This is a genomic window from Pseudoalteromonas sp. MMG007, from assembly GCF_018100985.1.
Taxonomy (GTDB): domain Bacteria; phylum Pseudomonadota; class Gammaproteobacteria; order Enterobacterales; family Alteromonadaceae; genus Pseudoalteromonas.
This window is the reverse complement of the sequence record NZ_JAGJEI010000003.1, coordinates 230687-288357: the sequence shown is the minus strand read 5'-3', so window position 1 is coordinate 288357 and position 57671 is coordinate 230687. Positions and strand designations below refer to the sequence as shown.

55 protein-coding genes and 1 pseudogene (1 of these 56 cut by a window edge) are annotated in these 57671 nt (G+C 40.5%); 31 read left to right on the top strand and 25 right to left on the bottom strand.

All coding sequences use genetic code 11. The annotated features are described in order from the left end of the window. From astB to J8L71_RS06820, 3 genes are all read right to left on the bottom strand, one after another. Positions 1-1082, bottom strand: the 5' portion of a protein-coding gene (gene astB / locus J8L71_RS06830) for an N-succinylarginine dihydrolase (RefSeq protein WP_210999886.1). It extends 265 nt beyond the left edge of the window; the window shows 1082 of its 1347 coding nt (coding positions 1-1082); its start codon is at positions 1080-1082; its stop codon lies off the left edge, out of view. A 412-nt stretch (positions 1083-1494) separates the two neighbouring features. Next, positions 1495-2598, bottom strand: coding sequence for an L-dopachrome tautomerase-related protein (locus J8L71_RS06825; RefSeq protein ID WP_210999885.1), 1104 nt, complete (start codon positions 2596-2598; stop codon positions 1495-1497). Between the two features lie 2 nt (positions 2599-2600). Next, a complete protein-coding gene (locus J8L71_RS06820) occupies positions 2601-3611 on the bottom strand; it encodes a zinc-binding alcohol dehydrogenase family protein (protein ID WP_210999884.1) in 1011 nt (336 codons plus the stop codon). Between the two features lie 110 nt (positions 3612-3721). Here J8L71_RS06820 and J8L71_RS06815 point away from each other — a divergent pair, with 110 nt between their 5' ends. Beyond that, positions 3722-4621 carry a LysR family transcriptional regulator gene (locus J8L71_RS06815; protein ID WP_247655222.1) on the top strand — a complete coding sequence of 300 codons (900 nt, stop codon included), beginning with the start codon at positions 3722-3724 and terminating at the stop codon, positions 4619-4621. Here J8L71_RS06815 and J8L71_RS06810 read toward each other — a convergent pair. Next, positions 4610-5068: a MarR family transcriptional regulator gene (locus J8L71_RS06810; protein ID WP_210999883.1), complete on the bottom strand. Its 459-nt coding sequence runs from the start codon at positions 5066-5068 to the stop codon at positions 4610-4612. The genes J8L71_RS06815 and J8L71_RS06810 overlap by 12 nt on opposite strands. Before the next feature lie 135 nt (positions 5069-5203). Between J8L71_RS06810 and J8L71_RS06805 the strand changes: the two genes are divergently transcribed. The 5 genes from J8L71_RS06805 (at position 5204) to J8L71_RS06785 (ending at position 10945) form a co-directional block, all read left to right on the top strand. Beyond that, complete coding sequence (locus J8L71_RS06805; RefSeq protein WP_210999882.1) at positions 5204-5632, top strand: organic hydroperoxide resistance protein; 429 nt, start codon at positions 5204-5206, stop codon at positions 5630-5632. A 450-nt stretch (positions 5633-6082) separates the two neighbouring features. Further along, positions 6083-6436 carry a metalloregulator ArsR/SmtB family transcription factor gene (locus J8L71_RS06800; protein WP_210999881.1) on the top strand — a complete coding sequence of 118 codons (354 nt, stop codon included), beginning with the start codon at positions 6083-6085 and terminating at the stop codon, positions 6434-6436. 38 nt (positions 6437-6474) lie between these two features. Beyond that, positions 6475-7473 (top strand): ArsJ-associated glyceraldehyde-3-phosphate dehydrogenase, encoded by a 999-nt coding sequence (locus tag J8L71_RS06795; RefSeq protein WP_210999880.1) that lies wholly within the window; start codon positions 6475-6477, stop codon positions 7471-7473. Between the two features lie 29 nt (positions 7474-7502). After that, positions 7503-8726: an organoarsenical effux MFS transporter ArsJ gene (arsJ, locus tag J8L71_RS06790; protein ID WP_210999879.1), complete on the top strand. Its 1224-nt coding sequence runs from the start codon at positions 7503-7505 to the stop codon at positions 8724-8726. A 98-nt stretch (positions 8727-8824) separates the two neighbouring features. Continuing rightward, on the top strand, positions 8825-10945 hold the full coding sequence (locus J8L71_RS06785; RefSeq protein ID WP_210999878.1) for a methyl-accepting chemotaxis protein: 2121 nt from the start codon (positions 8825-8827) through the stop codon (positions 10943-10945). Between the two features lie 94 nt (positions 10946-11039). Here the strand turns inward: J8L71_RS06785 and J8L71_RS06780 are convergent, their stop codons facing one another. Further along, positions 11040-11627 (bottom strand): TetR/AcrR family transcriptional regulator, encoded by a 588-nt coding sequence (locus J8L71_RS06780; RefSeq protein ID WP_210999877.1) that lies wholly within the window; start codon positions 11625-11627, stop codon positions 11040-11042. Positions 11628-11938: 311 nt separating this feature from the next. Between J8L71_RS06780 and J8L71_RS06775 the strand changes: the two genes are divergently transcribed. Continuing rightward, on the top strand, positions 11939-12481 hold the full coding sequence (locus J8L71_RS06775; protein WP_210999876.1) for a carboxymuconolactone decarboxylase family protein: 543 nt from the start codon (positions 11939-11941) through the stop codon (positions 12479-12481). Positions 12482-12541: 60 nt separating this feature from the next. Here the strand turns inward: J8L71_RS06775 and J8L71_RS06770 are convergent, their stop codons facing one another. Continuing rightward, entirely contained in the window at positions 12542-13072 is a 531-nt protein-coding gene (locus J8L71_RS06770; RefSeq protein ID WP_210999875.1) for a hypothetical protein, read from the bottom strand. A 54-nt stretch (positions 13073-13126) separates the two neighbouring features. Between J8L71_RS06770 and J8L71_RS06765 the strand changes: the two genes are divergently transcribed. Together J8L71_RS06765 and J8L71_RS06760 are read left to right on the top strand one after the other, a co-directional pair. Continuing rightward, positions 13127-13492 (top strand): DUF1294 domain-containing protein, encoded by a 366-nt coding sequence (locus tag J8L71_RS06765; RefSeq protein WP_210999874.1) that lies wholly within the window; start codon positions 13127-13129, stop codon positions 13490-13492. 29 nt (positions 13493-13521) lie between these two features. Then, positions 13522-14028: a DUF6795 domain-containing protein gene (locus tag J8L71_RS06760; RefSeq protein ID WP_247655221.1), complete on the top strand. Its 507-nt coding sequence runs from the start codon at positions 13522-13524 to the stop codon at positions 14026-14028. Positions 14029-14090: 62 nt separating this feature from the next. Here the strand turns inward: J8L71_RS06760 and J8L71_RS06755 are convergent, their stop codons facing one another. The 3 genes from J8L71_RS06755 to soxR form a co-directional block, all read right to left on the bottom strand. Then, positions 14091-15176 (bottom strand): rhomboid family intramembrane serine protease, encoded by a 1086-nt coding sequence (locus tag J8L71_RS06755; protein ID WP_210999873.1) that lies wholly within the window; start codon positions 15174-15176, stop codon positions 14091-14093. Beyond that, positions 15166-15810, bottom strand: a complete 645-nt coding sequence (locus tag J8L71_RS06750; RefSeq protein WP_210999872.1) for a hypothetical protein — start codon at positions 15808-15810, stop codon at positions 15166-15168. The genes J8L71_RS06755 and J8L71_RS06750 overlap by 11 nt, the downstream gene beginning before the upstream one ends. Before the next feature lie 97 nt (positions 15811-15907). Continuing rightward, positions 15908-16372 (bottom strand): redox-sensitive transcriptional activator SoxR, encoded by a 465-nt coding sequence (soxR, locus tag J8L71_RS06745; protein ID WP_210999871.1) that lies wholly within the window; start codon positions 16370-16372, stop codon positions 15908-15910. Between the two features lie 77 nt (positions 16373-16449). Here soxR and J8L71_RS06740 point away from each other — a divergent pair, with 77 nt between their 5' ends. The 6 genes and pseudogenes from J8L71_RS06740 (at position 16450) to J8L71_RS06715 (ending at position 20309) form a co-directional block, all read left to right on the top strand. After that, positions 16450-16923 carry a flavodoxin family protein gene (locus J8L71_RS06740; protein WP_210999870.1) on the top strand — a complete coding sequence of 158 codons (474 nt, stop codon included), beginning with the start codon at positions 16450-16452 and terminating at the stop codon, positions 16921-16923. 65 nt (positions 16924-16988) lie between these two features. Beyond that, entirely contained in the window at positions 16989-17501 is a 513-nt protein-coding gene (locus tag J8L71_RS06735) for a DsrE family protein (RefSeq protein ID WP_210999869.1), read from the top strand. Further along, complete coding sequence (locus J8L71_RS06730; protein ID WP_247655220.1) at positions 17501-18139, top strand: SGNH/GDSL hydrolase family protein; 639 nt, start codon at positions 17501-17503, stop codon at positions 18137-18139. Before J8L71_RS06735 ends, J8L71_RS06730 begins: the two co-directional genes overlap by 1 nt. A gap of 191 nt (positions 18140-18330) precedes the next feature. Next, positions 18331-18738, top strand: a pseudogene (locus J8L71_RS06725) (EAL domain-containing protein); the annotation flags it as partial. 56 nt (positions 18739-18794) lie between these two features. After that, a complete protein-coding gene (locus J8L71_RS06720; protein WP_210999868.1) occupies positions 18795-19316 on the top strand; it encodes a hypothetical protein in 522 nt (173 codons plus the stop codon). A gap of 306 nt (positions 19317-19622) precedes the next feature. Continuing rightward, complete coding sequence (locus tag J8L71_RS06715; protein WP_210999867.1) at positions 19623-20309, top strand: LuxR C-terminal-related transcriptional regulator; 687 nt, start codon at positions 19623-19625, stop codon at positions 20307-20309. A 98-nt stretch (positions 20310-20407) separates the two neighbouring features. Here the strand turns inward: J8L71_RS06715 and puuE are convergent, their stop codons facing one another. Genes puuE through xdhA form a run of 8 tightly spaced genes read right to left on the bottom strand, consistent with a single transcriptional unit; the run spans position 20408 to position 29486 of the window. Next, positions 20408-21340 carry an allantoinase PuuE gene (gene puuE, locus J8L71_RS06710; protein WP_210999866.1) on the bottom strand — a complete coding sequence of 311 codons (933 nt, stop codon included), beginning with the start codon at positions 21338-21340 and terminating at the stop codon, positions 20408-20410. Position 21341: 1 nt separating this feature from the next. Further along, positions 21342-22553, bottom strand: coding sequence for a urate hydroxylase PuuD (locus J8L71_RS06705; RefSeq protein WP_210999865.1), 1212 nt, complete (start codon positions 22551-22553; stop codon positions 21342-21344). A gap of 4 nt (positions 22554-22557) precedes the next feature. Continuing rightward, positions 22558-23922, bottom strand: coding sequence for a guanine deaminase (gene guaD, locus J8L71_RS06700; protein ID WP_210999864.1), 1365 nt, complete (start codon positions 23920-23922; stop codon positions 22558-22560). 2 nt (positions 23923-23924) lie between these two features. Then, positions 23925-24275: a hydroxyisourate hydrolase gene (uraH, locus tag J8L71_RS06695; RefSeq protein WP_247655219.1), complete on the bottom strand. Its 351-nt coding sequence runs from the start codon at positions 24273-24275 to the stop codon at positions 23925-23927. Then, a complete protein-coding gene (uraD, locus tag J8L71_RS06690) occupies positions 24272-24772 on the bottom strand; it encodes a 2-oxo-4-hydroxy-4-carboxy-5-ureidoimidazoline decarboxylase (protein WP_210999863.1) in 501 nt (166 codons plus the stop codon). The genes uraH and uraD overlap by 4 nt, the downstream gene beginning before the upstream one ends. Beyond that, complete coding sequence (gene xdhC / locus J8L71_RS06685; RefSeq protein ID WP_210999862.1) at positions 24769-25659, bottom strand: xanthine dehydrogenase accessory protein XdhC; 891 nt, start codon at positions 25657-25659, stop codon at positions 24769-24771. Before xdhC ends, uraD begins: the two co-directional genes overlap by 4 nt. Then, positions 25652-27991 carry a xanthine dehydrogenase molybdopterin binding subunit gene (gene xdhB / locus J8L71_RS06680; RefSeq protein WP_210999861.1) on the bottom strand — a complete coding sequence of 780 codons (2340 nt, stop codon included), beginning with the start codon at positions 27989-27991 and terminating at the stop codon, positions 25652-25654. Before xdhB ends, xdhC begins: the two co-directional genes overlap by 8 nt. Next, a complete protein-coding gene (xdhA, locus tag J8L71_RS06675; protein WP_210999860.1) occupies positions 27978-29486 on the bottom strand; it encodes a xanthine dehydrogenase small subunit in 1509 nt (502 codons plus the stop codon). Before xdhA ends, xdhB begins: the two co-directional genes overlap by 14 nt. A gap of 200 nt (positions 29487-29686) precedes the next feature. Here xdhA and J8L71_RS06670 point away from each other — a divergent pair, with 200 nt between their 5' ends. From J8L71_RS06670 to J8L71_RS06635, 8 genes are all read left to right on the top strand, one after another. Continuing rightward, positions 29687-30517, top strand: coding sequence for an ATP-binding cassette domain-containing protein (locus J8L71_RS06670; RefSeq protein ID WP_247655218.1), 831 nt, complete (start codon positions 29687-29689; stop codon positions 30515-30517). Between the two features lie 94 nt (positions 30518-30611). Continuing rightward, positions 30612-31988: a nucleobase:cation symporter-2 family protein gene (locus J8L71_RS06665; RefSeq protein WP_210999859.1), complete on the top strand. Its 1377-nt coding sequence runs from the start codon at positions 30612-30614 to the stop codon at positions 31986-31988. Between the two features lie 29 nt (positions 31989-32017). Beyond that, on the top strand, positions 32018-32752 hold the full coding sequence (locus J8L71_RS06660; RefSeq protein ID WP_210999858.1) for a DUF5020 family protein: 735 nt from the start codon (positions 32018-32020) through the stop codon (positions 32750-32752). 161 nt (positions 32753-32913) lie between these two features. Then, complete coding sequence (locus J8L71_RS06655; protein ID WP_210999857.1) at positions 32914-35097, top strand: YHYH protein; 2184 nt, start codon at positions 32914-32916, stop codon at positions 35095-35097. Positions 35098-35177: 80 nt separating this feature from the next. Beyond that, positions 35178-35612, top strand: a complete 435-nt coding sequence (locus J8L71_RS06650; RefSeq protein WP_348771785.1) for a hypothetical protein — start codon at positions 35178-35180, stop codon at positions 35610-35612. A 186-nt stretch (positions 35613-35798) separates the two neighbouring features. Next, positions 35799-37169: an ATP-binding protein gene (locus tag J8L71_RS06645; RefSeq protein ID WP_210999855.1), complete on the top strand. Its 1371-nt coding sequence runs from the start codon at positions 35799-35801 to the stop codon at positions 37167-37169. 4 nt (positions 37170-37173) lie between these two features. Next, positions 37174-37851 carry a response regulator gene (locus J8L71_RS06640; protein ID WP_210999854.1) on the top strand — a complete coding sequence of 226 codons (678 nt, stop codon included), beginning with the start codon at positions 37174-37176 and terminating at the stop codon, positions 37849-37851. A gap of 83 nt (positions 37852-37934) precedes the next feature. Continuing rightward, a complete protein-coding gene (locus J8L71_RS06635; RefSeq protein WP_210999853.1) occupies positions 37935-38420 on the top strand; it encodes an RDD family protein in 486 nt (161 codons plus the stop codon). Positions 38421-38805: 385 nt separating this feature from the next. Here the strand turns inward: J8L71_RS06635 and J8L71_RS06630 are convergent, their stop codons facing one another. Both J8L71_RS06630 and J8L71_RS06625 read right to left on the bottom strand, forming a co-directional pair. Next, a complete protein-coding gene (locus J8L71_RS06630; RefSeq protein ID WP_210999852.1) occupies positions 38806-40014 on the bottom strand; it encodes a hypothetical protein in 1209 nt (402 codons plus the stop codon). A 294-nt stretch (positions 40015-40308) separates the two neighbouring features. Then, positions 40309-41520: a hypothetical protein gene (locus J8L71_RS06625; RefSeq protein WP_210999851.1), complete on the bottom strand. Its 1212-nt coding sequence runs from the start codon at positions 41518-41520 to the stop codon at positions 40309-40311. A gap of 300 nt (positions 41521-41820) precedes the next feature. Between J8L71_RS06625 and J8L71_RS06620 the strand changes: the two genes are divergently transcribed. Further along, positions 41821-42456, top strand: a complete 636-nt coding sequence (locus J8L71_RS06620) for a trimeric intracellular cation channel family protein (RefSeq protein WP_210999850.1) — start codon at positions 41821-41823, stop codon at positions 42454-42456. 275 nt (positions 42457-42731) lie between these two features. On the opposite strand, the gene J8L71_RS06615 is transcribed toward J8L71_RS06620, so the two are convergent. Next, positions 42732-44198 (bottom strand): DASS family sodium-coupled anion symporter, encoded by a 1467-nt coding sequence (locus J8L71_RS06615; RefSeq protein WP_210999849.1) that lies wholly within the window; start codon positions 44196-44198, stop codon positions 42732-42734. A 283-nt stretch (positions 44199-44481) separates the two neighbouring features. Between J8L71_RS06615 and J8L71_RS06610 the strand changes: the two genes are divergently transcribed. From J8L71_RS06610 to J8L71_RS06580, 7 genes are all read left to right on the top strand, one after another. Further along, entirely contained in the window at positions 44482-45321 is an 840-nt protein-coding gene (locus tag J8L71_RS06610; protein ID WP_210999848.1) for a DUF417 family protein, read from the top strand. 16 nt (positions 45322-45337) lie between these two features. Continuing rightward, the gene (locus J8L71_RS06605; RefSeq protein ID WP_210999847.1) at positions 45338-45589 is read left to right on the top strand and encodes a Rho-binding antiterminator; all 252 of its coding nucleotides are present in this window, start codon (positions 45338-45340) and stop codon (positions 45587-45589) included. A 352-nt stretch (positions 45590-45941) separates the two neighbouring features. Beyond that, complete coding sequence (locus J8L71_RS06600; RefSeq protein ID WP_210999846.1) at positions 45942-46907, top strand: hypothetical protein; 966 nt, start codon at positions 45942-45944, stop codon at positions 46905-46907. A gap of 172 nt (positions 46908-47079) precedes the next feature. Beyond that, positions 47080-47451: a hypothetical protein gene (locus J8L71_RS06595; RefSeq protein ID WP_210999845.1), complete on the top strand. Its 372-nt coding sequence runs from the start codon at positions 47080-47082 to the stop codon at positions 47449-47451. Positions 47452-47517: 66 nt separating this feature from the next. After that, complete coding sequence (locus J8L71_RS06590) at positions 47518-47964, top strand: hypothetical protein (RefSeq protein WP_247655216.1); 447 nt, start codon at positions 47518-47520, stop codon at positions 47962-47964. 319 nt (positions 47965-48283) lie between these two features. Further along, the gene (locus J8L71_RS06585; RefSeq protein WP_210999844.1) at positions 48284-49822 is read left to right on the top strand and encodes a glucan biosynthesis protein; all 1539 of its coding nucleotides are present in this window, start codon (positions 48284-48286) and stop codon (positions 49820-49822) included. Between the two features lie 823 nt (positions 49823-50645). Beyond that, positions 50646-51206: a YrbL family protein gene (locus J8L71_RS06580; protein WP_210999843.1), complete on the top strand. Its 561-nt coding sequence runs from the start codon at positions 50646-50648 to the stop codon at positions 51204-51206. Between the two features lie 97 nt (positions 51207-51303). Here J8L71_RS06580 and J8L71_RS06575 read toward each other — a convergent pair whose 3' ends face one another. The 5 genes from J8L71_RS06575 to J8L71_RS06555 are packed head-to-tail and all read right to left on the bottom strand — an operon-like array spanning position 51304 to position 57435. Continuing rightward, complete coding sequence (locus tag J8L71_RS06575) at positions 51304-52590, bottom strand: allantoate amidohydrolase (protein ID WP_210999842.1); 1287 nt, start codon at positions 52588-52590, stop codon at positions 51304-51306. Positions 52591-52603: 13 nt separating this feature from the next. Then, the gene (locus J8L71_RS06570) at positions 52604-53833 is read right to left on the bottom strand and encodes an alanine--glyoxylate aminotransferase family protein (protein WP_210999841.1); all 1230 of its coding nucleotides are present in this window, start codon (positions 53831-53833) and stop codon (positions 52604-52606) included. 1 nt (position 53834) lies between these two features. Beyond that, on the bottom strand, positions 53835-54659 hold the full coding sequence (locus J8L71_RS06565; RefSeq protein WP_210999840.1) for a sulfite exporter TauE/SafE family protein: 825 nt from the start codon (positions 54657-54659) through the stop codon (positions 53835-53837). Beyond that, positions 54656-56230: a gamma-glutamyltransferase gene (locus tag J8L71_RS06560; RefSeq protein ID WP_210999839.1), complete on the bottom strand. Its 1575-nt coding sequence runs from the start codon at positions 56228-56230 to the stop codon at positions 54656-54658. Before J8L71_RS06560 ends, J8L71_RS06565 begins: the two co-directional genes overlap by 4 nt. Beyond that, positions 56227-57435: an amidase family protein gene (locus tag J8L71_RS06555; RefSeq protein ID WP_210999838.1), complete on the bottom strand. Its 1209-nt coding sequence runs from the start codon at positions 57433-57435 to the stop codon at positions 56227-56229. The genes J8L71_RS06560 and J8L71_RS06555 overlap by 4 nt, the downstream gene beginning before the upstream one ends. Positions 57436-57671 lie beyond the last annotated feature (236 nt).

Genomic DNA, 57671 nt, shown 5'->3' with positions numbered 1-57671 from the left:
CTTTGGCGTAGGTCAAAAAACTGCACTTGGTTTACTGGGTTATCCGCTAAAATCATTTCTTCAATGTAGGCGTTTACTGCGTTATTACGTTGGCACTCTTGTGGCGCTACTAATAGCATTGAGCCATCATCTAGGCTTACTAATTGGCTATTAAATAAGTAACTGCTTACTGCATCGCTAATGCTTACTTTATCGGTAGGTACTTCAATTATGTATAGCTGCTTGCTGCCGGTGTAGGCATCGCGAATTTCTTGCAGGGCATCTTGTTGGTTTAAAAATGCTTGCTGGTGGCAAAGCAATACGTTTGCGTTACCTACTGCAATTACATCGTTATGAAACACGCCTTGATCTATAACATCTGGGTTTTGCTGCAGTAAAATTTGGCTCGATTCTTTTAAATTATGTAATCGGCAAATGGCTTCTGAGGCTTCTAGTGTTTGCCTTGCAGGGAACTTAGCCGGTTTTGGTAGTTGGCTGTTAAAGGCACTTGCGCCAAATACAAACATTTCTAGCCCTTGCTCGCCGTGGCTATCGCAAAGTCGGGTATGGTTAGCCGCGCCTTCGTCGCCAAAAAAGCCCTGATCGGGTAAATGCGTGTGGTGCGCAAAGTAGCTATCGTTATTAAACATAGCTTTTAGTAAGCGGGTAGTGGTAGCAGGCTCGAGTGAGCGATGAAACTTATTATTTAAATTAGCTGAGGTAAAATGCACTTTGCCATCGAGGGTATCTGGCGAGGGTGACACAGTAGCGGCATTGGCAGTCCACATTGCTGAGGCCGAATAACACGCGCGCAATAAAATAGGGTCGGCTTTAAATGCTTTATGAATAACTTGCGAGTCGTTACCGGTAAAACCTAAGCGACGTAGTACGTTTAAATCGGGGCGTGCATGGGGGGCAAACACACCTTGTGTTAGGCCTTTGTCGTGCATGGCTTTCATTTTTTCAAGGCCCTGTAACACAGCTTCTTGAGGGTTTGAAAAACTTGCCGCATTATTTAACGAGGCAACATTACCATACGATAAACCCGCATAGTTGTGAGTAGGGCCAACTAAGCCATCAAAATTTACTTCTAAGGCGTGCATACACGTTCCAATCATATTGTTTTTAGTAACTTAACAATACAATGCAATGGCCGCGCTTGCAAAGCCTATAAATACGAAATTTATCGGCTGTAAACTCGCTCTTTGTCGCACGTTGTATGGGTATTGCTCGGATCGTTTACCTGCCATACGCTAATGTCTAAACGCCATAGTAGGTAAAGGGTGTGGTATAGGTTAGCCATGGTATTTTCCTTGAAAGTTTCACTGAACACATATTTACTTTGAAAGAATTATGCCAACTGTTAATTGAATATTTTATGAATACAAATCAGATATTTATTAATACACTAAAAATAACGTTTGAGCGCTTAGCACCATTTTGGAGTTAAAGGGCTTAAAAGTTGCACCAAAAAGCCACGCAGCGGGTGCGTGGCTTATGTTTTATACGCTGTATTTAGCGCCCTACTTTACCTTTTACTAATGGGTCGAACGACAGCACACTAAATTTTCCTTGGCTGGCATTTTTACCTTCATTTAATACTGGCGAGCGATGTAGCTCATCGACGGTAAAATATATTTTATGATCGGCGCCATAACTAAAGCCATCTGGCCAGCTCAAGCGAGCGTCTTTAAATAATACCTGGTATTTACCGCTTGGTTTTACTACGCCAATTGCGCCATTAGTTATGTCGGTAACATACACATTGCCGCCGCCATCAACAATAATGCCATCTGAAATGGGTTTAGTGCCGTAACGCGTTACTTTACTCTCAAGGGCGCTTGCGCTCAGGCTTTTATTGTTAATATCGCTTGTGGCAATACGGTAAATCGACGTGCCCGACATAGCGCCAAAGTAAAGCCACTGTTCGCTCGGATCGAGGGTGATTGGGTTTACGCCTAAACGGGCTGGTTGGCCGCCTAGTTTCATGGTGCGCCCTTCAATGACCATGTCGATGTTTTCGGCTGTGGTGTATGGGCTATTTTGTAATACTCTGCGCGCCTCACCTGTTTTTAAATTTACGGTAATAATAGCGGCTTGGCTGCCTTGTGCGGTATCGGCAATGTATACAACACCGTGTTTATTATCGATGACTAAATCATTTAAAAAAGAGGTGTCGGTAATGGTGGGTTTAGCTAAGTAAATTATTTTATGCAGCTGCTCTTTGTTGGTATCCCAACCGACTAAACGCCCAGCATGATCAGGGCCTGATGTATCAAGCATCCATAACACGCCATCGGCTGATACATTTATGCCAAGTACATCGTAAAAGCCTTTGCCGTTTTTATACGCGTATGCCCATTCTTCATTAGGGTAGGGCTTGGTGGTGCCATCGCTTAATAGCTCCATAATTTTTTGTTTTTGGCCGTAAAAACCATGTACCGATAAAAACTTACGACCTGATGGCGTAATAGCAATATTCCCTGGTGGGTGCTGGGCGTCGAATGTGGCGACTGTGTTTAAATTGGTGTTAGTATTTTGGGTATTCGCAAACACACTGCTGCTTAAAAACGCGGTGCTACAGGCTGCTGCTAAAAGTATTTTTTTAATCTGATTCATGTTTAAAAGCCTTCTAAAACAAGTTTACCGCGTGAGGTGTGCGATTCTAAAATTTGGTGCGCTTTATATAAATTAGCGGCGTTTATTGGGCCTAAATTTTGCCCAAGCGTGGTTTTAAGTGTACCTGAGTCTATCAGCTCGCTAATTTCATTAAGTAAGGTGTGCTGCGCTGTTATATCGGCTGTAGTAAATAGTGAGCGGGTAAACATAAACTCCCAATGCACCGATATACACTTACGCTTAAATTTTAAAATATCGAACGATGCAGGGTCGTCTATTAGCGCAAATTTACCTTGGGGTTTAATGCATTCCACTATTTGGTCTTGGTATTGGTCGGTATGGGTTAAGCCAATAACGTAGTCAAACTCAGCTAAACCCAGTTCTTTGCGCTGCTCGTTTAAGTTTTTAGAATGATCGAGCACATGATTGGCTCCTAACTCTTTAAGCCAGGTTACGCTTTGCTCGCGTGATGCCGTACCTACTACGTTTAGCCCAGTAAGCTGCTTAGCAAGCTGTACTAAAATAGAGCCAACGCCACCAGCGGCGCCAATAACTAAAATAGATTGCTGAGTATTTTGCTTATTTTTAGGCACTTGCAGGCGATCAAACAGCATTTCGTAGGCGGTAATGCTGGTTAGTGGCAGCGCTGCGGCTTGTGCGTCGGTTAATGTTTTAGGTGCGCGCCCTACAATACGTTCATCAACTAATTGAAATTGCGCATTACTGCCTTGGCGCGACAAATCGCCAGCGTAAAATACGCGATCCCCCACATTAAATAACGATACCGACTCACCAACGGCTTTTACAATACCTACGCCGTCCCAGCCTAATACCTTGTAGCCTTGCTCTGGCGCTACATTGGCACGTATTTTTGTATCTACAGGGTTTACAGAAATAGCTTTTACTTCAATAAGTAGGTCGTGTCCGGTAGCGGTTGGAGTATCAAGTTCAATTGCTTGTATAGAGCTTGCTGTAAGCGTTTTAGTGTTTTTGGTGTAGCCAAATGCTTTCATGTGGGTTCCTGATGATTTGAAGTACTTTTTAATATGTGAACACTATAGCTCAGTTGAAAAATATAAAAAGACATGAAAAACTAAAGCACTTTCAAATTTTAATTGAAAATATGCGATCATTTAACGATATTCAAACTTTTATAGATGTAGCCAGTTGCGCCAGTATTTCTGAAGCCGCAAGGCAAAACGCACAAACTCCAGCGGCGGTAAGTGCGGCTATTAAGCGCCTAGAAAAAGACTTAGGAAACGTGCTGTTTATTCGCTCTACCCGCAGTTTACGCTTAAGTGTGGCAGGGGAGCAGTTTTTAAGTTACGCCAAAGACTCTCTTTCGCTTATTCAACAAGGTGTAGCCGCAGTACAAACTGCAGTAGGCGAAGTAACAGGGACACTGCAGGTATCGGCCCCGTGCGATTTAGGGCGTAATAAATTAAGTGAATGGCTTAATGAGTTTTTAGCGCAATATCCGCATGTAAAACTTAAACTGCACTTAAGTGACGAAGTAAGCGACATTTATAGCCAGTCGATTGATATTGCACTGCGCTTTGGCGTACCAAAAGATTCGCAATTAATTGCAGCGCCGCTTTTTTTAAATAATGCGCGTATTTTAGTGGCCTCTCCTGAATATGTCGCGAACAATGGATTGCTTACACATCCCCTTAACTTAACGCAGCACACTACCATTACGTTTATGCGCTTTGGCGAAGTGTTTAAAGAGTGGCGATTTTATAAAAATGGCGCGGTACAAAAAGTGCAGCTAAATTGCCAACACATAGTAAACGATGGCGAAATGGTTAGGCGCTGGGCGCTAGAGGGCAAAGGCATTGCGTATAAGTCGTACCTAGATGTCATTGATAATTTAGCAAGCGGGGAGCTCGTTCATTTATGCCCTGACTGGCAAAGCGATCCGCTACCGCTTTATATGATGTACGCCGACCGGCGCCAAATGACCCCAGTGATCACGGCATTTAGGGCGTTTATTCAACAAAAAATAACCGCGTTAGTTGGCTAACTCATCGTCGCTTTTAGTATTTAAATCGTTTACCACTAAATCAAGCAGCTGCATAAGCTGTTTAGCTTGCGTAGAGTCTACACTTTCAAACTTACATAATATATTTTTTGGAATTTCAGTGGCTTCGTTTTTAAGGGCTTGCCCACTTTGGGTAAGCTGAATTAGGCGTTTACGCTTATCGTGTTCGTCTTTAATAACAGCTAGCAGAGATTTTTCGGTCATTTTTTTGAGTATTTGGGTCATAGCGCCGCCGTCAATAGCGGTTTTATTTATTAGCTGCGCTATGGTTACTTCATCTTGCTCCCACAGCGCCATCATTACTACATACTGCGGATACGTTAAATTAAGTGCAGCTAAAGGCTCACGGTAAGCGCGGGCAATGCTATTTGATGCCATATATAACCTATGACACAGCTGATTTTTTAATTTTAATTGCTCAAACGACATACTCAACTCCTAACGCGTTAATACCTTAAACTCAAAAAACATTTTAATTTGCATGCAAAGTATTTGCAATCTCTAATTACTTGATCTATTATTTTGCATGCAAACTAAATTGATTGGTAAACTTTGGAGTTCACTATGAATGTATTACAAAACGTTGCTTACACAGCAAAAGCAACTGCAACAGGTGGCCGTGAAGGTGTAGCTAAATCTGACGATGGCCGTTTAGATGTAAACCTATCAACCCCAAAAGGGCTAGGTGGCGACGATGGGCAAGGCACAAACCCAGAGCAGTTATTTGCAGCAGGTTACGCAGCGTGTTTTATTGGCGCACTAAAATTTGTAGCCGGTAGCGAAGAAATTGATTTACCAAGTGATACGCACATTAATTCTGAAGTATCTATTGGCGCGATTGAAGGCGGTTTTGGTATCGCAGTAAAATTAGCTGTATCACTAGGTGATATGGATAAAGCGGCAGCGCAAGAGCTTGTAAATAAAGCACACCAAGTATGTCCATACTCAAACGCTACACGCGGTAACATTGAAGTAGAGCTTTCGGTTATTTAAGTAAACTAATTAGTAAGGGCGTGTTGATTTTTGATGGTTGAATTTGCAGCAGTGTGTTTGGTTTTTAGGTAAGGCGGAGCCTATGAAGTGTGGTACTCCCCATAAATAGGCGATAACGAAGCATAAATGCCAAACATGCGCTGCCCTTCGGGTTCTGTCTAGGGGCGATAAACTCTTTGTTACTCGGTTTTTACTTAGCCCACTAGGTTACAAACCTCGCGCCGCGATTTAATCGCCCCTAGATTGAACAAATTTCAATCCGCAAAGATCAACACGCCCTAATGCTTTAATAGCCCAGTGGTTTTGCCACTGGGTTTTTTTGTGTGCTGAAATTTAGCAAAGTTCATATTAATTAAACCCTTCTAAAAAATATACGGAAAATCGTATATTCACTATTTCATATATTATCGTTTTGTTTTATTGTATGCACACTAACTAAACGAGGATGCTATGGAACAACTCAATCCACTTCAATTTTACAAATGTTTAGCCGACGATACGCGCTTAAAAGCCATGTTATTAATTAGCCATGAGCAAGAGCTATGTGTGTGTGAACTTGTTGCCGCGCTTGAGCTTAGCCAACCTAAAGTGTCGCGCCATTTAGCGCAACTTAGGCAATTTGGCTTATTAAGCGACCGCAAGCAAAATCAATGGGTGTACTACAGCATTAATAAAGCCCTGCCAGAGTGGGCTATTAGCGTTTTAACACAAACACGAAAAGAAAATTCTGCGTTTTATAACGATGATTTAAATCGACTCAATGCAATGGGTAATCGCCCAGAGCGTGCAGCAAGCTGCTGTTAATTAAGCATATTGGCTTAACTTTACTAAAGGTATTTATTATGACAATTAAAGTAGGTATTAACGGCTTTGGCCGCATGGGACGTTTAACGCTGCGCGCAGCATTAGAATGGCCAGAAGTAGAATTTATTAAAGTAAACGATGTTGCAGGCGATGCTAAAACACATGCCCATTTATTAGAGTTTGACTCAGTACACGGGCGTTTAGCCCACAGCGTTACAGCAAACGAAAATAGCTTTAGTGTGGGTAAACACACTATTGCTGTTACCATTAACGACACCAATTGGTCTGATTGCGATGTAGTAATAGAAGCCAGCGGTAAAATGAAAACCACTGAGCTGTTAAATCAATATTTAGCACAAGGTATTAAGCGCGTTGTGGTAACCGCACCAGTAAAAGAAGACGGCATTTTAAATGTGGTTATGGGTGTTAACGATGATTTATATAACCCAGATGAGCACAAAATTGTGACAGCGGCGTCGTGTACGACTAACTGTTTAGCGCCAATTGTAAAAGTACTACAAGAAAAAGTAGGCATTAAGCACGGCTCAATGACCACTATTCACGATATTACCAATACCCAAACTATTATTGATGCGCCCCATAAAGACTTACGCCGTGCCCGTTCGTGCGGGTCAAGTTTAATACCGACCACAACAGGTAGTGCAACAGCCATTACGCATATATTCCCTGAGCTAAAAGGTAAGTTAAATGGCCATGCCGTGCGCGTACCTTTAACTAACGCATCCATTACTGACTGTGTATTTGAGCTTAAGCGTGGTGTAACTGCAGCTGAGGTTAACGAATGGTTTGCTCAGGCGTCTAAAAACGAGCTTGCAGGTGTATTAGGTTACGAAGAAAAACCGCTTGTATCGATTGATTACAAAACCGATCCACGCAGTAGCATTATTGATGCGCTTTCTACCATGGTTATTAATAATACCCAGCTTAAATTATACGCTTGGTACGATAACGAATGGGGTTACGCTAATCGTACCGCCGAGCTTATGCTCAAAGTTGCTAAAAGTGACTTGGTTTAACCACTTGTAAGGTTTTAAGGGCGTAAACCATGTTTGAGCAACTTGCTAATTTACCTACAGCAATAAAACAGTATTTAATTATAACCGGTAATTACTGGGCATTTACCTTAACCGATGGCGCACTGCGTATGCTGGTGGTGCTGCATTTTCATCAGTTAGGGTATGGTGCGTTGGCTATTGCCATGCTGTTTTTGTTTTACGAAATTTTTGGTGTGATCACCAATTTAGTGGGCGGTTGGCTTGGGGCTCATTTAGGCCTTAATAAAACCATGAACTTTGGCTTGGCGCTGCAAATAATGGCGCTTGCCATGTTATGCGCGCCAAGTGAGTGGCTTACAGTGGCTTATGTTATGGCGGCGCAAGCGCTTAGCGGTATAGCCAAAGATTTAAATAAAATGAGTGCCAAAAGCGCCATTAAACATTTAGTGCCCGAGGGCGAAAGCGGCCAAGGCCAGCTTTATAAATGGGTGGCTATTTTAACGGGCTCTAAAAATGCGCTAAAAGGGGTCGGCTTCTTTTTAGGTGGGTTACTCCTTACGGTATTGGGATTTGTTGGGGCTTTAAAAGCACTTATTGTACTACTTACTATTGCGTGGATGATTAGCGTTGTATTTTTAAAAGGCGACATGGGCAAGGCTAAAAATAAGCCCAAGTTTAAAGAGCTATTTTCTAAATCTCGTGCAATAAATTTATTAAGTGCAGCACGGTTATGCTTGTTTGCCGCGCGTGACGTGTGGTTTGTAGTGGCTTTACCTATTTATTTAGCCCAGCAGTTTAACTGGAACTTTTGGTGGGTTAGTGGCTTTATGGCACTTTGGGTGATTGGCTATGGTGGCGTGCAATCGCAAGCGCCACGTATTACAGGCACCAGTAATTCAAACGTTGATACTGTTAAACATGCCTATTTATGGGTATTGCTGTTAAGTGGTGTAACAGCACTTTTAGCACTACTCATGCAATTTGATGTTGCTGTGCATGTCACCTTGATTATAGGTTTACTTATATTTGGCGGTATATTTGCAGTTAACTCATCAGTACATAGTTATTTAATTGTCAGCTTTGCTAAAAGCGATGGTGTATCGCTTGATGTTGGCTTTTATTATATGGCCAATGCAATGGGGCGTTTACTGGGCACCGTGCTTTCGGGGTGGGTGTTTCAGGTTTATGGTTTTGTAGCGTGTTTATGGGTGAGTGTAATTTTGCTTATTTTGGCCTCTATAGCCACTGCTTTTTTAGCCAGTAATAAAAGTTAAACGTTTGTATTAGTTTTTTATTAGTGTAACGATTTTAATAGCTTCATTTTTAAGATCTACTAAACTGTACCCGTAGTTTTAATTAAAGGGTAATTTAAGTGCAAGAAATCTCGTTAGCAAAAAAGTTATTGTGGATAACCGTAGGTAGTACATTTTTAACAGTGCTGGTTCTCTCTGGCGTATTGTGGTGGCAAATGTCATCAAACAGTGAAGCGCTCGCAAAAGAATCTGAAGATTATATAGTGGCTGAGGTTGAGCAAAAGCTTAATGCAAATGCTGCTGCCTACGGTGAAAAAATAGCTGGTTTTATAAATGAAGCTTACCGAGTGCCTAATTCTTTAGCCGCATTGCTTGGTGATGCAGCTAAAACTCAAACTCTAAATCGCGATACTGTGGTGAACATTAATCGCTCTATTTTAGAGAAGAATCAATTTTTATCGTCTATTTATTCGCAGTTTGAAGCTAACGCATTTGATGGACAAGACGCGCAATTTACACAAGGTTTTAAACATTCTGTTAATGGCGATGGCACGTTAGAGGTGTATATAACGCGCGACCAAAACGGCAATATTGAGCAACAAAAAGTAGCTAACGCTGCCGATAAATACCTAACCTCTTTAAACGAGTTTGGTATTCGCGAAGCCCATTGGTACCTATGCGCAAAAGATACACTTAAGCCATGTATTATGGAGCCGTACCTTTATGAAATCCCCTCTGGCGATTCTGTTATGCTTACTTCATTAACAGTGCCAATTATTAAATCAGGCCGCTTTATTGGTTTAGCGGGTGTTGATTTAACACTACCAACTTTTCAGGGCCTTACAGAGCAGCTTTCTAGTGAGTTATATAACGGTAAAGCCAAGGTTACGTTGTTAAGTGATATGGGATTAATTGTAGGTAGTAGCCACTATAAATCTAAATTAGGCCGTCCGTTTAAAGAAGCTGTTAGCAGCAATACTTATAGCGAACTTGCTAATATTAAAGGTCAAAACAAGTTAATAAAAACAGCGGATGAATACTTAGTTAATTACCCTATAAATATTAAACTTGCTAACACTCATTGGAGCTTACTTATTGAAGTGCCAACTAACCTAGCACTCGAGGGGCCTAACGCGTTAGCTAAAAATATGAGTGACTCGGCAAATCAGCTAGGTTTAGTTATTCTAATAACGGGCGGTGTGATAGCTATAATTGCCTTTATTGTTATGAAAATAGTAGTAGGTAGCGTGGTTGCACCGCTTGAGCAAATTCAACAACGTGTTGATAATCTTGCCAGCTCTGAAGGTGATTTAACGCATACGCTGCACGTCGATACGCATGCTGAACTTATTGCCCTTGCTTGTGGCTTTAATGCATTTTTAGCTAAGTTAAGAGGCTTAATTGCTGAGCTAAAAGGTGTTTCAGCACAAACTAAGCATCAAGGTGAAATAGCGCAACATATAGCCATTGATACTAAACAAAACGTACAATCGCAATTTCAAGAAATTGAAAGCGTAGTAACCGCCATGAACGAAATGAGCGCAACCGCACTTGAAGTTGCTAGAGCCTCAGAGCAATCAGCTCAACAAGCGGATGAAATAAATGGTTTAGTGGTAAGTAGTGAAACGAGCTTATCGTCGGCTATGAGCCAAGTTAAAACCATGTCTGAAGAAATAAAAGAAGCTAACCAAGCGGTTGAAAAAGTAGCGTCGCGCAGTAAAGATATTACTCAAATATTAGATGTGATCAGAACCATTTCTGAGCAAACAAACTTACTTGCACTTAACGCTGCCATTGAAGCTGCGCGAGCCGGCGAACATGGTCGAGGCTTTGCTGTGGTTGCAGATGAAGTACGAGCCCTTGCTTCTAAAACACGTTCATCTACCGATGATATTAGCCAACTTATTGATAGCTTATTGTTAGAGGTAGGTAATGCATCTACTGTAATTGAAAAAGGCGTAGTACGCGCTGAAAGTGCAGTAGACGAAACCTCAGTTGCTTTTGAAGCGCTGCATAGTGTTGTAATAAAAGTAGATGAAATTACGAATCAAATTACGCACATTGCCACCGCAGCCGAGGAGCAAAGCTTAGTAACCGAAGAGATAAACCGTAACCTAACGCTTATATCAGATGCGGCAGCACAATTAGCTGATTTATCTACTCAGGCGGGCGATAGTAGTGAAGCGCTTAATGCATTGGTAGCGCAGCAAGATAGCGAGCTAAATAAACTTAAAACGTAAGTAAAGATCGACACTACCTGATAAAAAAGCGGCTAATTCAGTGTGAATTAGCCGCTTTTTTTGTTGAGACTTTTTGTAGTGAGTAATTTGAAGCTTATAGCTTTTTGATCAAATCAAACATTTGATTGATCATCGGCTGCGCTAATTGTTCTACACCTGGGCGATTGAAATAGCCACGCAGACCAGTAAATTGCACCTGAAAGAACTGCGCATATTCAAGTGCCGTAAGGTTGCTACTCAGCTCATTATTTTTAATAGCTTGAGCAAACAAGGTTGTTAGGTAAGCTTCAAATTTTGCCGATAAGTCTAAACTCAGCTCATATAACGAGGCATCTTTTTCTGCAAATTCACTGTTTGCTTTTACCAACATACAAATAGCACTTGGGCTACAGTCTTTGGTTTTAATTATTACGTTTTCGACAAATGCACGCAAACCACCTACAACGGAATCAGAATTTGCTAAAAACCCGTCAATTTGGCTTTTCATTTGTACGGTGTAGTCTTTTAAAGACTCGCTGTATAGGCCTTCTTTAGAGCCAAACGCCGCATAAATACTGCCAGGGCGCATATTAATCGCTTCTTGTAAATCGCGGGTTGAGGTAGCTGTAAACCCCTTTTCCCAAAACAATTGGCTTGCAACGCGAATTACATTCTCGCGTTCAAATTTAACTTTGTTAGCCATTTTAATCTCAACTATTTTGAACGTATGCTCAATTTTAACTTGAACAGTCGCTCAAAATCAAATAGTATGTGTCTCGAAGTTATTTAACCTGAACTCTGGTTAAGAGATTTACTAACATATTTCTTCATGATGATATTAAAGGTTATTTTCTCTAGCCAGAGGTTTTTAGTGAAAACAAGGCGAATCTACGCGTCAATAGCTAGCCTATTGCAAGTAAATTCAACGCAGTTATCGCTGAAAATAGCTGTTAGAGATAGATTTATTATCCAGAGTTCAGGTTACTCAAACACATTAATTTATTGGAGCAGAACATGGCAGAATTTACGTTATATACTCAAGACAACGCACCTGAAGAATCAAAATCGCTTATGGCTGATTCAGTAGCAGCATTTGGCATGGTGCCTAATCTTCACGCAGTAATGGCAGAGGCGCCTACGTTACTTAAAGGCTACCAAGTACTGCATGAGCTATTTCAAAAAACTTCGTTTAACGCAGAAGAGCTAACGGTTGTATGGCAAACAATTAACGTTGAGCACGAGTGTCATTACTGTGTACCAGCGCACAGCGCAATTGCCGCTTCAATGAAAGTTGACCAAGGTATTGTAGATGCACTGGTAAACAAAACACCACTTGCAGATGAAAAACTTGAAACACTACGCGAAACAACGCTTGCAATGACACGCGATCGCGGCGTAATTAGCGACGAGCAAATTGAGAAGTTTTTTGCAGCAGGTTACGCTAAGCAACAACTACTAGAAATTATTGTTGGTTTATCGCAAAAAGTAATGAGCAATTACACAAACCACCTTGCTGATACACCAGTTGACGAACCATTTAAAAAGTTTGCTAAATAATACCAATTTAATAAATAACAAAGGCAGCCTAGGCTGCCTTTTTGTATTTTAAATACAACGCTATTTAAATTTAACGGCTTTTGAACTGCGAGTATAAATACGCTGCTCGGGTTTAGTCCATTCACCCTTTTTTAAATAAGAGGTAGAGACTACAAATTTACCCTCTTTAAAATCACTCATCGATTTAACTTTAGTTATACCTTCTTTACTGCCAGTGACTTCTTCATACGCCACAAACTGAGTTGGGCTCAAAACTTTGATAGTGCCTTTTGTATAAAAACCAGCGGTAGTAAAATAGTAAAAAACCAATGACTCTTTTTTACTGTCGTAAAAAATCATCGACTCTCCGCCGTATTCGCCTTCGTTAATAGAGTGCTTGGTATGAATAGCTTTACCATTTAATGCGCGCTCCCATATACCAATATCTTGTATAGGCTTTTCACCCTTAGGCACTTCAAAATCAGCTTGCCAAGCACCTAAATAGGGTTTGAAAACGGCAAGCTCTTTATCAAGATTGGTGGGTGTATCGGATGCATAGCTGTTGAATGTGAATAAGCATAATGCTAAGAATAGCGCTTTAAAATATGTCATAATTTGGCTCTTATTATTTTTTGTTAAACAACTTTTAGTATAGGCGATTATTAATTGATAAAGAAAATATTAATCACTCTTTCATTACTTTTATTAGCAGCTATTTGGTTAGCATATTTTTTTCAATACTTGCCTCTTTATGTACCAATATACTTACCAACTTACGTCAGTGTATTGAGCGTTATTACTTTTGCTATGTACGCATGGGATAAGCGACAAGCAAAACAGTCAGCATATAAAAAAGTAAACCGCACGAGCGAGCGAACACTGCAGTTATTATCATTATTCGGCGGCTGGCCCGGCGCACTTATTGCACAGCAATGGCTTAGGCATAAATCTCAAAAACAGCGTTTTATAGTGGTATTGTGGATGTGTATTATTATAAATATTACGGGCGTATTTTCGATATTGTACTGGTAGATTAAAAATTTAAGAAAAAGAAGGATTTTATGAACGATACAAAATTAAAAAGTGTAACTTTAATTTTTTTATTATTTTTACTATTCCCAATACAAGGATGTGCAGGCATGTTTGGCTTTTTTAATAAACAAGATGTTACGCTATCACTGCAAATAAAAGGTCGGCTACTCAAAAATGGCGAGCCTCAGGTGGGTGTTAAAATTACTCGAGAGCTTATTTATGGTGGTACTTATACAGATGAAGTAACAAGCGATAGTAACGGGGATTTTTACTTTAAAAATAAAACGATTCGTAGTTCAAATCCTTCTAACATGTTTTTCAATAGCTCGTTGCTACAGAGTATTTATATTGGTAACAAACAAGATGAAGATTCAATTTTGTGGTATGCCACAATACAGTTTACCCAGGAGCAAGCACTGTTTTCTGATATATTAAATAACTTTGAATGCGAACTGAGTGAAGAAGCTATAACGTACGATATGCCTATCAAGGGTACAGGTCAGTTTTATACGGTTTATACACGTTGTAAGTTATAGCAATTAGTGCGAAGTTTGATAAAGCCACTAACTCTTATTTCTTAGTGGCTTTAAAGCAAAGACTAACGTTTTAATTGTGCTTCTTTTTGATTTAGTAAACGAATTATAGGGTTCTGCTCTAATATTTTACTTTTTAAAATATAACCAATAATTAGTCCCGCTATAAAACCACCAATATGTGCACCATAATCTATGCCATCAGGGCCTGTTACTGCACCAAAAATGTTAAACCCTAACCAAATAGCAAAAAACCATACCGCAGAAAGTTTCTTCTGATAAATTACAAACATAAAGGTAAGGCTTGCATGTCTAAACCACATTAAGTACATGCCGAATAAACCAGCTATGGCGCCACTTGCACCCACTCCGGGTATTGGTGACATAGGGCTTACGATGAAGCTGGCAAATGAGGCAAGTAATCCACACACCAAATACCACATTAAAAAGCGCTTATGGCCCAGTGCATCTTCTAGGTTATCGCCAACTACATGTAAAAAATACATGTTGCCTACCAAGTGCATAATAGAGCCGTGTAAAAACACGCACGTTAAAACACTCCACAACTCTTTTCCTTGGCTTAAGTCTGCAGGTGTCATCGCAAAATTATCAATAACGTAATCAAAAGAATTTGGATTTAGAAAATAAAGAGCAAAAATAAGGGTATTTAAAACAATAAGACTGCGAGTAACCCACGGAGTTTTTTGTGGTTTTATATTATATTCAACTGGCATTTGCGTTAAAAATTGAAATAAATAAGTTTTCCAACTTACTTTTTGATTTAGCTCATTTAAGCTGTTTTTTAATTCAGGGCTTCTTTCTACGCTTTCTAATTCGTCTCTATCAATCCATGTGCCATCACAATGTCTACAAACGTCAATTTCAGTATGATAGGCTTCTAGAAGATGAAATCGCTCTAAACTTTTACTACAATCGGGGCAATCAAGCGCTGAAATGCCTAAAGGATCACCAAAATGATTTTCAAATTTGTCGCCTTCAGGTCCTTCATTTATTTCGTTAATCATACGGTTAACTTCGTTTTTTTCAAACCATAAGCCTCCACACACTCGGCATATATCTATTTCTTCACCTTGATATTGAGTTGCTTCTAGAGGGTGATCTTTACAATGTGGGCAGCGTTTAGTTGGCATTTGCTAACTCCTTTAATGAGCCGACTGAAATATCGTTTTGTTTTAGCTCTTTTTTCAATTGCTCGGCGCTATTTTTTAACCGGGGAAGCGTAGTAGATTGTAATTGCTCTGTTATTTTTTTTAGCTCGCTTGCGGCATGTTTGGCAGAGGTTTTTCTACTAACTGCTGAGTTGATTAAAAACTCTGAGCGAGAGTAGAAACGACGTATTTGGGTCAATAGACCACTGGGCGTTTCAAGTGTTGTGGGCGAATACTGCATGGTTTGCCATATGTATTTTTCAAGTGTTGGTTTAAAGTACTCCATCTCTGATTGTGGAGGGGTGTTAGCTAATAGCTCTGCATATTCACTAACATTATCTACGTTATCGGTTACTTCATCAAATAGCGATGTGCGTAAGTAGTAGTTATCTTCCATTTTACTAAAATTATCGAACTTAAGCGCTTGCTCTAAACCACTTTGAGCCGCTAGATACACGCCAAAAATAGTAGAAATGACCATAAAAACTTGATTTAACCAAAAACCTGTACTTTTGAGCTCTTTGTTATCGACCGTTTTTAAGGCCTGTGCCAATTTTTGTGTTGTAGCTGGGTTTTTAGAGTTGTTATTGTTTGGAGCGGGGTTAGTAGGTTCCAACGCTATATCCTTATAATGGCTTCCTTTTTAGACATAATAGAGTACTTACATTATGACTAATTATCAATGCGACTTACTGATAAATGTAGCCTTAATACTAGTTTGATGTATCTAAGAGCACAGCACCACTTTGGTTTTCGCCCAAGTGGTCGTTTTTATTATAAATAGGGCACTTACTCATAGATAAGCATCCACAACCAATACATCCATCAACGCGATCGCGCAAACGCTGCATATACGCTATGCGCTCATCTAGCTGTGTTTGCCATTGCTTTGAAAGGGCTGCCCAGTCTTTTTGTGTGGGTGTCCGCTGATCTGGTAATGTGACCAGGGTGTGTTTAATTTCATCAAGCGTTATTCCCATGGCTTGTGCAGCTTTTATTACCGCTATACGGCGTAGTACGTCTTTTTTATAGCGGCGTTGATTGCCGCTATTGCGCCAACTACGTATTAGCCCTTTTGTTTCGTAAAAGTGCAGGGTTGATACTTTTACGCCGCTGCGCTTGGCGACATAACCAACCGTTAAGTTGGCCTCTGTTAGTTTTCTTTGATCTGTTTGCATTATTTTTAATTTCCGTTTGACCTCAATATAACTTGAGGTTTTAAGCTTCTTTCAACATTAAAAAAGGAGCTAACTAAATGCAACCAAAACTTGAGCGTAGCACGGTTATTATTTATTCAAGTGCACGTAAAAATGGTAATACACAGGCGCACGTTAACGGATTTGCAGAGCAAAATAATGTGCGGATAATATGCTTAGATGATTATAAAATAGCGCCATACTGCTACAGTAAAAACTATAAAAGCGATGACTTTTACGCAGTGTTTGAAGCACTTTTAACCTATGACCATTGGGTGTTTGCTTCACCCGTTTATTGGTACAGCACCACAGTACAAATGAAATTATTTATTGATAGAATAACCGATTATATGGACGATGAAGCATTAAAACCTAAGCTTCGTAGTTTACGCAGTAAGCATTTTTCGGTGCTTTCTAATGCCTCATCAAGTGAAGCCCCCGCCTGTTTTATAGAGCAATTTAAAAATACGTTTAGCTATTTAGGCATGCAGTTTATTAACCACAGCCATAAAAGTACCCAAAAGGTTGCTTAAATTGCAGCCTTTTTTGGTTGTCTCTGGTAGTTTAGTAATATGCTTAAAAAACAAAGGATAGTTTTATGAAATATTTACTATGGTTAGTGCTACTTTTTAGCCCTTTAATAAATGCAGCTGAGCAACCAATTAAAGGGTTTGGTAATTATTATGATGTACCAGAGCACGATAAAATTAATAGCTCTACGGTATTTAAAATAGCATTTGATGTTGCCGATGGCGCTGAAAAAGGCACGCAAAATAATTCAATAAATTCGCTTGCGCGCTTTATCAACATGCATGTAGCGCATGGCGTAAAGCCTGAAAACATACAACTTGCATTAGTTGTGCACGGCAGCGCAAGTGTTGATGTATTAGCTAATAGCGAATATAAAAAGCGCTTTAGTGCCGGCAATAAAAACCAAGCGTTAATTGAACAGTTACTTGCTAACAATACTAAAGTGTATGTTTGCGGGCAATCGGCTACTCACTTTAAAGTAACGCCAGCACTTTTAATTGATGGCGTAAAAATGTCGCTTTCAGCGATGACCGCTCACGCGCAACTTCAACAACTAGGCTATACGCTCAATCCATTTTAATGACTCAAATAATAAAAAATATTCTCTGCTTTGGTGACTCAAATACATGGGGCTTAAACCCTGAAACGGGTAAACGTTTTGATGAAAATACTCGATGGACATCACTGTTAAATAAAAACCTAGGGCCTGGCTTTAAGGTAATTGAGGCGGGGCAGCCAAATCGTACTTTGGTAAATAATCCGCCGTTTGACGGTGTGCTGAGCGGTGTTAGTTACTTAAAACCTTATTTAGATGCGTATGAGCTTAATTTTATAATAATTGCATTAGGTACTAACGATCTAAAAAAACGTTTTGATTTAACGCCAAGCACAATTGCAAACGGGTTAAACGACTTAATTAATGCCATAAAAATGTATTATCAATCAAAGAGTAACCCTGTGCCTCAGGTTGTTGTTATTTGCCCTGCTCAAATAAGATTAACTGGACAATATGCTCGCATTTATAACGGTGCTGATGCCAAGCTAAAATCGCTGTTTAACGAATTTAAGAAAATAGCCGATAATCATAAATACGAATGTTTAAGTTTGAGTTCGATTGAGGTATCAGCTGAGGACGGTATTCATTTTAATGCAAAAGAGCATGTAGATATCAGTCACAAAATGGCAAATATAATAGGTCGGTTAACGGGGGGGGATTAAGTCTATCCAGCTGAATTTAATGAAATTCATGTAATTCCCCACTTCAATCGCGATATTACTATCTGGCAGGTAAAAAGGGCTGTTTAGTCTGATGGGTAGTCTCTTTTTTATCTTATGAAACGGGTCAAGCGTGCAATAGTAATAATGCTAATTATTGTACAGCGGTGCATCTACCTTGGAGTACGTTTTTTCAAATAATCATTTGTTTAGAAATCACGGAAGATGAATACCTTGATACACGTATTGCCCTCGCTCAGTTTAGAACCTTGGTTGAGTCTGGTTTTTATTTGTCGTTAGATGGCTTTGGCACCGAGTACTCACATTTGAGAAATTTACAAAATTTGAGTTTTCATCAACTTAAAATCGACCGAACATTCGTTCAAGATATAGCGACTGAGGGTTTCAAAGCGTCGATGATCCCTAATATTATGGAGCTTGTACATAAATTTGATTACACCTGTGTGGCAGAGGGCATAGAAACCTTTGAACAAGGTGCTACATTAAAAACATCAGGTGCGCATTAACGGACAAGGTGGATGTATGGAAAGCCAGTGACGGCCACTAAATCTAAAACGTTTTTATCTAAACAAAGTTTTTAGATCTTAAATACTACATTAAACGTAAAGTTATGATATTCATAAAATTAGGGCTAGATATGTTCAAATTAATAATAAGTGTGTTTGCATTTTTGCTGTTGAGTGCGTGTTCTGCTCAATACCCAAATCAGCAGGTAAAGGGTGAGCACTTTCCAAGTATTAGCGGCGAAAGCCTAGAAAAACAAAATGTCTCTATTCCTAATGATTTTAAAGCAGCTAAAACACTTTTACTCCTTGGCTACAAGCAAGATAGCCAGTTTGATATAGACCGCTGGTTAATAGGGTTAGACATGGCTGGGGTGTCGATTCCTACCTACGAGCTACCTACTATCGCCGGTATGGCACCGCGTATGTTTAGCACATTTATAGACAATGGGATGCGCAAAGGTATTCCTAAAGAGTTATGGGGTGGGGTGATCACTATTTACAAAGATGGTGACGCTGTTCAAAAATTCACAGGCAATGAAAGCCCAAACAACTCGCGTGTAGTACTTATAAATAGCAGTGGCGAAATTTTATATTTTTACGACCGTGGTTTTTCGGTAGATGCACTTAATAAGTTAAAGGAAAATATAAAGTAAGGGTAGTTTAAGAGCTTCGACATAGGTTCTATCTATATAAATATTTTTTGACTTCATTATAGACTCGCTAAACGCTAATTAACCTTGCATGTATTAAGAAATATTATAAGTACAGCCCAGTTAAACATACTGATTAGATGTATGGATATTAACGGGTTAGGATGCTATTTTATTTGTAACGTTATGTTATGTAATAGTTTAATCTAATAGTGTTAGTGAAAAACATGCAGTTTCTCATACCAAAATCGCATTGTAACTTTGGGGTGATTTCGGTAATGTAGTTTAAACATTTCAAGGATGAGATTTATGTCGCAGCAGGCTATTTTTGTAAAAACCACATTCCAATCATCTTTCCACAGTGAAAGTTACACAACCATTCTAAAAACTATACAGGCGCTTTTTGGCGACATCAAAATGGACGATACTTTGCCCAAAGCTGAACAGCGTAGCCAGTATTATTTATTTTTAATTGATGGTTCTAAAAACAATTGGCATGACCTGATACCTGCTGATTTAATATGCCTTGCCAAACAACACTGTATTGTTATTTTTAACGTAGACAAAGACAGTGTTTGTGAAAAAAACTTATTGCTAAATCATATAAATGGTGTGTTTTATAAATCAGACGAACCTGAAGATATTTTTAAAGGATTAGTAAGGGTAAGTGCCGGAGAGCTTTGGTTTACTCGTAAGGTCATTTCTCAAGCATTTAACGATATACTCGCTGTGACGACTTCATTTAGTAGCTTAAAAGATAAGGTAGAGCGTAAGCAAGATGATTACGCTCATTTAACTAAGCGTGAAAAGTCGGTTATTCACTTAATTGCACAAGGAGCGAGCAATAATATTATTGCTGATAAGCTTAATATTAGCGATCACACTGTAAAAACTCACTTGTACAGCGCGTTTAAAAAAACCAACTCTCGTAATCGAATTGAATTAGCTAACTGGGCTCAGCGTTACATATCGGTTTTACTACCGTTGGTTAAATAATTTAGTATTCCTGAGGTGCCCTTAAGCCCGGCTTTGCTGGGCTTTTTGTGTTTTATGATAGGTGGAATAAGCTATTAGAGTGTATTTTGAATAGATAACTAGGCTTTTTTATACGGGTGGGTTTTAAGCCAGTGCTCGGCGATTTGTTCGCGCGTGGCAAACCATACCTGCTCATGCGAGCTGGCATACTCTAAAAACCGTGCGAGGGCTTTAATGCGCCCAGGGCGGCCAATTAAGCGACAATGTAAACCTATCGACATCATTTTTGGGGCGTTTTCGCCTTGTGGGTCACCTTCTTCATAAAGCGTATCGAATGCATCTTTTAAATAATTATAAAACTGATCGCCGGCGTTAAAACCTTGCACAGCTGCAAAGCGCATATCGTTTACATCAAGGGTGTAAGGTACTATTAACTGTGGTTTACCTTCTTTAATACTGTAAAAAGGTAAGTCGTCGCTGTAATCGTCAGCGTCATATAAAAACGAGCCATTTTCTACCACAAGGGCTGCTGTGTTGGGGCTTGTACGCCCGGTGTACCAGCCGGTGGGCTTTTTACCAGTAAGCGTTTGAATGATCTCAATGGCTTTTTGCATGTGCTCGCGCTCGGTTTGCTTATCTATATGTTGATAATTAATCCAGCGTAGGCCATGGCTTGCAATTTCGTGCCCTGCATCAACAAAAGCTTTAGCTACATCGGGGTGGCGCTCAAGCGCCATCGCCACGGCAAAAATGGTGACCGGTATATCGTATTTTTTAAAGAGTTTAAGTAAACGCCATACACCTGCTCGCGAGCCATATTCGTAAATAGACTCCATGCTAATATGGCGGTCTTCTACATGTGGGGCGCTGACTATTTCAGATAAAAATGTTTCGGCCGCTGCATCACCATGCAGTACACAGTTTTCGCCGCCTTCTTCGTAATTTAATACCACTTGCACAGCAATGCGGGCTTTATTGGGCCAATTTGCATGGGGCACCTGTGATCCATAACCGACTAAATCGCGCGGGTAGTGTTTAAATTGCTCGCTCATGTTATTGCTCCTTTTTAAGCGCTGTGAGCCAAGAGCCTAGCGTTTCGCGCTCTGCATCAGTCATTTTGGTCATATTTGCCAATGGCATGTCTTTGGTTATAACTGCGCGGGTATGAATAAGCGTGCTGGCTTTTTTTACATCATTAATAGAGTCGAGCTTAAAGCCAAGCGGTGCTGTTTGAAAAAGCTCAGAGGTAGGTGTTTCACTGTGGCACTGTGTACAGTGCTTGCTGATTATATCCCACGCTTGAGTGTCGGTAATGCTTGCTTGTAAAGGTGCGTTTTCGCCTGCATTTGTTGGGCTGCTAGGCCACGGAGCTATAGCCAGCATTAGGGCAAAAAAGGCGGCAATACCGCTTACAAGCACCGAAGGTTTATTAATACCTTGGTGCTTTAAGTTAAAGTAATGGCGTATCCACATGCCAATACCAAATAGCGCAATTAATATAAGCCAGCCAAAGCTGTGGCTGTAGGTATAAGGAAAGTGGTTGCTCAGCATAATAAATACCACAGGTAACGTGGCGTAGTTATTATGAATAGAGCACAGCTTTGCTTTTAAACCCGGTGCTGAATCAGGAATACGGCCAGCTTCTACTTCGCTTACCATGTAGCGTTGCCCTGGCATAATAATGTGGTACACATTGCCAACCATACAGGTACCAATAAGCGCACCTACATGAATATACACAGCGCGGTCACTAAATAGCTGGTCAACCCCGTAAGTCCAAAGGGCCAATATGCCAATAACCACAGCAATAAACGCTTTACCGTTTTCAACGAGCGGGGTTTTACACAATAACCGATAAACACCATACCCTAAGCCAATAAAGCCAAGCGACGCGCCAATAGCGGCAAATTTACTTAGCTCACTTTTACTGTTATCGATTAGGTAAACATCGGCGCCAACATAATAAAGTAGGCTAAATAATAAAATACCGGTGATCCACGTTGTGTAGGCTTCCCATTTAAACCAGTGCAGGGTATGCGGCATTTCTTCAGGGCCATTTTGATACTTAGCCACCTCGTAAAAGCCACCGCCGTGCACGGCCCATAAATCGCCTTTTATGCCTTTGTCTTGTTTCCACTGTGGCGGGGGTTGTAAGTTATTATCAAGCCACGCAAAATAAAACGACGCCCCAATCCACGCAATGCCTGCAATTACATGAAAATAACGCAGTACTAAATGAGCAAGCTCAAATAAATAGTTTTCCATTGGGTTAAGCCTCTTCTAATTGCGGTGTGTGGGTTGTTGAAAACTGCTCTTTTGCATCGCGCTTATACACGCTTTTACCCATGATGTAGGTTTGTTCTATGCAGCGGTCATCGCCTAGCATCATCATGGCAAAAAGTTGCTCATGCAGAGTTTTTGCATGGCCAATTCTGAATTTTAAAAACGAGGTGGCCGCATAGTCCATTACTATAAAGTCGGCTTCACAGCCAATAGCAAAGTTACCTATAGTGCCTTCTAAATCAAGCGCCCGTGCACCGCCTAAAGTAGCGAGATACATGCCTTTAAATGCTGAAAACTTTTGGCCTTGTAATTGCTGGATTTTGTAAGCTTCGTTACCTGTTTGTAGCATAGAAAAACTTGTGCCTGCGCCTACATCAGTACCCATACCCACGTTTATTCCGTGCTCCTCGCAGGCTTTTAAATTTAAAAGGCCCGAGCCTAAAAATAAGTTAGATGTAGGGCAGTGCGATATGGCCGCGTTGTTATCGGCAAGGCAGCAAAGCTCACGTTCAGATAAATGAATACTATGGGCAAATACCGAGCGTTTACGCACCATTTTAGCTTGCTCGTAAACGCCAAGGTAATCTTCTGCTTCTGGGAATAATCCTTTTACCCATTCGCACTCGTCTTTGTTTTCAGATAAGTGCGTATGCAGGTAGGTGTCGGGGTATTCTTCTAATAATTGAGTACATTTTTGTAGTTGCTCAGGAGTTGATGTGGGCGCAAAACGTGGCGTTACTGCATAGCTTAACCTATCAACATTGTGCCATTTTTCTATCAGTGCTTTTGATTGATCGTAACTGGTTTGCGCGCAATCTGATAAATCGTCAGGGCAGTTTCTGTCCATCATCACCTTACCGGCAATCATGCGTAAATTACGTTTTTGTGATTCGTTAAAAAATGCATCCACCGATTGCGGGTGCACAGTACCAAATACCAACGCGGTGGTGGTGCCGTTTCTAAGTAGCTCATCTAAAAAGCGGTTAGATATGTCTTTTGAATAATGCTCACAGGTAAACTTTTTTTCAGTGGGAAAGGCGTATTCGGTGAGCCAGCTTAAAAGCTGCTCGCCATACGCGCCGAGCATTTCGGTTTGCGGCAAATGTATGTGGGTGTCTATCATGCCGGGCATAACCAATTTGCCATCGTGGCGAATAATAGTGGCTGATTTATCTAAGCTTGGCAGTATGTCTTGCTCGTAACCAAGCTTAACGACTTTGCCGTTTTGAATAACCAATGCGCCTTTTTCAAAATAGCGATGGGCGTTGTCGCCCGCTACGGCAGGGTCATCAATAAAATCGAGTATGTTGGCACAAATTACGGTCATTTTATTATTGTTTTGTATGTTCATTATTAGCTACCTCTGTACGTTGAGTAGCCAAATGGGCTAAGCAATAACGGAATATGGTGATGCTTTTGATCTTGTAATCTAAAGGTAATTTGCGCCTCAGGGTAAAACGCGGGGGTAGGCTGGTTTTCATAGTAACTATCTAAATCAAATACCAACTTATAGGTGGCAAATTCAACGTCTGTATTTAGCCAGTCGGTAATACGCCCGTCGCTATTTGTTTTACCTTGAGCAATTAATTCCCACTTGTTATTAGTGTATACAAACAATTGTACAGCTACATTTTCAGCCGGTTTGCCTGTGCTGGTATCGAGTATATGGGTAGTAATAGGGCTTTTGTTCATACTTTTATTCATATCAGGGACTCCAATCTTATTTTTGTTATTTTGGCTTGTTCGCCCGCGGCTATATTAAGCTCTGTGCTGCGCGTGTTGTGTATACGCTGCTCAATAAGTTCAAGCATTTGCTCAGCACTTTTGCCGCTGGCACACACAATAAATATAAAGCCAAATTTACTGAGATATTCTTTATTAAGCGCAATCATTTCTTTTAGGGTTTGCTCGTTTGCTTTGCTCATTCCTGATTGTTCGTGCCCTGCTTTTTGCGCTGTAGCGGCATACTTTTTACTTAATGTTGATAAATCGCCTATTTGCGGGTGGCCTTCAAAGGCTGCTAAATAATCGCTTTCGCCTAAGTTATCCCATACGCTTTGTGCGCTGTTAAATAAGTGCTCTTTATTTTCAAATGGCATGGTATTTAGCATACCGCTTACCCAGTTAGGGGCGGCGCAACAGTGCTCTAAAGCTTGATGCGCTTGCGCTTCATTTAGGTTATTAATTTTTAAGCTACTCATGCATCTACTTCCTCTTGCGCGGTGCTAATTAAGGCATTTTTAAGTGCACGCCATTGCAAACCTTGGCGTTTAGGCGCATGGGCTTGCATAGCCTGATAAAGGCCAATTAACTGCCCACTAATTGATATTGCCACTTCCATTGGGAGCTTGCCCGTTACATTTTCAAGCCCGACAGGGCAGACCATTTGCTTTATTTGCTCGGTGGTAAAATCGCGATGAGCTAAGCGCTGCTTAAAGCGTTTTGCTTTGGTATCTGAGCCAATTACGCCAAGCCAATTGGCATCGGCGCGTTTAATAATGGCTTGTGTGAGTGCAAAATCGAGCTGGTGGTTATGGGTTAATATTAAGTAATTATTAGCTTTGGGCGCGCGTTTTACTTGCTCTGTTGGCTCTTCATCAACTACTTTTACTACGTTATTAGGGATTGATTGTGGGAATACATCGGCGCGGCTATCTATCCAGCGTATACGCATAGGCAGCTGTGCCAATATACCAATAAGCGCCTGTGCTACATGGCCTGCGCCGTAAATGTCGAGGGTAAAGCGCTCGCATTGCATGCACTCAAGCATCACGGTGGCAGCTCCCCCGCAGCATTGGCCTAAATTTGCGCCTAGGTTAAACTGCTCTATCACTTGGGTGGCCTCACCTTTGGCAAGTAGCTCGCGGGCTTTTTCTATTACTACGTATTCAAGGTGACCACCGCCAAGGGTGTCGTAAATATGTTCGCCACTTATTACCATTTTAGAGCCTGTGCCCCGTGGGGTTGAGCCATTGGTTCCCAGCAAAGTCGCAATAACATAGTTAGTGCCGCTTTGTTCGTGCTCGTTTATAGCTTGCGCCCAATTTTGAGTATGAAATCCCTGAAACGACTCATTTAAATTAGCCATGTTGATGCTCCTTAAACCAGCTAGCGGTTTGCTCAATTGCATTTAATACACGCTCAGGCGTAGCAGGCGTATCAAGTGGGGCGGTGTATTTGTAATCGGCCACACTGCTTATGGCATTACGAATAGCACTCCATACACTAAAGGCCAGCATAAACGGCGGCTCGCCAACCGCTTTTGATCTAAATACGGTGGTTTCTGGGTTGGCCGAATTATATAAATTGACGTTAAATTCGGCAGGTGTATCGCCAATAGCCGGAATTTTATAGTTAGCAGGGCCAAAGCTTGCAAGCTGGCCTTTATCATTCCATTGTAAGTCTTCGGTGGTAAGCCAGCCCATACCTTGCACAAAGGCACCTTCAATTTGCCCAATATCAAGTGCTGGGTTAATTGAGCTGCCCACATCGTGCAGAATATCAACACGCGTTACGGTGTTTTCACCTGTTAGCGTATCGATTTCTACTTCACTGAGTGCTACGCCGTGAGCGTAGTAAAAAAATGGCCGGCCTTCGCCTTTGGCTCTATCGTAATGAATTTTAGGCGTGGCGTAATAACCCGTTGATGAAAGCGATATACGATTCATGTAGGCAAGGTTTGCAAGTTCGCTAAAGCTAATTTCGCCTTTACTAAAGGTAATGAGATTATCTTTAAATACAATACTTTGGCTGTCTACCTCAAAGTGCTCACTTATAAAGTTTATTAAACGCTCTTTTATGGTGTTTACCGCGTTTAGCGCCGCCATGCCGTTTAGGTCGGTACCGCTTGAGGCGGCGGTTGGCGAGGTGTTTGGTACTTTGTCGGTACGGGTAGCGCTTATGCTTACTGCGTCAAAATCAACGCCAAACCCATGGGCTACAATTTGCGCTATTTTAGTGTTTAAGCCTTGGCCCATTTCGGTGCCGCCATGGTTTAAATGAATTGATCCATCACTATATACATGCACGAGCGCTCCCGCTTGGTTTAAGTGTTGTACGGTAAACGATATACCATATTTTACCGGCGTCATCGCAAGGCCCTTTTTTATAATAGGGGATGATGCGTTAAAGGCTTTAATCGCCTCTTTTCGCGCCCAGTAATCACCCGACTCCTCAAGCTGAGCAATCATATCTATTAAAATATGCTGCTCTACTGTTTGATGATACGGCGTGGTGTCGCGGCCTTTTTTGTATAAATTAAGTTTTCGGATCTCAAGCGGATCTTTACCTAACTTAGCGGCAATGTCGTCCATTATTAGCTCGCCCATGATCATGCCTTGCGGGCCACCAAATCCTCTAAAGGCGGTGTGGCTTACGGTGTTTACTTTACAGCGATTCCCTTTAATGGTGGCAGTTGGGTAGTAATAAGCGTTATCTGCATGAAACATGGCGCGGTCTACAATGGCATCAGATAAATCAGGCGAATAACCACAAAATCCATTTACGGTTACATCAGCGCCTTCAATTAGGCCATTTTCGTCAAACCCTACATGGTATTGGTTATAAAATGGGTGGCGTTTACCGGTAAGTTTAAAGTCGTCGCTGCGGGCTAGGCGCATTTTCACTGCACAGCCAAGGTAATAAACCGCAAGCGCTGCAAGGCAAGCCCACGGTGCGCCTTGGGTTTCTTTACCGCCAAAAGCACCGCCCATACGGCGGGTTTCTACGTTAACAAAGCTAAATGGCTTTTTTAAAATTTTAGCAACTAAGTGCTGCACCTCTGTAGGGTGTTGCGTAGAGCACTGAACATGAATCCCGCCGTCGTTATCGGGCTGAGCGAGTGCTATTTGTCCCTCAAGGTAAAAATGTTCTTGCCCGCCTATGTGTATTTCGCCTGTAAGCTGGTGGGCTGCATTGTTGATGGCTTGCTCGCTATTACCACGGTTAAGTGAATGGGGCGGTCTTACCCAATGCTCTTTTTTTATGGCTTCTTTAATATCGAGTATAGGTGTAGTTTGCTCGCACTCTATAACCACTAAGCGAGCAGCGCGGCGCGCAATGGCGTAGCTGTCGGCAACGACTACCAGTACCGGTTGCCCGTGGTATTGAATTTCATGGCTAGTAAGCAGTACATCACCTGGAAATACCGGGCCAATATCAAGCTTACCGGGTACATCATCAGCCGATAAAATACGTTTAACACCTGCAACTTCAAGCGCTTTACTTGTATCAATTGATTTAATAAAGCCGCTAGTAATAGGCGCAAGCACAGGGTAGGCGTGTAAGCAGCCATGAGGCTCTGGGTTATCGTCGGCGTAGTTTGCATTGCCACATACTTGTTTTATTGCACTTTCGTGGTATTTAGATTGGCCAACACTTCCGCCTTGGGCTTTTAGTTTATCCATTTCAAAGTGACGCATGTGAGATCCTCGTAATGGCAATGTTGTTATTATTTTTATTGCTGCTTGGCTGTGCACCGCAAAACTCAATACCAATACGTTGTAGCAAGTTTTTGCTTACCGTAGTGCGATAATGTGCGCTGCTACGTACGTCGCTCATGGGTGCAAAGTCATCATTTATAGCACTAGCGGAATCTATAAATGTGCTTACTTGTAGGGGTTGAGTATTAAGTTTTTGCTCTATGTGCGCTGCGCGTTTTGGTGTTGCAGCCATACCGCCCATGGCGCAGCGGGCATTGCTAATTACGCCTTGTGTTTGCTCAATAGCTAGGACTAAACACACAGTAGATATATCGTCTTCAAAGCGTTTTGAAATTTTATGGCACGCAAGCTTTAACGAGTCTGGGCGTTTTGGCACTGTAATTTTGCTAATGACTTCATCGCTTTTAATGACTGTTTTTTTGTAATCAATAAAGTAGTCGGCCACGTTTATAGTGCGAGTGCCTGCTGCGCTTAATAAATCTAGAGTGGCATTAAGTGCAATTAATAATGGGGCTGGATCGCCAATAGGAGAGGCATTCCCTATGCTGCCACCTAAGGTGCCACTGTTACGTACTTGGTTAGAGCCAAGGCGTTCAAATAGCTCCTTAGACTCTGGGTAGTAATCGTAAAAAGCATCTACAAACTGGCTGTAAGGGAGTGCCGCACCAATATGTAGCTCGCCGTTGTTATCGCTTATTGTGCACAGCTCACTGGTTTGGCTAAGCGATATTATTACATCGGGCAATAGCATATTTTGGCTAAGCTCAATGGCAAAGTCGGTGCCACCAGCAACCAAGTGTGCATGGGGGTAAAGCGCTTTTAGTTCAACAAGCTGCTTAGCATTTTGTGGCAAGTAGAATTTGCGAGGACCATTTTTTAAAAATGGAACATAGTCATCATATTGCGTATTAAGTGAGGCTTTAAACTGAGCCGCTAGGGCTGAGTAAGGCTCATTTTTGCGCTCATAGCTATAGGCTTTTTCTACCGCGAGTAAAATAGGGCTGTAGCCAGTACAACGGCACAAGTTGCCACCTAAAGCATGAATAGCGGCTTTTTTACCTGGGTAACTCGGGTTATTAATATAAAGCGCCAACATGCTCATTATTATACCTGGGGTACAAAAACCGCATTGCGAACCATGGCACTCTACTAACGCGCGCTGCACTGGGTGTAAGTCTTCAAGAGTTGGGTAAAGCCCAGCAGTTACAGCCTCTACGGTTACTATATGCTTTGCGTGTGCATTGCCTAATAAAAGCAAGCAGCTGTTCATGGTTTGATAGTGCCAAACTGCGTTACCGTTTGAATTTGTTTTTTCTTCGCCGACTAAAATTGTGCACGCGCCGCAATCGCCTGTAGCACACCCTTCTTTGGTGCCTACTTTCCCTTTTTTGGTGCGTAGCCAGTCCAAAATGGTGAGACTTGGCGAGCATTCTTCTACTTCTATTGGCGTGTCATTTAATAAAAACTGAATCACACAGACCCCCTTATTTTTTATAAAGCCCTGATATGTAAAGGCTTGGCGTATGTTTTTTCTTGTTGTTTGCGCACGGGTAAGAAAAATACTTTTTCATCTTGGTAAGTTTATTGCAGTTACCATGCCATTGTTGACCGTTTGGTCAGCTATGTTTCTAGGCTAGCTTATTTAACCAACAAGCACAAAAAAAGGTTTAAATAATGGACAATAAATACCGCCTTACTATGCAGGGAATGACAAAGCACTACCTCGGATGTATAGCCAACGACGGCGTAACAATAAAAATAAAACACGGTGAGGTGCATGCCCTGCTAGGTGAAAACGGCGCAGGTAAAAGCACTTTAATGAAAATGCTTTACGGTGTGGTTAAACCTGACCAAGGGGACATGTTTTTTAATGGCCGAGTAATGAACATAAAAGAACCGGCCGATGCCCGCGAATTAGGCATAGGTATGGTGTTTCAACATTTCTCATTATTTGAAACCTTAACCGTTTCGCAAAATATCGCATTAGCACTGGGCGATTTAGCAGGGCACAGTAGTTCGCTTGCTAGCAGAATTAGAAAAACATCTAAGCGCTACGGTATGCCGCTTGACCCACATAGGCTGGTGTCAACGCTTTCAACGGGCGAGCGACAGCGGGTAGAAATAATAAGGTGCTTATTATTAGATATTCAGTTACTTATTTTAGACGAACCCACCTCAGTACTCACCCCTCAAGAAGTTGATGCCTTATTTACAACATTAAAATCACTCAAAAAAGAAGGCTGCTCGGTACTCTTTATTAGCCATAAGTTGCATGAAGTTATTGAGCTCTGCGACAGCGCGACTATTTTACGCGGGGGCAAAGTGAGTGGGCATTGCATTCCTAAAAACGAAACCAGCGAATCTATAGCGCGCTCAATGGCAGGCGACAGCACGCTAATAAGTAACCAAGCTCGCAGAGCTTTGGGTGCTGTCGACTTGTTAACTGTTAATAAGTCGACAGCACCGCACAAAATGCACTGCTTACACGTTTTGACAGTGGGCTGATTAATAATGGCTTTTCAGTAAGCCGATAACCCAATAACAATGAGTTAGCCACTTAATTTAATAGTAGCTAACTGACAAAAACATAGAGGTTTATATGTCAAAAAATACAAGCTCATCTGACGATATTATATATGCAGTTGATGACAAACCAGGCGTAACAGAATCATTTTTTGCTGGATTACAGCATGTACTTGCAAGCTTTGTAGGAATAATTACCCCCACGCTTATTATTGGTGGGGTGCTGGGGCTTGGCAGCGAAATACCGTACTTAATAAGTATGGCGCTGTTTGTATCGGGTGTTGGTACGTTTATACAAGCGCGCAGAGTTGGGCCTGTTGGTTCTGGGCTTATATGTGTGCAAGGCACAAGCTTTGCTTTTTTAGGTACTATTTTAGCCACGGGCTTTACGGTTAAAGCCACCGGAGGCAGTAACGATGAGGTACTTGCCACCATTTTTGCTGTGTGTTTTTTAGCAGCCTTTGTAGAGATATTTATTAGCTTTTTTATAGAAAAGCTTGGCAAAGTAATTAAGCCTGTAGTGACCGGTGTGGTGATCACCACCATTGGGGTTTACCTCATTAAAGTAGGTATGACCGACATAGGCGGCGGGCAATGGTTATTAACTAACATGCCTGAAAAATTTGCTTCAGCAAGTAACTTAATTGTGGGCTTTTCGGTGGTCGCGCTAGTGGTATTACTTAACGCCAGTAAAAACCAATGGGTAAGGCTAACTGCGGTGGTTGCAGCAATGATAGTAGGTTGGGTGCTGGCCGTTATATTAGGAATAGCTAAATTTGAGGTGGGCGAATTTGATTTAATCGCCATGCCAATACCTTTTAAATATGGTTTTAGTGTAGATTTTGGCGCCATGATTGCTTTTGGCTTTTTATATTTAATTACAGCAATTGAATCGACCGGCGATATAACTGCTAACTGTGCGGTTTCTAAATTACCCGTAAAAGGTGCCAGCTATTTAGCACGTATACGCGGCGGTATTTTAGGTGACGGTGTAAATTCAATGATTGCAGCTGCGTTTAATACTTTTCCTAATACTACTTTTAGCCAAAATAACGGCGTAATTCAGTTAACCGGTGTAGCAAGTAGATACATAGGCCTGTGGATTGGTGCAATACTCATTATTTTAGGGTTATTTCCGGTTATTGGTGCTGTGCTCCAAAACATACCAAAACCTGTATTAGGCGGCGCAACGCTTGTAATGTTTGGCACAGTGGCCGCAGCAGGGGTGAAAATACTGGCCAGTGAAAAAATTAATCGCCGTAGCTTACTTATTATTGCGGTGAGTTTAGGTATGGGATTAGGTGTAAGCTTTGTACCTGAAATGTTTTTAAATGCGCCAAAACTTGTTACCGCAATATTTGGAAGTGCAGTAACAGTATCAGGGTTAACCGCAATTATTATGACCTTGGTATTACCTGAAAATTACTCAGCAAGTACAGATCATCTTAACTAAACTAATAAAAATCATAAAAGGGATTAACAATGAAAAATAAAACAATAAAAAAATTAGCATTAGTAACTGCCATTGCAATGTGCTCAGCAGGTGTATCGGCTAAAGAGCTTTGGTCTGATTTTAGTATTACTGCAATGACAGGAGCCGACTACCTAGAACCATTCTCCGGTGAAGAAGATGACAGAAGTGTTGTTACTATAGAACACGCATCGGGCCATACTTGGGGGAGCACGTTCTTCTTTATGGATAGGTTGAGCAACCCTGATGAAGTGTACGGAGAGCTAAACATAAACCCAACACTGTATAAGCCAGAAGACAATTTTGTAAAAGAGGTGTTTTTAGGGCTACAAACAGAATATGGCTCAGGCGATACCGATCAAAATAACTATTTATTAGGTGGTGGCGTATCGTTAGATGTACCTGGTTTTCAATACTTTAACGTGGCTTATTACCGCCGTTTTCAAGACGATATAGGCATAGAGCGTGAAGATAACAACCAAATAACGGTTACGTGGGGCTATAACAACGGTAACTTTAGATACGATGGCTTTTTAGATATTGTTGATAGCACCGACACTATGTTTGGTAAAAGCGAAGGGGGTTTTAATTTTACCTCACAACTTAAGTACAATATTGCCCCAATGCTTGGCCTTGACACAGGCCGCCTAGATGTAGGTATTGAATATGTATTTTGGAAAAATAAGTTTGGTGTAGATGGTCAAACAGAGCACAACCCAAATTTAATGGTTAAGTGGCACTTTTAAATTTTAAGCGTTTCAGAATATGACTACATAAGGCTGCTATTTAATGCTGCCTTTTTTGTAATCGAGATAGTCTAACTACAAATCTACATAATTCCCTTACAATTGATCATTACACTATCTATAAATATTTATATCTGCTGTGACATATTGGAGCGAAAAAAATGAAAAACTTATGGATATTATGCTTTGCCATAATGTGCGGGGTTTCGTTAGCTGGGTGTAATAACAACACAAGTGATACACAAAGCTCGGAATCCAATACGTTTAAATTAGTTAGTAACGTAATGAAAAACAACGGTACGTTACCTGTAGCCTATACCTGTGATGGCAATAGTGTTAACCCCCCTCTTAGCTGGAGTGGGGCACCAAAAGGCACAAAGTATTATGCTCTCATAATACATCACAATGCGCCCGATGGAGTACATTGGTATTGGAATGTTTATAATATTAATGCAAGCACTTCACACATAGATAGTGGCCAAAATTTAGCTGATATTAAAGCAGAACTTGGAAGCAACAGTGTTAATAATTTAAACCAGTATGCGCCACCTTGTTCAAAAGGACCCGGTGAAAAACGCTATACGTATACTGTTTATGCATTATCCGATGCGATAAATTTTGCTAAAAACACTCAAGTAGATAGAGCAACCTTACTTAAAGCTATAAAAAATATTACCCTAGACTCAGCACAAATGACGGTAACTTACGAGAGAGCAGGCAGCCCACATAAGCCTGCACGTAAAAAGCCTAAAGTGTATGAAGGTATAAAAACACCCTTAAGTTTAGTTAATTCAACAGCCCCTGTTGCTTTAACCGCTTCACAATCTAGCCGCTGTAATACAATAAAAAGCTCGGTGAATGACGCTGGGTTTAATAAAAACGCTCGCGTGATTTGTGATAATGAGTATGCCTATGTTGTGTCAAATACATATCCCGAACACCCAGTGATGACTGGTATAATAGGTACTAATGAACAGGTGCCAGTTCCTGCAAAAAATTACGCCGCACCTATTAAGTTAGCTCCCAAAAAGGCTAAAACGTTTACAACAATAGATGCAGCTGTAGGTGTAGCGGTAAATGGGGTGCCAATTTACGATTATTCATCGCAAGGTGAGCTGAACGTTAATGAGTATGATGCCAAACACGATACTTTAAAGTTAGGCCAGCTAGATAACTGTGGCGGCCATGCAGGGCGTGGGGATGATTACCACTATCATGTAGCACCGACATGTATGATCGACACAATGAAAAATAAAAGTAGCGATGCCATTATTGGCTGGGCGTACGACGGATACCCGCTTTATGGTAATAAAAACCCTGATGGCAGCACCATTACAAAAAACGAGCTCGATTTATGTAACGGGCAAAGTGATAGTAAGTTTGGTTATAGGTATCACACATCTCAAAGTGCCCCTTATATTATTCAATGCTTAGTAGGTGAAGTAGATACGCGCGTATTACCTCGAGTTGCGCCGCTTAGTGGTGATACCCAAGGTATTAGAGCTGAATTAAAACCACCTACTGGTGGGGTAACAAATTTAACGCATACCGTAGCTGAAGATGGCAGCCGTACTATGCGCTATACATATAAAAATGAGCAATATTTTACTACTTATAGCCCTTCACCGCAGGGGGATGACTGCTTTGACTTTAAGCAAAAAACTATTAGCAATAAAAATGGTATTGAAACAGGTACATTTTGCAGAGGTCAGCAACCACAAGCCAAAAAACCACGTCAAAATAATCCTGAAGCTCGTTTTAAATTAGAGGCATGGGCCGACAATTGGTTTGCTGCATATATAAACGATAAGTTGCTTATTGAAGACTCTGTACCTATTACCACTGAGCGTTCTTTTAATGCGGAGAGTATTAATTTTTCGGCGTCGTACCCTATAAATCTTAATTTTATTATTAAAGACTTTAAGCAAAATAACACAGGGCTTGAGTACATAGGCACGCGCAAACAGCAAATGGGCGATGGTGGCTTTATTATGCAGGTTACTGATACTCAAAATAATAAAGTAATAGCGGTAAGCAACAAAACCTTAAAATGTGAGGTGTTACACAAAGCCCCACTAGATAAAGCATGTGAAAACAGTCAAAGCCCAACAGCAGGAACTGCACCGTGCAACTTCATGGCTAAAGAGCCACCAAGCAACTGGTTACAAAGTAATTTTGATGATAGTGCCTGGCCTAATGCTACTGAGCATACCTATTCATCGGTAAGCCCTAAAGATGGATACGATGAAATAAGCTGGGATAAAACCGCTCAATTTATTTGGGGAGAGGACCTTGAAACCGACAATACGCTTATTTGTAGAATGACCATAAATAAGCCGCATTAATAACTTAAAGGCAACGTATGTTTGTATTAAAAAAATACTATTTAATTTTTATGTGTGTATTTCTGAGTTTCAGTACAGCTGTGAGCGCGCATGAGCTTAATGGTACAAGTGCTCATATTATTTTAAGAGATGGCCAAGTAGAAGTTAAAATAATAACCGACACAGCCCATTTAGCAGCTACATTACAAAGTGATCAAGCGTGGTTAATGGGCGACATAGAACAAGTTATGCCAGAAAATTTGGGCATAAATGATCAGCAAAACTATATTAAAAATATGCTTTTACAATCGACTCAATTGCAAATAAATAACCAAGCAATAAAGTTTGAGCGAGCATTATTCAACACATACCCAAATCAACATGATGAAATAGTTTTGCTAGCACGGCATAAGGTTTCAAAAGTAAGTGATGTGTCGTTGTCGTTTTCTAAAAGCTTAGGCGCGGTGCACGCTAACATTGTTAAACCGCAGTATAAGTTGCTTAATGCTGGTGAAGCTTTAAACGCCAGCTTTTAATGTGCTAAATAACGAGGGGTTATTTATTTAAAGCTTAATTGTAAACCCTCGTTATGCAATACTGCTAATTAGAGTGTAAGCACTATTACCGCACACGCCTACAGCCTAAAAAATAGAGTACCTGTGAAATTAATACATAAATTCTTTTTAGCATTTTTTATAACGAATATAACGCTCGTAGGCTTAATGTTTGTGTTTATTTACATGAACTTTGCTAGCGAATTTAATAACTTTGTTGAAAAAGAAGAACAACAGCACTTAGCAAATGTAAAACAGCAACTTACAAAAGTGTATAGCCAATATAATAGCTGGCAGGGTATTTCTCAAAGTGTACATTTATGGCGCTCTATTGTTGCTCCAAAATCTAAGCCTAGCAAAATTGCCCCAAAAAGTAATACTGCAAATAATCCGGTTAAGCCAATTCCTTCATTGTTATGGATAAACTTGCCTGCTGATTTACTTAAAACAGGCCAGCGTATTAGCTTATATAACGCAGATAAACATGTTGTGGTAGGCAAGCCTCAAATAGCCGACAATCCTCATATTGAACCTATAGTAATTAACAAAATTACCGTTGGCTGGCTTGGTTTAATGCCATCACGCTTAGTTGAAAACAGCCCCGCAAAAGCCTTTTTAACGGCTCAGTTTCATAACTACTTTATGATCACGCTGCTTGTCATTTTATTGGCTTTTGTAATGGCTATTTTACTCTCTCGCCATTTAACTAAGCCAATTAAACAAATAGTGCATGGCACAAATCAGCTTAATAAAGGGAACTTTTCAAACAGGATCATCCCTTTAACGCGTGATGAGCTAGGTATACTCGCAAATAATGTAAACGTGCTGGCTAATACGCTTGAGCACAACCAGCAAATGCGTTTTCAATGGATGTCGGATACGTCTCATGAGCTTAAAACACCTATTACCGTTCTGCGCTCTCATTTATTAGCGGTGCAGGATGGCGTATTTGTAGCCGACGAAAAACGAATAAACTTATTAATAGAACAAGTAGATAACTTAAATCATATTGTTGACGACCTAGCTCAACTGGTAAATAACGACACAGCTAATTTAACCTATCATTTTATTAAGCTTGATTTAACGGATACAGTTAAACTCGCTTTACAAAGTTTTAGTGCACGTTTTAAAGAGCGCTCCTTAACCTTAAACAATGAAAGCGTAATAGCTGCACCACAATATTATATAAATGCCGATAAAGATCGCTTAATGCAACTATTTACCAACCTACTAGAAAATACCTGCAGATACACCCATGCTGGTGGGCAAGTAAATATAACTATTAGCAAAAACCGTAAACGTAAAGAAGTTACATTATGTATTCAAGACTCAACACCCGGGGTTAAAACCGAAGAATTAAACAAACTTTTTGAGCGATTTTACCGAGTAGAAAAATCTCGTAATAGAGAATTTGGCGGCTCAGGGCTTGGCTTAGCGCTTTGCCAGCAAATAGTGTTGGCGCACAATGGCGATATTACGCTTGGCCATAGTGAACTTGGTGGGCTCAAAGCTAAAATTACCTTACCGCTATTTGAGTAACACAATGACTAAACAAAAAATACTAATAGTAGAAGACGAAAAAAACATAGCCGAAGTCCTTATAGCCTACAGCCAACAACAAGGTTACATCACAGAGTATTTTAATACGGGTAAAGGGGTTGTGGACTTTGTTAAAAACAATGTACCCGATTTAATTTTGCTCGATTTAATGCTTCCCTATGTTGATGGACTGACTATTTGTAAACAGATCAGAGAGTTTTCTAGCATTCCTATTATTATGGTCACTGCTAAGCATGAAGAGATAGACAGATTACAAGGGCTGGAACTTGGTGCTGATGACTACATATGTAAACCCTTTAGCCCTAAAGAGGTAATGGCCAGAATAAAAGCCGTATTAAGGCGCACAAGCCAGCCTAAAAACAATGTGATTAGTTATGGCGAATTTGAGTTATTTAAAGAGGATTATGTTGCTTTAGTTCATGGTGAAATCTTAGCGTTTACAGCCGTCGAATTTAAAATATTTTTGCTATTTATTAGCCATGTTGGTCGTGTATTTAGCCGTGAAGATATCATTAATAGCGTTTATAACCACACAGTTGAAATATCAGATCGCAATATTGATAACCACATTAAAAATATTCGTAAAAAAATTAGTGATATTAAAAGCGATTTAAACCCCATTACAGCCGTTTATGGAGTAGGGTATAAATTTAATAACTAAAAACGGCCTGACTCATAACTTATTGAATATTATTAACTATGTATGCTACTTTGAAGAGGGTTATTCAAAAGAATGTACTAAAAGTGTATACCCAAATAGACTTTACCCCCTACACCTTAGATGAGCTTTACTCCAGCGCAAAAGCAATTGACCGAGAATGCTTTTCTAAGCATGCAAAAGAAATAGACGAGCTTATTAAAACCCGAGAAGCGCAAGGTCCCATACAAAATACCGACTTAAAAATAGTGGACGAACAAGCATCCCGCGGGGATAGGCGCGTTGCTGCCATTATTGACGGCTTAATAGGAATCGCTTTTACTGTACCTTTAATTATGTATATCGGCTTTGATAGTTTAATGCAGCCAACACTTGAGTTATCTTTGTTTTTATTGGGTTATGGTGTACTTAGCGTTTTAGTGCTTCATGGTTACCTTATGTATCAACGCGGACAAACTATTGGTAAATACTGTATGTCTATTCGTATAGAAAACGTAGACGGCACAAAGGCAAGTTTTACAACTATTTACTTTAAGCGCATGTTACCCATGCAGTTGTTATCGCTCGTTTAATCTCCTCGGGTTAAATATCACGCCGCTTGTGGCGTAAAAACTTTAGCCTTAGACTAGGAGCTATTTAATCGCGGCGCGAGATTTGTAATCGAGTGGGCTCGGTAACTGCTCCTGCATGAGCCTAATGACTTACATCCATGTAAGAATAAGCAAAAACCGAGCAAAGTTTGCGCGTCGTGCTCATGCCCTTTACCAACATCTATGTAGGCAGCAAAGAGTAAATAGCCCCTAGAAAGAACCCAAAGGGGAGCGCATGTTTGGTCTTTATGCTACGTTATTGCTCATTTATGAGGAATAACCACACAGCATTGCCTAAATACCAAACATACCGCTGAAGATTTAACTTTTGAATATAAAGATCATTGCTCGTTAGGGCTAATGTTGTTTACTTTTGTTTAAGTAAGTAGGCGCCATTGGGCCTTTCGTAAGGCATATATTCTTCATCGTTCTCTATTCTTCTTTGTATTTTGCGCATGATTTGCATTTCATCGGTGCCCATATAACCATTTTTTTGGGTTGTAGACCATGTTATACCTGCACCCGCATCAGTGATTTTTCGAGTAAAACGATATGCTTGCTCTACCCCAAATACAAGGTCAGTTTTTGCTACGCTCCATCTTGATCTTATAGGGAACCATGCATGTTTTAATACGTTATTTTTTCCTTCAAAGTGATCCCAAGGTGCGCTGACCATATCAGGGATTGTATATTCTTCATACGCCCATGAGTTAGGTGGAGCGCCACGACCTAACGGTGTAATATGGCCACTGGTAAAGTCTTCAAATTCATTGGTTGCTGCGTATTTTATTATTTTATAGTTTCTCTTATCTGTATCATTGACCCCATCGCTATCTACATAGATAAAATCATCGTTGTTATTTTTAAAGTATGTTTTAGTTTTATTTACGGTAATTGCCAGGGTTGGGTCAACACTTCGAAGCATGGCAACAAAATCAGAAACCTCACCAGGTAATTTGTTGGCATTATCTAACCAATAGCCATCAACTAAACCATCAAATCGCTGAGCATAACCTAATACTAAATCTCGCCAAGCAGCGCCTTCATCACCATCCCACTTAGAGTTGTAGTAATTTTTCCACGCTTTTTTAATCGCTATTTCATTATTAGGATCGGAGCTGAGTATCATTGAAGGACCTGCGGCGTTTAAGTACAAAATGACCTTTTTACCAGCACGACGATACACATTAATAACATCGAGTATTATTTTTTCATTTTCAATTGAAGGTACCATATCTGGGTGAATTGCAGCTACGTCTACATTGTTATTATCACGCAGGGTAAAAAGGTATGCATGGGCAGGATGAGTAAAAGAGGTAATTACATGCCCCACTGACGGCAAGTTTTTAACTATTTGCTCTGCACCAGCAACCCAATTAGAAGAGTTGGCAGTTTTGTCGAGTTTATAGCCGCCATCAACCCGCTGAGTAACCCCCCAGGAGCCGGCTAACCACTGTGCATTTTGTTTAATGTATATATCATTTTTGGTGGTGTTTTTTATTGGTATGCTATTACACGCCAGTAAGCTACTTATAACTACCAAAATTAATGGCCCTTTTATTTCATTTTTTATCATTGCAGTGCATATTTTAGCGTTAAGTTGAGTGATTTTAGAGGGGTAGCTTACTATAGGCAATAAGCTTAAAGAGGTTGTAAGAAATTTTATAGAATTGCTGTTTGGAATATAAATAAAAGAGATTTTTAAACTCAATATTAAAGTGGTTTATACCGATTACGCCCGAATCACTCTAATCATCCTAAATGAGGTAAAGCTAGTTCTTCAATTGTAATAACGTTTAAATTTATATTTTTGATAGTTCAAAAATAACCCACCTTAACTAAGGTGGGTTATTTATCAATTCATATACATTTAGTTACTTTGAAGTAAATAGGCTCCACTTGGCCTTTCATAAGCTTCATAGTCTGGCTTACGCTTTTGGCTCATTCTGTCCTCTATTTCGAGCATCATCTCCATGTCTCTTGCTCTTAAATGGCCATCTTTTTCAGTGGTTGACCATGTAATACCTGCACCGGCATCAGTAATTTTGCGTGTAAAACGATAAGCCTGCTCTATATTAAACACCATATTAGTGCCCGTACTCCACGTTTTTCGTATAGGAAACCATGCATGCTTAAGTACGTCTTTTTTCCCTTCATAGTTATCCCAAGGCGCTTTTTGCATGTTGGGAATAGTATACTCTTCATATCCCCAAGAGTTAGGTGGAGCACCTTGACCCAGTGGTGTAACGTGCCCACTAGTAAAGTCTTCTAATTCATTAGTGGCAGCATATTTTATTATTTTGTAATCAGTGTCATCTAAATCATTGAAGCCGTCGCTATCAACGTAAAGAAAATCTCCATTTTCATCTGTAAAGTATTCTTTTGTTTTGTTTACAGTAATAGCAACTGTTGGGTCAACACTGCGTATCATCTCAACAAATTCGGCTTCGCTTCCAGGTAGTTTTCGTACGTTATCTAACCAGTAGCCATCTGCTAAACCATCAAAGCGTTCAATGTAGCCTAGTATTAAATCGCGCCACGCTGCGGCCTCATCACCTTTCCATTTATCAGAGTTGTAGTAATCTTCCCATGCTTGTCTTATTGCTAGCTCATTTTCAGGAAAATTACCTTCAATCATAGAAGGGCTGGCAGTATTTATATACAAGATAATTTTTTTACCGGCGCTACGGTATTTCTCAATTACATCAAAAATAATCTCTTCGTTTTGACGCGAAGGCACCATATCTGAATGTATTCTCTCAGCAACATTAACTCTTGTGTTATCGCGCAGTGTAAAAAGGTGTGCACGTGCAGGGTGAGTAAGTGATGTGATTACATGCCCTGCAGAGGGTAAATTTTTAATAATTTCGTCTGCGCCGAGACGCCAGTCAGAACTATTTACTGCATTATCAAGTATATAGCCACCATCTAGTCGGTGTGTAATACCCCAAGAGCCGGCAAGCCAGTTTGCGTTTCGGTCACTATATCGATTAGTGCTTTTTGCCTCTGCATCACTACAATCAAGTGTAATAAGCGTAATTACTGATAATAATAAAGGCCACTTTATTAACGTTTTAATCATTGTTTGTACCGTTTTTAACTTCAGGTGGCGCATACTAAAGGGTTGCTTTATTTTTAACAATAGGTAGATAGGGTTGGATTCTGAGTGCTCGACTTCGTGTTTATACTCTTACAAATAATCAAGTTACTAAATGTGTAAAAACTACATTTATATATAATAATTTCATCTATTACTTTATTCGAGTTGAAAAGTATTTTGTTAATGTATTACTTTAAAAATTTAAATTATTGATTTTTATTGCTTTTATTTTTTGGCATGCAAGTTGGATTAGTGATGCATACATTTTTAAAAGGAATTAGCATGACTGACGAGTATTTTATGGTATTGGGGCTGCTTGGGGTGGCATTTTTTTCTGTAGCAGGTGCATTGCTCGGCTACGATAAAAACATAAGTGGCTTTGGAGTAGTTGTGGTGGCAACTGTAACTGCGCTAGGGGGCGGTACCCTCAGAGATATGCTGTTAAATAAGCCAGTATTTTGGATCGCCACGCCAGAGTATTTGTACTCAACTTACGCCGCTATTATTGCAACCATATTTTTTGTGCGCTACTTACCTCATGTAAATAATTATTACTTTTTATTAGTAGATGCCTTAGGCATGGCATTATTTAATATTATGGGTATAGAAAAAGCCCTGATCAGTGGCTCAGGTATGGCAATTGCCATTACTATGGGGATCACCACTGGGATTTTTGGCGGCCTTATACGAGATGTAATTTGCCGCGAAGTGCCCTCAGTTATGCGAAATGAGCCTTATGCATCAGCGTGTTTAGCGGGAGGCTTGGTCTATGCGGCACTATTTACATTAGAAGTAGATTATATCTGGTGTATTTTAGGCTCGCTTTTTACCACAATATTTTTAAGACTAGGCTCGCTTCACTGGGGTTGGCACTTAACCATTTTCAGAAAAAAAGACTTTAAAAACCAAAGTGATTAGGCATTAAAACCAATGCTTTTAATAGGCTGGGTTTATAAGGTACTAGTATTTACTACCTTAAGTGATGCTAAAGCGTTTTTTAAATCACTATTAACTCATTGTTTAACTGTATTAGATATGAGTAATTAGGTTATTTATTTGTTCCTTTTAAATGCTGCTTTAATAAAGTTAAGCCTAATTAAACTCCTTTTATAGCAGCCCTAAATTGATTAATAGGGCTGCAAGTTCATATTTAAGCATATGGTGTTAACTATGCTGGTAAAGCAAAAATACTATTACCAATACCCAAGTGCCTTCCACCAAAGACCGCCAATAATACCCCACACACTTAAATTAATAATGCTCATAATAAGCCCCATTACCCACCAATTTTTTAAAGAAACATAACCTGATCCAAATACTATGGGGGAAGTACCGGTAGCATAATGGGTTAACGACATCATCAAAGATGAAGCGCCCGCTAATAACAAACCAAGAAACAATGGTGGCGCGCCAAGTGCTATACCTGCAGCGTAAAAAGCAGCAAACATAGCTGTGATGTGTGCAGTCGTACTGGCAAAAAAGTAATGAGCGTAAAAATACACTGCAACCAGTATTATGGCCGATATAATCCAATCGAAACCGAGCTGCGCAATATTGCTCTCAACTAGGCTTGAAAACCATGTAACTAAACCTAATTTATTTAAAAATGTTGCCATCATTACCAGCGCTGAAAACCACACTACCGTATCCCAAGCTGACTTTTCTTTAAGCACATCGTCCCAACTTAAAACTCCGGTAATTAATAAAACCGAGAGCCCTAAAAAGGCCACTGCGGTTGTGTTTACCGCATAATCAGCACCTAAAATCATAGCGGGTACACCGGCCCATAAAGTAAGTAGCATAGCAAACACACCCACCATTACTTTTTCGCCGTAACTCATAGGTCCCATTTCAGACAGCTTAGATTCTGCGTAGGTTTTTGCATCGGGCGTGCTTTTAACCTCAGGAGGGTAAATGGCATACACAACCAAAGGCACCAGTGCAATACATAGCAAGCCAGGTAAAAGTGCAGCAAGCGCCCACGTACCCCATGTAATACTTATATCAGCGCCTGTGGCGTCTGCAATCAGTTTTACAATTAGTGGATTTGGCGCAGTTGCCGTAATAAACATAGCAGAGGTAATAGGGTTTATGTGGTAACTCACAAGTGCGAGGTAGTGGCCTATTTTACGAGAGGTGCCTTGCTCTGGTGATGACCCAAAGCTTGTAGCAATAGACTTCATAATTGGGTGGATAATAGCACCACCTCGAGCAGTATTACTTGGTGTTACAGGGGCAATAACCAACTCAGAAAGAGCCAGTGCATACCCAATCCCTATTGTTTTTTTGCCAAATAACGAAATGAAATTATAGCCAATACGGTTACCTAGACCGGTTTTAGCCAATCCACGAGAAATTATAATAGCAATACCAATTAACCAAATCAGCGAGTTAGAAAAGCCACTCAGTGCATCTTTAACAGCGCCTGAAGGGCTACTATTTGTCACTCCCGTTAATGCAACAGCAGTAATGGCTAAAATTGCTATCGCGCCAATTGGCATCGCTTTTCCAATAATGGCAACCACGGTGCCAACAAATAAAGCCAATAAATGCCATGCGTTTTCAGTTACACCTTGCGGAGCCGGTACTGCAAACCAAAGTATTAAAATAACGGCAATGGAAACCACGCCAGAGCTCACTTTAATATCACTACCTTTCATTAAAAATATCCCTAATTTTTATAAATGCATACATTATGTATATTAAAAATATGACGTTATTCTACTTCATTTAATAATCAAAAAAGATGATATACATCATGAGGAAAGTGATGAAAAAACCAATTTTATTAATTAACCGAAATAAACTACGCGCTTAAAAAACACTAAATACTCATAAGCGCTTACAGTGTACTTAAACAGGGTTTAGTTTTTAAGGGGGAGTTTGAATTGTTTTATTACCTTATAAGGTCTTTATGTATCTGAACTAATGTACGGAAATAAAATGAACTTAAAACTAACCAACAACGTGGTCGCATTTTTATTAACAATTAGCTTTTTATTGCTTGGTTTGTCATTTGCTTTAGATGCTGGCCAAAATTTGTTATCAGCAACATTTAGCTTTTATCATATTGACTCGCTTATTTCTGTATCGGCTTTAGGCTTACTGAGCGGTTCATTTATGATTGCGCTGGGCTTTGCGACCTTACTGGCTCATTTTCAATTAATGAAACCTACCGGTGCATTGTTGTTTGCGTCAATTATAAGCTTAATCCCCTTACTTACCTTATTGGCCAGCAACCGCTGGATGACGCAACTTGGCGGCTTTCCAATAATTGGTAGTGGGCAGGGCATAATTAAATACTTTGCTGTAGTACCTTTGTATTTATTTTTGTTTTATAAAGACAAACTTACCGACAAACAACACGTACTTTTAAACTTTATTCCTGTGGCTATGGTTTTACTGTGGATTGGCGGTATGAAGTTCTATGAGTTTGAAGCAAAAGGCATTGTAAGTCTTGTTGAAACGTCGCCGTTTATGTCGTGGTTATATACGTTATTTAGCGTACAAGGTGCATCAAACGTAATTGGCGGGTTCGATGTATTATTTGCTTTGTTACTTGGCGCGGGTATTTTTCTGGATAATAAAAAGCTAATTATTGTAAGTGGTTTAGCGTGTTTGAGTGTATTTTTAATGACTCAAACCTTTTTATTTAATGCAACAGGGGCATTTAGTGCCGCCACTTTATTCGATGGTCTCGGTTTGTTTGTAATTAAAGATCTTTGGTATATCGCCAACCTTGCAGTAATAGCACATTTAATGCTTTTTCAATCAGCTAAATAATTTATAACGAGGCTTTATGATCAGTTGCCACCAATATGACTACATTGAAATTGCCTGTATGCACAGGCTGAATATTGAGCTTGTGTTAAAAAATGGTGATGGTGTATGTGGTGTAGCCACTGATACAAAGCGCAATGCAAATAAAGACGAATGCATAGTTGTTAACGTAAATAACGAACTGCAACTCATTGTGCTCACTACAATCAGCGTACTTAAAGCGCGTGAGAGTAATCCATACTTTGACCGCGTGGACTTTGATGTAAAGTAAACACCTCACTCATTCGTTTTATTATAAACACCTCAGCGAACCTGTATCATTAATATGTTAAGGCTCGCTTATCTAACCAATGCGTTAGCTAATTACGCGCTAAATGCACAAAGCCAAAATTTTTCTTCAGACTGAACTATTCATATAAACAGCTATTTTACTTTGTCCAATAACATTATTAAAAGTCGTTTTGGTGCAAAATAACAAAGGCTTTTCATTACATGCCTAATTACTTGTTTACATTAAAGTTACTTAGTGGAATTATTGAACAATGTAATATACGCCGTTTTGGAGTGTTATAAACCCCCAGAGTGGTGTTCAATAAGCTGTTAAGTGTAATACGGAGTTTATATTGAGTACTAGGAGAGATCGCGCTAATGATTTTAAAACATTCAGTGCAAAATCTGAAGATACATTTAATGGTTTCTGGAATGATATTTCAAAAGAGGACAACCTCCGTACTGAAAATGATCTTAACGTTTGCCCGAAGGGAGCAATCGGAGGGCTTGATGAAACATTGATCGAGATATTCTTTGGGTTTAAATACCACAGCTGGCAAAAGGAATTAGGTGACAATTTTAACGTTACGAATAAAGCTAAAATCATTGAGGGTGCAAGGCTAGAATATAAGCTAACTGATAAGTCACATGTTATTTGTACCCTCAGACCTTCCAAAACAGAGAACTTAAGACCATTTGAAGATGGGATTGTACTAGAGATTCTCAAAGAACCTTCTAAGTTAGAGGCAAAGTCTAAACAGCATTGGGAGTATTTGGTTTCTTATATGCGTACAACTGATGTAGATGGTCATCCAAGTTATTATGACCATTTAAAAACTTTCTGGTTACGCAAAACTAAGAGGTGTTTTTATAATGGTAAGCTTGCTCCCCGAAAAATATCAGAAAAGCTTAGTTCTGTGTTTATTTGGGCTTTTACTGTTGGATTAAGTGGCGCGTTAATTTTTGTTATTACGATTTGGTTAAATACTAATTCTGAAAATAAAGTAGTAAATGAATTAGGTGGCATTGCAACAGAGCTAAGTTCAATTGTCCATAATCAGGAAAAACTCCTAAACGAATTAGAAACTTTAAAGCTAATAACAAACAACCAAAAAATATCACTTAAAAAGCAAGATGATACAAATGATTTTCTATTAGACATCAATCGTTTAACCCATGGTGTTTCCTCTAAGCAATTTGAGGTAGAACACAAAGAAATGAGAAAAGCAGTGTTATTAGCTAATGAAGCTAACATTGCAGCGCTTGAAAATATTCTTCTCATGTTAAAAGATAAAAAAACAAAGCCTGCTGGGAACTAAATATACACTTAACAAGCACTTTAAACGGAACAAAAACAGTTGGCTCAGTTCCGCTTCGCTCCACATTATAGCCAACAATTTTTGTCCGCTTAAGTGGGCGTTAGCTGTATAGCCGCACCTTGTGGTGCATTTATTGCATGTTTTATTTTTTCTTCATAAATAAGGTAATCAAATGAATATTAATACAATGGATCTTTTCTTTGGTTACAATATGCGTGTCGGTGATATAAATGGCTTGACTAAATCGGCTGCTAAATATGCGGAATTAGCAAAGACTGCTGACACCGCTGAGCAGCGTGAAGGTTATGCTAAAGCAGTAACTCAAATAAACAATGATGTATTGCCAAAGTTACAGCAAGAAATGAATACTTTAGGGCATCAACTTGGTTTAGCTGACGATAATATTGGTCAAGTGTTATCTAAAAAAGCGCTCGAAGAAAAGAATGAAAAAAACACTCTATCATTACTCGAATATATTGCAGATGGAACTCCAACATATTCATCAAAATATCAGTCAGGAAACATCTTTTCTAAAAACATTTAAGACGTGAGTTGATAAATACAGCTAACAAGTCGTTAAGCACTGAAGCGTAAACGGTCGCCATCGTTTTTGCAGAAAAAAGACGAAGAAACGCTATCAACCTACGCTCCGGTTAACAAGGCGTTAGCGGTACTCAGAGGTTTTGTGAAATATAAAATTTTAGAGAGTGATAATTCAACAAATACTATTGAGGTTATAAACCTTAATTTTGATGTTGATCTCCTAACAATTACAATATCTATTGAAGGTGATAAAATTGATATTATTTTCGAAGAGCCTGCAGGCTTTCGAGTCTTAGATGAAGGTGACTTGTTAGAGTTTTGGCCTGAATGTTCCTTACAAGCAGGGTGGCTCCACGAAATAATTACTGGTGGCTGGTTCGACTTAGAAAGTAAGCGTAATGGTTTTTCGTTGTGTGGTAATTCAGAAATAACGGAATATATAGTGGTTGGTGTAAATTATTGCGTAAATATTCTTGGTTGGAAAAAGCCAAGTATTCAGCAAAGTACGAGCTAACAATATGCCCTGAGGTGGGCGACTAGTAAAATTTAGCCATTAATTGCAAATTTTAAAAGTGGTGAGTCTCTTCGTTTTCCGCCAACTAAATACAACCCTTATCCATTTTAATTTCAGCGATCTAATAATCAATTGCGCTATCCCCACTTATTTTCACTTCAGCGATATCATCAAACGCGCCGCCCCAAAAACAAATTAACTAACGATACTTCAGTAAACGCGTGTTCATATTGCGGTGTGTAATATCTTTACAAGCATTTTAAGTTAAGCGTTTGAACCGGGCGCTTATTTTTAGACTCATTTTTTTAGAGATACTTTTATGAAGTTAAAGTTATTTATTGCCGCTATTATTTCCTCCTCAATGTCGTTACACGCAGCGCATGCCCAAGGTAATGCAAAGTTTACCTTCGAAGATTTAAAGGCAATGGCAAAAGCTTCTGCCGAAAAGCCTTATACGCCAACAGTGGTTCCTGCTCCTGAGTTAATTGATAAAATTACGTACGATCAACACTGGAAAATACGCTTTAAAGAAGATGAAACCCTATACCCAAGTGGGAAAAAAGCGCCAGTACAATTATTTTATCCTGGACGATACTTTCCAGAACCAGTAAAAATCTACATCAGAGACGATAAAAAGCACGCACAAGATGTACCATTTAGTAATGAACTGTTTGATATGCCGGCTGACAGCCCAGCACACGACTTGCCTAAAGGGTTTGGATTTGCAGGCTTTAGAATAATGCGACCGGATATGAAGCCTGATTGGATATCTTTTCTTGGCGCATCTTATTTTCGTACCGATGGACCACAAGGGCAATATGGATTGTCGGCTCGAGGTATTGCGATTAATACGGGCATGAGTGAACCAGAAGAGTTCCCGCGCTTTTCTGCATTTTGGATTGGTCCTGCAGAAAAAAAAGGTGAAAGTTTATCTGTTTGGGCATTGCTTGATGGCCCTTCTATTACAGGTGCCTATCGGTTTGGTTTAAGCAAAGATAACAAAGAAGCTAAAGGGCATATTACCTCTGTAACGGCTAATTTATATATGCGTGCTGACGTTGAGCGCTTAGGTGTAGCGCCATTAACGAGTATGTATTGGTACTCACAAAAGGATAAAACAGTTGCGAAAGATTGGCGTCCTGAAATTCACGACAGTGACGGACTCGCAATTCACACCGGGTCGGGACAATACATTTGGCGTCCACTCAATAACCCTCAATCTGTATCGACTAATAGCTTTTTTGATGAAAACCCACTAGGTTTTGGCTTAATTCAAAGAGATCGTGATTTTAATAACTACCAAGACGATGGCGTTTTTTATAATAAACGCTCATCTGCATGGATAAAACCTAGAGGGAATTGGGGCAAAGGGGCTGTGCAGTTGATCGAAATTCCTACAAAAGATGAAACGTTTGACAATATTGTTGCTTACTGGATGCCCGAAAAACCAGCACGTAAAGGCGATGAGTTTACCTTTTCTTATGATATTGAATGGCGACCACTTGATCCAAAGTCAGAAAAGTTAGCCAGTGTTGCAGATACTCGCCAAGGTTTAGGCGGTATTCCTGGACAGCCAATCCCTGAAGGCGTAAATAAAATGGTGATTGATTTTGAAGGACCTGCATTAGAGGGATTGGATCATAAAAGTGGTATTAAGCCTATTGTTGAAGCCAGCAACGGTGAAATACTAGAGCCAATTGGCGCTTATCCAATAGTCGGGACTAATAAATGGCGATTAGCGTTTGACTACAAGCAATCTAATAATAACCCGGTGCACATTCGCGCGTATTTAGTCGATAAAAACGAAGATGCGATTACAGAAACCTGGGTAAGTGATGCAAAGGTAACGATTGAATAAACATAAAAACAAAGCGGGTGGCCTTATAATTAGTTTTATGTAGCCCCCCGAGTAACGGCAAAATAAATGTTTAATGAAGGTTAGCTAAAATAATTTTCTTGTTTTAATTTGATGATTAGTTACAAATTTAACATGCTTGGCTACTTACTTGGTGAATTTTGCTATTTTAAGTTACTAGTACTTGTTTTTAAGTTTAGGTGTGTAAATAATAATCTTTCGATCAGATAAAATAATAAAAGTAATTAAATCAAGGATGAATACGAAATCTAAGTTACTTACTATTTTTTATAGCTGTTTGCATTGGTTCATTTGGTATTTTTTCTTACTTTGGCGTTTCTAAATATTTAGGCAATGGACTAGTTTTGTCTGCATCAAATGCAGGGTTACCTGTAATGATAATGTCAATTTGGTGTGTAGTTTCTTCTGTATGAGTTTTAGCTTTGAGTGGTTTGTGTGCTGCTGTGGTGTCATGCAAACACGAATATACAAAGTCAGCTCAACTGTAAACCGGAGTATTAAGATGTAAGGCTTGGTTAACTACCGCGAGCAAGCCTAAATTTTTGTTCTTCTTCCCTGCCTTAATAGCCTGATATTCGTTTTAATAAAAGTAGATCTGCTTTAGCCTTTATTATGACCGTTTTGTAGCTAGTTTACCTTGATAAACCCTAATTTATAGTTAAAATGGTCGGCTTGTATGACGAATGGCCTACTTTATTATTGATACAGTCATAGGAGTAGGATTAATAGATGTAGATATAAAGCGTGCAATTTTAAGCGTATTATTTACTTCGTATTAGTAAATTTACGCTAGGATAAAATTGGTTTGATTTCATTGAACGATGACTTGATTGTAGGTAAAGGCGCACATAGAACGTGTTACAGGCATCCTGAGGCGTATAATTTATGTATTAAAGTAAGCCATGAAGGGTTTGCGCAAGAGCAAGATCAGGAGTTGGCTTATTATAAGCGACTTAGTAACCGAAACATTCAGTGGCAGTTGTTAGCACGATACCATGGTACGGTACAAACCAATATTGGTACAGGGTACGTATTTGATTTAGTGATAGATGCAAATAATCAGCCAGCTAAAACTCTTGAGTATTATTTAAATCAGCCAAATAGCGAAGCTTTAGCTGAGCCGCTATTAAAGTTAAAAGATTATTTAATACATAACTTAGTGATCACCAAAGAAATAAAACCACGCAATATAGCGTGTGTTAATAATAACGGCACCATAGAGCATTGTGTAGTGGTGGATGATATTGGTAATACTGAGTTTTTTCCTATTAGCAATTATGTGAGCTCATCAGCTAAGCGCAAAATAAATAGAAAATGGCAGCGCTTTGAAGCGAGTTTAAATGAGTTTGGCATAAGCCTTAATTAGGCTTTAACTACCGTCTTTAAGCAATAATCACAGCCCACTTTAACACGCAGAGCAAGGCTAACAACTCATAGCCTTGCCATTTACAGCACAACGTTAATTACCTTTCTAACTCTATTACATACAGCACAAGTGCGCTGTACATTACGCTGAGCGCTTTAGTGACATCCTCATCAATCACCGCTTCTGCTGGGTGGTGACTTATACCGCCTGGGCTGCGTATAAACAACATACCAACGGGGCAAATAGGAGCTATGGCCATAGCATCGTGCCCGGCGCCTGAGGCAAGCGAAGGTGAGGCTTGGTTGTTAAGTTTGCATGCGCTAGTAAATAAATGCTGAATTTGAGTATCGCACGCTACGGCATCGGCGGCGTGTGTCCATTGCCAATCAAGCGTTAAATTACGCGATGTTGCAATTTGATCTGCACGGGTATGTATTGCATTAAGTAATATGGCTAGGTCGTCATCGTTTTGAGCGCGTGCATCAAGGCTAATGGTGGTTTTACCGGCAATAACATTTGTAGCGCCTGGGCGTGCTTGAATTTGCCCAACGGTGGCTACTTCGCCATTACTCGCACTTTTTGCTAGTTGCTCTATCGCAAGAGTCAGTTCGGCGCAGCCTGCTAACGAATCCTGACGTAAATTCATAGGGGTTGTGCCTGCGTGGCCGCTTTGACCTGTTAGGGTGATCATCGCGCGTTTAGCACCTGCTATAGCTGTTACTACTCCTAATGCTTGATTTACCGACTCAAGCACAGGGCCTTGCTCTATGTGGGTTTCCCAGTAACCAAGTAACTCGTTTTTGTTAAGTGCGGCCTTTGCGTAGTTTGCAGGGTTTAAACCAAAGTCCAGCATGGCTTGGCGCATGGTTATGCCATTTGTATCTTCTATATTTAACCACTGTGGGTCAAATTCGTTTGCCAGTGCTTTTGAGCCAATTAATGTGGTGGCAAAGCGAGTGCCTTCTTCATCACAAAAACCTACTACATCTAAGTGAAACGGTAAATCAAGCTTTTGCGTGTGCGCAAGAGCGGCTATTTCAATACCGAGTAATACACCTAGAATGCCATCAAATGCGCCGGCATTGGGTACGGTGTCTAGGTGTGAGCCTATAATTAAGCGTTTAGCGTTTGGGTTTGATGATTTTAGCCTGCCCCATACGTTACCAACTTCGTCTTGCCACGATTGCATGCCGGCCTCAGTCATCCACGCGGCGGTAACACTATTACACTCTTTGTGCTCTTTTGATAAATACACACGGTGAATGCCGCCTTGCATTTGCGATAGGCTACTGAGTGTTTTACAGCGTACTAAGGCGCGCGCGGCAAATGTGTTAGCTAGCTCATTATTTAATAATGGCGCCGGATGGTGGCTTACAATCGTCATGCTAAATCCTTTTTTATTTATAATGGGCAAGGGCGGCCATAGCGGCTTCGCCTTTAGGGCCTTTGTAACCGTTGGCATGCAAGCAGGCATCTAAACTTGCCAAAGTTTGCAGTACGGCATCTTTACGGGCGTTGTAACCCATGGTGCCAATACGCCAAATTTTGCCATGCAGTGGCCCAAACGAAGTGCCAATTTCAATACCAAAGTCGGTTAGCATTTGAGCGCGTACGTGATCGGCATTAATACCCTCGGGAATATACACACCCAGCACGTTGTTCATTTTATTGTTTAAATCGCCAAATACGTTTAAGCCCAGCGCTTGAATACCCGTTAGCATGGCATCGCCATGTAATTTATGACGGGCTACGCAGTTATCTACGCTTTCTTCAATAACAATGCGGGCACATTCTGAGGCGCAGTAAAGCATGCTGGTGGCTTCGGTGTGGTGGTTAAGGCGCTCTTCCCCCCAGTAATTCATGATCATGCCTAAATCAAAGTAGTTAGAGCGCACAAATGGCTCACTACCATCGGTATGCTCAGCGGTACGAATACCCGCTTCTACTTTTTTACGTTTTTGTATCCAATCGGCGCATTTGTCGCTCAGTGTTAATGGTGCAGAGCCAGAAGGCCCGCCTAAACATTTTTGCAAACCCACCGAAAGCGCATCGAGTTTCCACTCATCGGCGGGTAAATCGTTGCCTACAATAGAGGCGGTGGCATCGCAATAAAATAATACATCGTGCTTTTGGCAAATATCGCCAATGTGTTCAAGCGGTTGGTTCATGGTTGTTGAAGTATCGCCTTGTACCATGGCAAGTACATGGGGTTTTATATCAACAATGGCTTTTTCTATTTGTTCGGGAGTAAAGACTTCGCCCCATGGTACTTCTATGGTGTGCACTTTAGCGCCAACGCGCTCGGCTATTTCAGCGAGTAAGTGGCCAAAGCGCCCCATAATTGGCACAAGTACTTTATCGCCTGGGCGTAAAATAGAGCATAAAACGGCTTCTATGCCAGCGCGTGATGTACCATCAACTAACATGGTCCATTCGTTTTTAGTTTTAAAAATTTCGCGATAGCGCGCCATGGTCTCATTCATAAAGCCGGTCATTACTGGGTCGTATTGGCCAATTAGCTGCGCCGACATAGCACGTAACACTCGAGGATCAGCATTGATAGGGCCGGGGCCCATAAGTAAGCGCTGTGGTGGATTTAATGTTTGTATTTGTGTTTCGTTGAACATTTTATGCTCCAAGTGTTTGAATTAACATGCGTATGCCCGTGATCATTAAGACAACAGCAAAAGCGCGTTTTAATTGTTTTTGATCCAGCTTGCTACCAATTTTTACGCCAATAGGCGCAAATAAAATAGTCAGCGGAATAATAAGAAAAAAGGCAGGGAGGTTAACTAACCCCCACGTACCTAGGGGAGCATCGGTTGGCGTTGTGCCAATACTTAATAAGGTAATTACGCCCGGTAGCGCAATGAGTAAACCAAATACCGCTGCTGTGCCAACGGCAACATGGGCGCGTACGTTAAATGCGTTGAGCATAGGTACACCAATTGTACCGCCGCCTATGCCTATCATGACCGATAAGCCACCGACAATACTTGCCATTATGCCTTGGCCAAATTTACCCGGTAACTTACTTACAAGAGCAGGCGCACCGGCTCTAAATAACATATTAAGGCTTACTAAAATAGCAATACACGCAAACATAAGTACCAGTGCGTTACCGCGTATTGAGTGCGCTAAGTAGCTGCCTACAACAGCCATTACTAAAATAAACGGTGCCCAGTATTTAATTAAAGCAAGATCAATATTGCCCTTTGCATGGTGTGAGCGAATAGACGAAATAGACGTAGGCACTATGGTGGCAAGCGATGTTGCGGTGGCTATCATCATGGCCGACTCAGGGCTTACGCCAAAGCCTTGCAGTAAAAAGTACAACACAGGCACAATTACTATGCCGCCGCCTACACCAAATAGGCCTGCTAAAATACCAGCAAAAATACCGGTTGCTATTAAGGCCGCAATAATGGGCCATTGGTTTATTATTTCTGTCATTGTGTTCCTGCTGTAGTTACTATTGCACGCCCATCTGAGCGAGGATCTGTGGCGGCTTCAAGACCAGTAGGTGCATCTAATATAGCCCCTGCGTGACCCATCATTTCATTGTTATTATCAACGCTTACCCAATCGTGGTCACGTTGATTTAATTCATGTTCAAGTTGAATTACTAAGCTTTGCTCTACCTTTAAATTTGTGCTGGTATCACCCCAAGTGCGCCCTAATAACCAACGAGGGTCGCTAATGGCTTGCTCAATCGTTTTGTTTCGCCAGGCGTAACCGCTAAATACTACGGCTTGAGTTTGTGGTTGGCCCTCGCCACCCATGGTGCCGTAGGCAAGGCGTCTGCCATCGGCAAATTTAGCCATTGCTGGGTTTAGCGTATGCGCAGGTTTTTTATGTGATTTAAGAGCGTTTGTATCTTCTGCGTTTAAGCTAAAACTCAAGCCGCGGTTATTCCAAACAAAACCTCCTTCACTCATTAATACGCCGCTGCCAAATTCCCAATAAACACTTTGAATAAAGCTAACTAGTTGACCATTTTTATCCCGTGCTGCCATCCAAACAGTGTCGCCAGGCTCTGCACTAAATGGCCATTGCTTGGCTTGGTCCATATCAATATTGTTGGCAAGCTCGTTTAAGCGCTCATTAGTTAGTGCATTTTTATAATCATTCCCAAGCACACTAGGATCGGCCCATAATTTTGGGCGGTGAGTAAAGCTTTGTTTTGTGGCCTCTACAATTAGGTGCATCCAATCGGCATCGGTTTTGGCTAAATGCTTTAACTTATCAACGGCACCAATTATTTGTAGTGAATGCACGCCTTGAGTGGGCGCGGGTAAGTTATAACAATTTATGCCCGATAAATTAGCATTCAGTGGGGCCACTACATCGGCTTGCGTGTTGGCAATATCGGCAGACGAAATAACACTGCCTGCGTTTGCTAAATCGCGGGCAAACGAGTCGGCAAGTGTGCCTTCGTAAAAAGCGTTTAAACCATGTTTTGCTAAATGTTCAAAGGTATTGGCAAGTTGTGGGTTTTTAAAGTGTTGCCCTGCTTGTAAAGGCTGACCATTGGGTACGTATAGTGCTTTAAACGCATCGTTGGTATTAGCAACACTTGCCAGTTTTTCGCAGCCCGCTTGCAGGCTTTTTGTCACGGTAAAGCCCTCACGAGCGAGTTTAATAGCAGGCGCTAAAATAGTACTTAGTGGCAGGGCTGCGTGCTCATCTACCTCAAGGGCTTTTTGCCAGCCACGAAGGGTGGCCGCTTGAGTAAGCGCGCTTAAACCGCCGCGCTCTGGTATGTGTTGCTCATTACTGTAGGCGCTTATGTCACTAGGCGCGCGCCCGCATGCATCTATGGCTGTGGGTGTGCTTTGATTTGGGTTATCAATAAGCCAAAAGCTGTCGCCACCAATCGAGTTCATATGTGGGTAAACCACGCTAATAGCAGCGGCGGCCGCTACCATTGCCTCGGTGGCTGTACCACCTTGTTTTAATATTAAGGTGCCTGCTTCGGTCGCTGAAAAGTGCGGGGCAGTAAATGCAATATTGTGTGTGCTCATGCAAGTGTGTCCTGTTTAAAGTGTGCAGCTAATTGTTGTACGCAGGCAAGCAGGCTTTTATCGTTGCCGTGGCTCATCATCAATGAAAACCCATATGGATGACCATTTTCTAAATTAGCCAATGGTAAGTGAACTTGCGCCGAGCGGCTTAAGCCGGCAATGGCAGATAAAGTGATGATTTGCATACGTAAGGCGCTTGTGTCGGCGCCCAACTTAGGTGCGGTTGTGGGTGTGGTTGGCAAAAATAAACAACTATTTGTGTTTAGGTTTTTAGCAATTATTGTTTGCCACTGAGTGTGTACTTTTAATGCTTCTTGTTCTTCTTGACTTGTTAAGGCAAGCGCCATGTTAAAACGGGCCTCAATTGCCGGAGCGAATTGGGGAAGATGCCCCGGCAATTGTAGCCAATCTTTATGTGTTTTTGCGATTGCTCGCCCTTGCAGTATTCTAAAACTATCAGCGAGTTCGCTTAATAAGTTGCTGTTAGGCAATTTAAATTCTTTGTGGTGTTTAAAATAAGGCTTGGTTTGTTCTAGTAGCTGCTTAATAGGTGTTTGTAAGGCAGGGCTTACTAGCTCAAATAATGGTTCATAAATAACTAAGGTATCCACAGTATTAATAGCTTGATTTGGTAACAGTGCATTGCCTACATCGCTTAGTAGTTTTGCACTTTGGGTAAGCCAGCCTATGGTGTCAAAAGGGGGAGCAAGCGGAATTAGACCCTCTTTTTCAATAACGTTGTGGCTGGGTCTTATACCAAATAAGCCACAATAACTTGCGGGAATTCTAATTGAGCCTCCGGTATCAGTGCCTAGGCCTATATCAGCTAAGTTAGCGGCAACGGCAGCTGCAGATCCCATGCTCGAGCCGCCAGTTGCATGGCCGCTAAGTTTTGGGTTTTGTGCCGCACCGTAGTGAATATTATTCCCCTCTAAGCTGTATGCAAGCTCGTCGGTATGGGTAAAGCCTGTAAAGCTACACCCCTCGTTCATTAACTTATTTACGGCACTCGCTGTTTGCTGTGCAGGCTTTGCTGCTTTGAACCAAGTAGGGTTACCTGCGCTGTTGCGCTCGCCTTTAACTGCAAATACATCTTTTACTGCAAGGCGCTTATTATTTAGCGTACCTTGATTATGTGTTTGCCATGCTTTTGGACCATGGTCACAAAAAATACCGGCCGTGTTATTGTTTTTTTGGGTACTCATTATCACCACTCGTTATAACAAATTTGACCAATGGGTTAGGGTGATTAAAAAGACGAACTTATTATTTTTATTTTTCAGCCCACTGCGTAACATCTTATTTTTATTTTACAGAGCCTGATCCGCTTTTTAATCGGTTAACCTATTATATTGCCTAAATGCTAAGCAAAAGTAATGCCAAAAAAATAAAGTTGTCCGCTCGGTCAAGATTTGTTGGTGTTTAGCTATGTTTTTGAAAA

Bases quoted from the DNA above. Each gene is read 5' to 3' on its own strand.
- J8L71_RS06760 (WP_247655221.1), top strand. From the start codon at position 13,522: ATGAACGATACAAAATTAAAAAGTGTAACTTTAATTTTTTTATTATTT.
- J8L71_RS06640 (WP_210999854.1), top strand. From the start codon at position 37,174: ATGACTAAACAAAAAATACTAATAGTAGAAGACGAAAAAAACATAGCC.
- J8L71_RS06715 (WP_210999867.1), top strand. From the start codon at position 19,623: ATGTCGCAGCAGGCTATTTTTGTAAAAACCACATTCCAATCATCTTTC.
- J8L71_RS06665 (WP_210999859.1), top strand. From the start codon at position 30,612: ATGTCAAAAAATACAAGCTCATCTGACGATATTATATATGCAGTTGAT.
- J8L71_RS06620 (WP_210999850.1), top strand. From the start codon at position 41,821: ATGACTGACGAGTATTTTATGGTATTGGGGCTGCTTGGGGTGGCATTT.
- J8L71_RS06735 (WP_210999869.1), top strand. From the start codon at position 16,989: ATGAAATATTTACTATGGTTAGTGCTACTTTTTAGCCCTTTAATAAAT.
- J8L71_RS06720 (WP_210999868.1), top strand. From the start codon at position 18,795: ATGTTCAAATTAATAATAAGTGTGTTTGCATTTTTGCTGTTGAGTGCG.
- J8L71_RS06820 (WP_210999884.1), bottom strand. From the start codon at position 3,611: ATGAAAGCATTTGGCTACACCAAAAACACTAAAACGCTTACAGCAAGC.
- J8L71_RS06805 (WP_210999882.1), top strand. From the start codon at position 5,204: ATGAATGTATTACAAAACGTTGCTTACACAGCAAAAGCAACTGCAACA.
- arsJ (WP_210999879.1), top strand. From the start codon at position 7,503: ATGTTTGAGCAACTTGCTAATTTACCTACAGCAATAAAACAGTATTTA.
- J8L71_RS06565 (WP_210999840.1), bottom strand. From the start codon at position 54,659: ATGACAGAAATAATAAACCAATGGCCCATTATTGCGGCCTTAATAGCA.
- J8L71_RS06610 (WP_210999848.1), top strand. From the start codon at position 44,482: ATGAACTTAAAACTAACCAACAACGTGGTCGCATTTTTATTAACAATT.
- J8L71_RS06810 (WP_210999883.1), bottom strand. From the start codon at position 5,068: ATGTCGTTTGAGCAATTAAAATTAAAAAATCAGCTGTGTCATAGGTTA.
- J8L71_RS06625 (WP_210999851.1), bottom strand. From the start codon at position 41,520: ATGATTAAAACGTTAATAAAGTGGCCTTTATTATTATCAGTAATTACG.
- J8L71_RS06575 (WP_210999842.1), bottom strand. From the start codon at position 52,590: ATGACGATTGTAAGCCACCATCCGGCGCCATTATTAAATAATGAGCTA.
- J8L71_RS06740 (WP_210999870.1), top strand. From the start codon at position 16,450: ATGCAACCAAAACTTGAGCGTAGCACGGTTATTATTTATTCAAGTGCA.
- uraH (WP_247655219.1), bottom strand. From the start codon at position 24,275: ATGAATAAAAGTATGAACAAAAGCCCTATTACTACCCATATACTCGAT.
- J8L71_RS06770 (WP_210999875.1), bottom strand. From the start codon at position 13,072: ATGACATATTTTAAAGCGCTATTCTTAGCATTATGCTTATTCACATTC.
- J8L71_RS06660 (WP_210999858.1), top strand. From the start codon at position 32,018: ATGAAAAATAAAACAATAAAAAAATTAGCATTAGTAACTGCCATTGCA.
- J8L71_RS06655 (WP_210999857.1), top strand. From the start codon at position 32,914: ATGAAAAACTTATGGATATTATGCTTTGCCATAATGTGCGGGGTTTCG.
- xdhC (WP_210999862.1), bottom strand. From the start codon at position 25,659: ATGGCTAATTTAAATGAGTCGTTTCAGGGATTTCATACTCAAAATTGG.
- J8L71_RS06585 (WP_210999844.1), top strand. From the start codon at position 48,284: ATGAAGTTAAAGTTATTTATTGCCGCTATTATTTCCTCCTCAATGTCG.
- J8L71_RS06645 (WP_210999855.1), top strand. From the start codon at position 35,799: ATGTTTGTGTTTATTTACATGAACTTTGCTAGCGAATTTAATAACTTT.
- J8L71_RS06555 (WP_210999838.1), bottom strand. From the start codon at position 57,435: ATGAGTACCCAAAAAAACAATAACACGGCCGGTATTTTTTGTGACCAT.
- J8L71_RS06615 (WP_210999849.1), bottom strand. From the start codon at position 44,198: ATGAAAGGTAGTGATATTAAAGTGAGCTCTGGCGTGGTTTCCATTGCC.
- J8L71_RS06730 (WP_247655220.1), top strand. From the start codon at position 17,501: ATGACTCAAATAATAAAAAATATTCTCTGCTTTGGTGACTCAAATACA.
- guaD (WP_210999864.1), bottom strand. From the start codon at position 23,922: ATGAACATACAAAACAATAATAAAATGACCGTAATTTGTGCCAACATA.
- J8L71_RS06670 (WP_247655218.1), top strand. From the start codon at position 29,687: ATGGACAATAAATACCGCCTTACTATGCAGGGAATGACAAAGCACTAC.
- J8L71_RS06570 (WP_210999841.1), bottom strand. From the start codon at position 53,833: ATGTTCAACGAAACACAAATACAAACATTAAATCCACCACAGCGCTTA.
- J8L71_RS06795 (WP_210999880.1), top strand. From the start codon at position 6,475: ATGACAATTAAAGTAGGTATTAACGGCTTTGGCCGCATGGGACGTTTA.
- xdhB (WP_210999861.1), bottom strand. From the start codon at position 27,991: ATGCGTCACTTTGAAATGGATAAACTAAAAGCCCAAGGCGGAAGTGTT.
- uraD (WP_210999863.1), bottom strand. From the start codon at position 24,772: ATGAGTAGCTTAAAAATTAATAACCTAAATGAAGCGCAAGCGCATCAA.
- J8L71_RS06800 (WP_210999881.1), top strand. From the start codon at position 6,083: ATGGAACAACTCAATCCACTTCAATTTTACAAATGTTTAGCCGACGAT.
- J8L71_RS06705 (WP_210999865.1), bottom strand. From the start codon at position 22,553: ATGGAAAACTATTTATTTGAGCTTGCTCATTTAGTACTGCGTTATTTT.
- J8L71_RS06775 (WP_210999876.1), top strand. From the start codon at position 11,939: ATGGCAGAATTTACGTTATATACTCAAGACAACGCACCTGAAGAATCA.
- puuE (WP_210999866.1), bottom strand. From the start codon at position 21,340: ATGAGCGAGCAATTTAAACACTACCCGCGCGATTTAGTCGGTTATGGA.
- J8L71_RS06780 (WP_210999877.1), bottom strand. From the start codon at position 11,627: ATGGCTAACAAAGTTAAATTTGAACGCGAGAATGTAATTCGCGTTGCA.
- J8L71_RS06595 (WP_210999845.1), top strand. From the start codon at position 47,080: ATGAATATTAATACAATGGATCTTTTCTTTGGTTACAATATGCGTGTC.
- soxR (WP_210999871.1), bottom strand. From the start codon at position 16,372: ATGCAAACAGATCAAAGAAAACTAACAGAGGCCAACTTAACGGTTGGT.
- J8L71_RS06560 (WP_210999839.1), bottom strand. From the start codon at position 56,230: ATGAGCACACACAATATTGCATTTACTGCCCCGCACTTTTCAGCGACC.
- J8L71_RS06755 (WP_210999873.1), bottom strand. From the start codon at position 15,176: ATGCCAACTAAACGCTGCCCACATTGTAAAGATCACCCTCTAGAAGCA.
- J8L71_RS06825 (WP_210999885.1), bottom strand. From the start codon at position 2,598: ATGAATCAGATTAAAAAAATACTTTTAGCAGCAGCCTGTAGCACCGCG.
- J8L71_RS06630 (WP_210999852.1), bottom strand. From the start codon at position 40,014: ATGATAAAAAATGAAATAAAAGGGCCATTAATTTTGGTAGTTATAAGT.
- J8L71_RS06815 (WP_247655222.1), top strand. From the start codon at position 3,722: ATGCGATCATTTAACGATATTCAAACTTTTATAGATGTAGCCAGTTGC.
- J8L71_RS06605 (WP_210999847.1), top strand. From the start codon at position 45,338: ATGATCAGTTGCCACCAATATGACTACATTGAAATTGCCTGTATGCAC.